This is a genomic window from Chitinophaga deserti (genome assembly GCF_003149455.1).
Lineage (GTDB): Bacteria > Bacteroidota > Bacteroidia > Chitinophagales > Chitinophagaceae > Chitinophaga > Chitinophaga deserti.
Window position 1 is genome coordinate 692,060 of the sequence record NZ_QFFK01000002.1, and the last position, 57,671, is coordinate 749,730.

The 57,671-nt window shown below is 49.8% G+C and carries 51 protein-coding genes and 1 riboswitch (2 of these 52 running past the window's edge); of the genes, 24 read left to right on the forward strand and 27 right to left on the reverse strand.

Annotated elements, in window-relative coordinates; translation table 11 throughout:
- The 10 genes from mscL to DEV76_RS06945 form a co-directional block, all read left to right on the forward strand.
- Positions 1 to 229: the 3' portion of a large-conductance mechanosensitive channel protein MscL gene (gene mscL / locus DEV76_RS06900; protein WP_109696449.1), read on the forward strand. Its footprint begins 146 nt before the window's first position; only the last 229 of its 375 coding nucleotides appear in the window; the start codon falls outside the window, past its left edge; its stop codon occupies positions 227 to 229.
- 79 nt (positions 230 to 308) lie between these two features.
- Positions 309 to 1,256: a DUF3078 domain-containing protein gene (locus tag DEV76_RS06905; protein ID WP_109696450.1), complete on the forward strand. Its 948-nt coding sequence runs from the start codon at positions 309 to 311 to the stop codon at positions 1,254 to 1,256.
- Positions 1,257 to 1,322: 66 nt separating this feature from the next.
- Positions 1,323 to 2,111: a segregation and condensation protein A gene (locus DEV76_RS06910; protein ID WP_109696452.1), complete on the forward strand. Its 789-nt coding sequence runs from the start codon at positions 1,323 to 1,325 to the stop codon at positions 2,109 to 2,111.
- A 5-nt stretch (positions 2,112 to 2,116) separates the two neighbouring features.
- Positions 2,117 to 3,019: a helix-turn-helix domain-containing protein gene (locus tag DEV76_RS06915; RefSeq protein ID WP_109696455.1), complete on the forward strand. Its 903-nt coding sequence runs from the start codon at positions 2,117 to 2,119 to the stop codon at positions 3,017 to 3,019.
- A gap of 135 nt (positions 3,020 to 3,154) precedes the next feature.
- Complete coding sequence (locus DEV76_RS06920; protein WP_109696457.1) at positions 3,155 to 4,033, forward strand: pirin family protein; 879 nt, start codon at positions 3,155 to 3,157, stop codon at positions 4,031 to 4,033.
- Between the two features lie 57 nt (positions 4,034 to 4,090).
- Positions 4,091 to 4,618, forward strand: coding sequence for a YceI family protein (locus DEV76_RS06925; RefSeq protein WP_109696459.1), 528 nt, complete (start codon positions 4,091 to 4,093; stop codon positions 4,616 to 4,618).
- A gap of 25 nt (positions 4,619 to 4,643) precedes the next feature.
- Positions 4,644 to 5,273: an NAD(P)H-dependent oxidoreductase gene (locus DEV76_RS06930; protein ID WP_109696461.1), complete on the forward strand. Its 630-nt coding sequence runs from the start codon at positions 4,644 to 4,646 to the stop codon at positions 5,271 to 5,273.
- A 117-nt stretch (positions 5,274 to 5,390) separates the two neighbouring features.
- Positions 5,391 to 5,801 carry an OsmC family protein gene (locus DEV76_RS06935; protein WP_109696463.1) on the forward strand — a complete coding sequence of 137 codons (411 nt, stop codon included), beginning with the start codon at positions 5,391 to 5,393 and terminating at the stop codon, positions 5,799 to 5,801.
- Positions 5,802 to 5,959: 158 nt separating this feature from the next.
- Positions 5,960 to 6,673 (forward strand): pirin family protein, encoded by a 714-nt coding sequence (locus DEV76_RS06940; protein WP_109696466.1) that lies wholly within the window; start codon positions 5,960 to 5,962, stop codon positions 6,671 to 6,673.
- 175 nt (positions 6,674 to 6,848) lie between these two features.
- The gene (locus tag DEV76_RS06945) at positions 6,849 to 7,226 is read left to right on the forward strand and encodes a hypothetical protein (RefSeq protein WP_109696468.1); all 378 of its coding nucleotides are present in this window, start codon (positions 6,849 to 6,851) and stop codon (positions 7,224 to 7,226) included.
- A gap of 12 nt (positions 7,227 to 7,238) precedes the next feature.
- On the opposite strand, the gene DEV76_RS06950 is transcribed toward DEV76_RS06945, so the two are convergent.
- From DEV76_RS06950 to dxs, 3 genes are read right to left on the reverse strand one after another with little or no spacing between them, the layout of a single operon-like run.
- Positions 7,239 to 8,786 carry a PAS domain-containing protein gene (locus tag DEV76_RS06950; RefSeq protein WP_109696470.1) on the reverse strand — a complete coding sequence of 516 codons (1,548 nt, stop codon included), beginning with the start codon at positions 8,784 to 8,786 and terminating at the stop codon, positions 7,239 to 7,241.
- 40 nt (positions 8,787 to 8,826) lie between these two features.
- Positions 8,827 to 9,882, reverse strand: a complete 1,056-nt coding sequence (locus DEV76_RS06955; RefSeq protein WP_109696472.1) for a ferredoxin--NADP reductase — start codon at positions 9,880 to 9,882, stop codon at positions 8,827 to 8,829.
- 58 nt (positions 9,883 to 9,940) lie between these two features.
- On the reverse strand, positions 9,941 to 11,869 hold the full coding sequence (gene dxs, locus DEV76_RS06960) for a 1-deoxy-D-xylulose-5-phosphate synthase (RefSeq protein ID WP_109696474.1): 1,929 nt from the start codon (positions 11,867 to 11,869) through the stop codon (positions 9,941 to 9,943).
- A 357-nt stretch (positions 11,870 to 12,226) separates the two neighbouring features.
- Here dxs and DEV76_RS06965 point away from each other — a divergent pair, with 357 nt between their 5' ends.
- On the forward strand, positions 12,227 to 13,261 hold the full coding sequence (locus DEV76_RS06965; RefSeq protein WP_109696476.1) for a sensor histidine kinase: 1,035 nt from the start codon (positions 12,227 to 12,229) through the stop codon (positions 13,259 to 13,261).
- A 23-nt stretch (positions 13,262 to 13,284) separates the two neighbouring features.
- The gene (locus DEV76_RS06970) at positions 13,285 to 14,013 is read left to right on the forward strand and encodes a LytR/AlgR family response regulator transcription factor (protein WP_109696478.1); all 729 of its coding nucleotides are present in this window, start codon (positions 13,285 to 13,287) and stop codon (positions 14,011 to 14,013) included.
- A 551-nt stretch (positions 14,014 to 14,564) separates the two neighbouring features.
- Here the strand turns inward: DEV76_RS06970 and DEV76_RS06975 are convergent.
- On the reverse strand, positions 14,565 to 15,326 hold the full coding sequence (locus tag DEV76_RS06975) for a geranylgeranylglyceryl/heptaprenylglyceryl phosphate synthase (protein ID WP_109696480.1): 762 nt from the start codon (positions 15,324 to 15,326) through the stop codon (positions 14,565 to 14,567).
- A gap of 270 nt (positions 15,327 to 15,596) precedes the next feature.
- Here DEV76_RS06975 and DEV76_RS06980 point away from each other — a divergent pair, with 270 nt between their 5' ends.
- The gene (locus DEV76_RS06980) at positions 15,597 to 18,926 is read left to right on the forward strand and encodes a vitamin B12-dependent ribonucleotide reductase (RefSeq protein ID WP_109696482.1); all 3,330 of its coding nucleotides are present in this window, start codon (positions 15,597 to 15,599) and stop codon (positions 18,924 to 18,926) included.
- A gap of 1,165 nt (positions 18,927 to 20,091) precedes the next feature.
- On the opposite strand, the gene DEV76_RS06990 is transcribed toward DEV76_RS06980, so the two are convergent.
- Positions 20,092 to 20,862, reverse strand: coding sequence for a Dph6-related ATP pyrophosphatase (locus DEV76_RS06990; RefSeq protein ID WP_109696486.1), 771 nt, complete (start codon positions 20,860 to 20,862; stop codon positions 20,092 to 20,094).
- A gap of 79 nt (positions 20,863 to 20,941) precedes the next feature.
- Between DEV76_RS06990 and DEV76_RS06995 the strand changes: the two genes are divergently transcribed.
- The 3 genes from DEV76_RS06995 (at position 20,942) to DEV76_RS07005 (ending at position 23,471) form a co-directional block, all read left to right on the forward strand.
- Positions 20,942 to 22,288 carry an alkaline phosphatase D family protein gene (locus DEV76_RS06995; protein WP_157962757.1) on the forward strand — a complete coding sequence of 449 codons (1,347 nt, stop codon included), beginning with the start codon at positions 20,942 to 20,944 and terminating at the stop codon, positions 22,286 to 22,288.
- Between the two features lie 167 nt (positions 22,289 to 22,455).
- Complete coding sequence (locus DEV76_RS07000; protein ID WP_109696490.1) at positions 22,456 to 22,953, forward strand: hypothetical protein; 498 nt, start codon at positions 22,456 to 22,458, stop codon at positions 22,951 to 22,953.
- Between the two features lie 17 nt (positions 22,954 to 22,970).
- Positions 22,971 to 23,471, forward strand: coding sequence for a YcxB family protein (locus DEV76_RS07005; RefSeq protein WP_109696493.1), 501 nt, complete (start codon positions 22,971 to 22,973; stop codon positions 23,469 to 23,471).
- On the opposite strand, the gene DEV76_RS07010 is transcribed toward DEV76_RS07005, so the two are convergent.
- The gene (locus tag DEV76_RS07010; protein WP_109696495.1) at positions 23,472 to 23,903 is read right to left on the reverse strand and encodes a GNAT family N-acetyltransferase; all 432 of its coding nucleotides are present in this window, start codon (positions 23,901 to 23,903) and stop codon (positions 23,472 to 23,474) included.
- A gap of 23 nt (positions 23,904 to 23,926) precedes the next feature.
- Positions 23,927 to 24,859: a ribose-phosphate diphosphokinase gene (gene prs, locus DEV76_RS07015; protein ID WP_109696497.1), complete on the reverse strand. Its 933-nt coding sequence runs from the start codon at positions 24,857 to 24,859 to the stop codon at positions 23,927 to 23,929.
- A gap of 105 nt (positions 24,860 to 24,964) precedes the next feature.
- On the opposite strand from prs, the gene DEV76_RS07020 reads away from it, so the two are divergent.
- Positions 24,965 to 25,717: a carboxypeptidase-like regulatory domain-containing protein gene (locus DEV76_RS07020; protein WP_109696499.1), complete on the forward strand. Its 753-nt coding sequence runs from the start codon at positions 24,965 to 24,967 to the stop codon at positions 25,715 to 25,717.
- 70 nt (positions 25,718 to 25,787) lie between these two features.
- Here DEV76_RS07020 and DEV76_RS07025 read toward each other — a convergent pair whose 3' ends face one another.
- From DEV76_RS07025 to DEV76_RS07035, 3 genes are read right to left on the reverse strand one after another with little or no spacing between them, the layout of a single operon-like run.
- The gene (locus DEV76_RS07025) at positions 25,788 to 27,113 is read right to left on the reverse strand and encodes a TolC family protein (protein ID WP_198651965.1); all 1,326 of its coding nucleotides are present in this window, start codon (positions 27,111 to 27,113) and stop codon (positions 25,788 to 25,790) included.
- 12 nt (positions 27,114 to 27,125) lie between these two features.
- Complete coding sequence (locus DEV76_RS07030; protein WP_109696503.1) at positions 27,126 to 30,257, reverse strand: efflux RND transporter permease subunit; 3,132 nt, start codon at positions 30,255 to 30,257, stop codon at positions 27,126 to 27,128.
- 48 nt (positions 30,258 to 30,305) lie between these two features.
- A complete protein-coding gene (locus DEV76_RS07035) occupies positions 30,306 to 31,382 on the reverse strand; it encodes an efflux RND transporter periplasmic adaptor subunit (RefSeq protein WP_109696506.1) in 1,077 nt (358 codons plus the stop codon).
- 575 nt (positions 31,383 to 31,957) lie between these two features.
- Between DEV76_RS07035 and DEV76_RS07040 the strand changes: the two genes are divergently transcribed.
- From DEV76_RS07040 to rnc, 3 genes are read left to right on the forward strand one after another with little or no spacing between them, the layout of a single operon-like run.
- Positions 31,958 to 32,194, forward strand: a complete 237-nt coding sequence (locus tag DEV76_RS07040) for an acyl carrier protein (protein ID WP_012788038.1) — start codon at positions 31,958 to 31,960, stop codon at positions 32,192 to 32,194.
- A 23-nt stretch (positions 32,195 to 32,217) separates the two neighbouring features.
- Complete coding sequence (gene fabF, locus DEV76_RS07045) at positions 32,218 to 33,471, forward strand: beta-ketoacyl-ACP synthase II (protein ID WP_109696508.1); 1,254 nt, start codon at positions 32,218 to 32,220, stop codon at positions 33,469 to 33,471.
- Positions 33,472 to 33,526: 55 nt separating this feature from the next.
- Positions 33,527 to 34,204, forward strand: coding sequence for a ribonuclease III (rnc, locus tag DEV76_RS07050; RefSeq protein WP_232826896.1), 678 nt, complete (start codon positions 33,527 to 33,529; stop codon positions 34,202 to 34,204).
- A gap of 13 nt (positions 34,205 to 34,217) precedes the next feature.
- Here the strand turns inward: rnc and DEV76_RS07055 are convergent, their stop codons facing one another.
- The 4 genes from DEV76_RS07055 to DEV76_RS07070 form a co-directional block, all read right to left on the reverse strand.
- Positions 34,218 to 34,820, reverse strand: a complete 603-nt coding sequence (locus tag DEV76_RS07055) for a GyrI-like domain-containing protein (RefSeq protein ID WP_109696510.1) — start codon at positions 34,818 to 34,820, stop codon at positions 34,218 to 34,220.
- Positions 34,821 to 34,866: 46 nt separating this feature from the next.
- Positions 34,867 to 35,823, reverse strand: a complete 957-nt coding sequence (locus DEV76_RS07060) for a helix-turn-helix transcriptional regulator (protein ID WP_109696512.1) — start codon at positions 35,821 to 35,823, stop codon at positions 34,867 to 34,869.
- Between the two features lie 278 nt (positions 35,824 to 36,101).
- The gene (cydB, locus tag DEV76_RS07065; protein ID WP_109696514.1) at positions 36,102 to 37,136 is read right to left on the reverse strand and encodes a cytochrome d ubiquinol oxidase subunit II; all 1,035 of its coding nucleotides are present in this window, start codon (positions 37,134 to 37,136) and stop codon (positions 36,102 to 36,104) included.
- A gap of 10 nt (positions 37,137 to 37,146) precedes the next feature.
- On the reverse strand, positions 37,147 to 38,541 hold the full coding sequence (locus DEV76_RS07070) for a cytochrome ubiquinol oxidase subunit I (protein WP_109696516.1): 1,395 nt from the start codon (positions 38,539 to 38,541) through the stop codon (positions 37,147 to 37,149).
- Positions 38,542 to 39,109: 568 nt separating this feature from the next.
- Here DEV76_RS07070 and DEV76_RS07075 point away from each other — a divergent pair.
- Positions 39,110 to 41,170 (forward strand): ATP-binding response regulator, encoded by a 2,061-nt coding sequence (locus DEV76_RS07075; RefSeq protein ID WP_109696518.1) that lies wholly within the window; start codon positions 39,110 to 39,112, stop codon positions 41,168 to 41,170.
- 13 nt (positions 41,171 to 41,183) lie between these two features.
- On the opposite strand, the gene DEV76_RS07080 is transcribed toward DEV76_RS07075, so the two are convergent.
- From DEV76_RS07080 to DEV76_RS07105, 5 genes are all read right to left on the reverse strand, one after another.
- Complete coding sequence (locus DEV76_RS07080; protein WP_109696520.1) at positions 41,184 to 41,933, reverse strand: SOS response-associated peptidase; 750 nt, start codon at positions 41,931 to 41,933, stop codon at positions 41,184 to 41,186.
- A gap of 4 nt (positions 41,934 to 41,937) precedes the next feature.
- Positions 41,938 to 42,423: a hypothetical protein gene (locus tag DEV76_RS07085; protein ID WP_109696522.1), complete on the reverse strand. Its 486-nt coding sequence runs from the start codon at positions 42,421 to 42,423 to the stop codon at positions 41,938 to 41,940.
- Entirely contained in the window at positions 42,423 to 43,685 is a 1,263-nt protein-coding gene (locus tag DEV76_RS07090; protein WP_109696524.1) for a Y-family DNA polymerase, read from the reverse strand. Before DEV76_RS07090 ends, DEV76_RS07085 begins: the two co-directional genes overlap by 1 nt.
- 43 nt (positions 43,686 to 43,728) lie before the next feature.
- Positions 43,729 to 43,947 (reverse strand): hypothetical protein, encoded by a 219-nt coding sequence (locus DEV76_RS07095; RefSeq protein ID WP_109696526.1) that lies wholly within the window; start codon positions 43,945 to 43,947, stop codon positions 43,729 to 43,731.
- Between the two features lie 212 nt (positions 43,948 to 44,159).
- Positions 44,160 to 44,522: a response regulator transcription factor gene (locus DEV76_RS07105; protein WP_109696530.1), complete on the reverse strand. Its 363-nt coding sequence runs from the start codon at positions 44,520 to 44,522 to the stop codon at positions 44,160 to 44,162.
- 302 nt (positions 44,523 to 44,824) lie between these two features.
- Positions 44,825 to 45,022: riboswitch (cobalamin riboswitch) on the forward strand.
- A gap of 149 nt (positions 45,023 to 45,171) precedes the next feature.
- Between DEV76_RS07105 and metE the strand changes: the two genes are divergently transcribed.
- Positions 45,172 to 47,472, forward strand: a complete 2,301-nt coding sequence (metE, locus tag DEV76_RS07110) for a 5-methyltetrahydropteroyltriglutamate--homocysteine S-methyltransferase (RefSeq protein ID WP_109696532.1) — start codon at positions 45,172 to 45,174, stop codon at positions 47,470 to 47,472.
- Between the two features lie 137 nt (positions 47,473 to 47,609).
- On the opposite strand, the gene DEV76_RS07115 is transcribed toward metE, so the two are convergent.
- The 4 genes from DEV76_RS07115 to DEV76_RS07130 all read right to left on the reverse strand — a co-directional run bounded on the left by DEV76_RS07115 (position 47,610) and on the right by DEV76_RS07130 (position 51,522).
- The gene (locus DEV76_RS07115) at positions 47,610 to 48,182 is read right to left on the reverse strand and encodes a cupin domain-containing protein (RefSeq protein ID WP_109696534.1); all 573 of its coding nucleotides are present in this window, start codon (positions 48,180 to 48,182) and stop codon (positions 47,610 to 47,612) included.
- Between the two features lie 99 nt (positions 48,183 to 48,281).
- Positions 48,282 to 48,989 carry an aquaporin Z gene (gene aqpZ / locus DEV76_RS07120; protein WP_109696536.1) on the reverse strand — a complete coding sequence of 236 codons (708 nt, stop codon included), beginning with the start codon at positions 48,987 to 48,989 and terminating at the stop codon, positions 48,282 to 48,284.
- Between the two features lie 66 nt (positions 48,990 to 49,055).
- Positions 49,056 to 49,712 carry a response regulator transcription factor gene (locus DEV76_RS07125; protein ID WP_198651967.1) on the reverse strand — a complete coding sequence of 219 codons (657 nt, stop codon included), beginning with the start codon at positions 49,710 to 49,712 and terminating at the stop codon, positions 49,056 to 49,058.
- Complete coding sequence (locus DEV76_RS07130; protein WP_109696540.1) at positions 49,699 to 51,522, reverse strand: sensor histidine kinase; 1,824 nt, start codon at positions 51,520 to 51,522, stop codon at positions 49,699 to 49,701. The genes DEV76_RS07125 and DEV76_RS07130 overlap by 14 nt, the downstream gene beginning before the upstream one ends.
- 432 nt (positions 51,523 to 51,954) lie before the next feature.
- Here DEV76_RS07130 and DEV76_RS07135 point away from each other — a divergent pair, with 432 nt between their 5' ends.
- Together DEV76_RS07135 and DEV76_RS07140 are read left to right on the forward strand one after the other, a co-directional pair.
- Positions 51,955 to 52,833, forward strand: a complete 879-nt coding sequence (locus DEV76_RS07135) for a glycosyltransferase family 61 protein (RefSeq protein WP_157962758.1) — start codon at positions 51,955 to 51,957, stop codon at positions 52,831 to 52,833.
- A 430-nt stretch (positions 52,834 to 53,263) separates the two neighbouring features.
- Positions 53,264 to 54,052 carry a glycosyltransferase family 61 protein gene (locus tag DEV76_RS07140; RefSeq protein WP_157962759.1) on the forward strand — a complete coding sequence of 263 codons (789 nt, stop codon included), beginning with the start codon at positions 53,264 to 53,266 and terminating at the stop codon, positions 54,050 to 54,052.
- A gap of 24 nt (positions 54,053 to 54,076) precedes the next feature.
- On the opposite strand, the gene DEV76_RS07145 is transcribed toward DEV76_RS07140, so the two are convergent.
- The 4 genes from DEV76_RS07145 to DEV76_RS07160 all read right to left on the reverse strand — a co-directional run.
- Entirely contained in the window at positions 54,077 to 54,970 is an 894-nt protein-coding gene (locus DEV76_RS07145; protein ID WP_109696546.1) for an AraC family transcriptional regulator, read from the reverse strand.
- A 102-nt stretch (positions 54,971 to 55,072) separates the two neighbouring features.
- Positions 55,073 to 56,317: an NAD(P)/FAD-dependent oxidoreductase gene (locus tag DEV76_RS07150; RefSeq protein WP_109696548.1), complete on the reverse strand. Its 1,245-nt coding sequence runs from the start codon at positions 56,315 to 56,317 to the stop codon at positions 55,073 to 55,075.
- 9 nt (positions 56,318 to 56,326) lie between these two features.
- Positions 56,327 to 57,331 (reverse strand): 4-hydroxyproline epimerase, encoded by a 1,005-nt coding sequence (locus DEV76_RS07155; RefSeq protein WP_109696550.1) that lies wholly within the window; start codon positions 57,329 to 57,331, stop codon positions 56,327 to 56,329.
- A protein-coding gene (locus DEV76_RS07160; protein WP_109696552.1) for an aldehyde dehydrogenase (NADP(+)) crosses the window boundary here: on the reverse strand, positions 57,328 to 57,671 show its final stretch. 1,237 nt of this gene lie beyond the right edge of the window; only the last 344 of its 1,581 coding nucleotides appear in the window; the start codon falls outside the window, past its right edge; the stop codon is at positions 57,328 to 57,330. The genes DEV76_RS07155 and DEV76_RS07160 overlap by 4 nt, the downstream gene beginning before the upstream one ends.

Below are 57,671 nucleotides of genomic sequence, written 5' to 3' on the forward strand. Positions count from 1 at the left end.
TGGCAAAGTAGATTTCAAAAGCCTCATGGCTAAAGTGGGAGATGCGGAAATTAAGTATGGATTGTTCATCCAGGCTACAGTAGAATTTATTATAGTCGCATTTGCCATTTTCCTCGTGGTTCGCACAATCAACCGATTCAAGAAAGAAGAACCAGCCCCTGCTGCACCTGCACTTACTACCTCGGAGCAACTCCTGGTGGAGATCCGCGACGAGCTCAAAAAACAATAACTTATCGATCTGATATGAACGGTTGGCCGGATTACTTCTGGTCAACCGTTTGCAATAATTGTATTCAACCGACTGTAACATGAAGCATCTTTCCTGTATCCTCCTCCTGGCGCTTTTTGCTTTTGCTGGCACAACCCGGGCGCAGGACCAAACATTTAAAAAACTGCGGGAAGAATCCGCGAAAGGGATCAAGAACACTGAAAAGGATACCACCGGCCGGCTCTGGCGTAAGGGGGGCTCTTTCGGAGTCAATTTCAATCAGGGATCACTCTCTAACTGGGCAGCCGGGGGCGATAAACTTTCGCTTTCCCTCCTTGGCACACTGAACGTATTTGCGAACTATAAGAAAGGCCGTCATTCCTGGGATAACAACCTCGATCTGGCTTATGGATATGTAAACACTACCAGCCTTGGCACCCGTAAAAGCGACGACCGTATCGACCTCACTTCAAAATATGGGTATGATATTGGCCGGAACTGGTACCTGAGTGGCCTTTTCAACCTCCGGACCCAGTTTACGGATGGTTATATTTACCCGACAGACTCTACCCGCGAATTCACTTCTACCTTCTTCGCACCGGCGTATATTGTTCTTTCCCCCGGTTTAGACTGGATGCCCAATAAGGAGTTTTCCTTATTTATGTCGCCTTTTACCGGCAGATGGATAGTAGTTCGCGATGAATACCTTTCCAGCAGAGGGGCTTATGGCGTTGATACAGGTAAACACGTAAAAAGCGAGTTTGGCGCCTACGTAACCGTTAACTGGAACAAGGAAATCGCCAAAAACATCACTTACAAGACCAAACTGGAGCTGTTTTCCAACTACAAGGAAAGGCCACAGAACATAGACATGTTCTGGACGAACATTATATCACTGAAAGTCAATAAGTTAATTAGCGCCAATATTTCGTGGGACATGATCTATGATGATGATGTGCGCGTATTCGAGAACAAGGAAACAGGCATTATGGGCCCACGGCTGCAGATTAAGCAGGTATTGGGCGTAGGGCTCACAGCCAAGTTCTGATCTCCCGGAATTTTGTTATTTTTGATAAACCTGTCGGCGCCTGCCGGCAGGTTTTATTGTTTTATTATGAGTGAACAGGACATTTACAAAATCAGTCTCCCGCAGTTCGAAGGCCCTTTCGATCTCCTGCTGTTCTTTATCGAGCGCGACGAGCTGGATATCTACAATATTCCCATCACTACCCTGACGAATGATTTTCTCCATTACATCCACCAGATGGAGCATCTCAATATCGAACTGGCCAGTGAGTTTATACTTTTCATTTCCACACTTATGCGCATCAAGGCTAAAATGCTTTTGCCGCGTAAGGAGCTGGATGAGGCTGGTAACGAGATCGATCCCCGTCAGGAGCTCGTGGATAAAATTCTGGAATACAAACGCTATAAAATAGCCGCCATAGAGATGGCTGAAATGGAAGCCGACAGAATGCTGGCCATGAAGCGGGGCAACATTCAGAAAGAGCTGGCTGAGATCGGGGAACTGACAAGTGAAGGCTCTGAAGTGCAGACGCTCACGCTCTTTAAGCTGACTAAAACCTTCGAGAAGGTTATGCAGCGCGTAAAAGAACGTTCCAATAAGCCACAGCACGTTGTGTACAAATATGATTACACGATGGAAGGCAGCCGCGAATATATGCTGGACCTTGCCCGTGCAGAAAAAACAATCGCTTTCGAAAAGATATTCGACCATTGTAAAGACCGCGTTCACGCCATCTTTCTGTTCCTTGGCATGCTGGAACTCGTGCAGGCCAAGTATCTCAGCATCATGGTAGGGGAAGGACGGAATAATTTTATCATTGACTTTGTGGATCCTGCCGACAGGCCCGAAGAAACAACGGTGGTTTTTGAAGACTAGTGAATATGGCAAGTAAGAAAGAACATATCGAAGTAGTGCCGCTGGCAGAATACGCACATGTGGCAGACGATGCCAATGAATTCAGCGTATCTACACTCTGCAGTTTGGGACCCGTGTTTTTCGAACACCAGGAAGCCCCTCACCGCCACGATTTCTATACCATATACTGGATCAAGAAAGGAGAACTTACCCATACCATTGATACCGTAACCCATGTGGTAAAACCGAACACCCTGTTCTTCCTCGCACCCGGACAGGTGCATCAGCTCAAATCTTCAGAGAAAATAGACGGTTATATGATCGCGTTCCATAATTGCATGATGTGCCCCGCAGGCTCGTCTGATATGGACCCGATCAAAAATGGCCTTTTCGTTAACGACGCATTCAGTTCCGTTATCCCTATCACCGATCCCGAAGTGGAAAGGGAAATAGACTGGATGGTGAACAGGATGATGGAAGAAGTAAATGCCCAGCGCCCCAACTACGCTTCCGCATTCCGTAACCTGCTGCAATATTTCCTTATCATTGCCAGCCGTCATGCGCCCAAGCCTGTCTCCCTTACGCCGGAATACCAGTCGAAGCATAACAGCGCCTTATTCATGACCTTTAAAGGCCTGATTGAGCAGCGGTATATGGAACTGAAGAATGTAAGCGACTATGCCGCACAGCTTCATATAAAACCCGTTTTGCTGAATGAAATCAGCAAACAGCTGTCGGGCATCACCGCCGGTGAGCATATCCGCAACCGCGTGATCCTGGAAGCACAACGCTACCTGTTTAATACCGACCTCACTGCAAAAGAGATCGCTTATAAGCTGGGTTTCGAAGATCCCCACTATTTCTCCCGCTTTTTCAAGAAATACACCAACCAAACTCCGTCAGAATTCAAGGAACTTGCAAAAGCATAGTTTTCCTGAACTAATCAGCTGAAATTCAGGAATATAGTTGCCGGTAGGAAAAAAGTACACCGATAACATCATTCTATCCATTTCGTATAGATGTTGTAACGCTTAATTTTGTGTTGTCTTTAAAAGGAGGCAAATATGACAACCACCACAAAGCAAGTAGCACACATTTACGAAGGCGCACAACCTCATATGGTAGGCGACGGATTCAGGGTTCAAAACCTGTTCCCCAACGGTAACCGTATGATTGGTAAGCAGTTGAGCCCGTTTTTCCTGTTGGATTATGCGGCCCCTCACTACTTCAGCCCTTCGGAAACACCCCGCGGAGTGGAAGAACACCCGCACAGGGGCTTCGAAACAGTCACGATCGCATATCAGGGTTCACTGGAGCACCGGGATTCCGGAGGTAACAGTGGTAAGATCGGCCCTGGCGATGTACAATGGATGACCGCCGGTTCAGGCCTGGTGCACGAAGAGAAGCACGCACATGATTTCACACTGAACGGAGGTACATTAGAAATGGCCCAGCTATGGGTAAACCTGCCTAAAGCGCATAAAATGGATGCGCCCCGTTACCAGGAAATCCTCAACACGAACATCCCGGTAATCGACCTTGGTAATGGCAGCTATGCCCGTATCATAGCCGGTGAATTCGATGGACAAAAAGGAGCGGCAAAAACTTTTACGCCTGTCAACTTGTTCGATATAAGGCTCACCGCCGGAACAGAAACTACCCTCCGCCTGCCAGATGGCTATAACACCGGAATCGTAGTACTGAAAGGAGAAATATCCATTAACGGTACGCATAATGCAAAAGGAGTAGAGATCGCAGTATTTGAACAGAAAGGAGAAGTGATCACGGTGAAAGCCACTACAGACGCAACTTTGCTGGTACTCAACGGAGAACCGATCCAGGAGTCCATCTTTGCTTACGGTCCGTTTGTGATGAACACCAAAGAAGAAATCATACAGGCTATAGACGATTATAATAACGGTAAAATGGGCCGGCTGAACTAACAACAACATCTGAACCTGAACATTATCATTCATAACAACACAAAAAAAATTAACACAATGGCAACCTGGAAAATTGACCCCGCGCACAGCGAAATCGAATTCAAAGTAAAACACCTCATGATCACCAATGTAACCGGGCACTTTGCTCAGTTCGATGCGACGGTGACGGCAGGTAAAGATGATTTCTCCGATGCAACCATCAGCTTCGATGCCGATGTAAACAGCATCAGCACCAAGAATGCACAGCGCGATGAGCACCTGAAAAGCCCCGACTTCTTCGATGCTCCCAACCATCCCAAACTGACTTTTACATCTACAGGAGTAGAAAAGAAAGATGCCGATACATTCGTACTGAAAGGCGACCTTACCATCCGTGGTGTTACCAAACCGGTGGCTTTGAATGTTGAATATTCCGGTGTTACGATTGACCCCTATGGCCAGACCAAAGCTGGTTTTGAGCTTACCGGGAAAATCAACCGGAAGGATTTTGGCCTGTCGTGGTCAGCCACTACAGAAGCCGGCGGCCTCGTGGTAAGTGATGAAGTACGTTTGATTGCAGCAGTGCAGATCATTAAACAGGCATAAACGAAAACATAAAAAAATACTGACAATGGATATTCTCGAGAAACTTAACTGGCGGTATGCCGTGAAGAAGTTTGATCCGGTGAAGAAATTGGAAGAAGCGCAGCTGTCAAGGGTACTGGAGGCTACCAGACTGTCAGCATCCAGCTATGGATTACAGCCTTATAAGATTATAGTGGTGAAAGATCCCGCAGTAAGGGAAGCGCTGAAGGCAGTATCCTGGAACCAGCCACAGATAACAGACGCCTCGCATCTTGTAGTCTTTGCACGGTACGACGAGCTGAACAATGAGCATGTGGAAAAATACATTGGCCGCATTGCGGGTACCCGTAATCTGGAAGCTAAGGACCTGGAAGGATTTGAAAATGTAATGAAGGGAACGGTGAATGGCCTCGATGAGAATGCCGCTGCTAACTGGACTTCCAAACAGGCCTACCTGGCCCTTGGAACCCTGCTTACAGCGAGTGCGGTGGATGGGATAGACGCCTGCCCCATGGAAGGATTCGATGCTGCTGCTTACGACAGGATTTTGGGACTGAAAGAAAAGAACCTGCGCACGGTAGTAGTAGCGGCGATTGGTTTCCGCGCAGCGGAAGACGGCATGCAGCATGCAAAGAAAGTGAGAAAACCCCTGGAAGATTTCGTGGAATTAGTGTGATAAACAGGTTGTCTGGGGTTTAAGGTAAACCGGGTGGAGCAATTCACCCGGTTTTTTTAATATGGATTCCTTAATTTTATTCTTCTATCGAAACATTTCACCCTAAATAGCTAATCAATGAAAAGATCCGCATCCGCCAACTGGCAAGGCACCGGTAAAGAAGGTAAAGGCACCGTGTCTTCCGACTCAGGCGTTCTGAAAGATACCCAGTATTCCTTCAGCAGCCGTTTCGAATCCGGCATCGGTACTAACCCGGAAGAGCTGATCGCTGCTGCACATGCAGGCTGCTTCACCATGAAGCTCAGCTTCGTAATCTCTGGTGCAGGCCTCACCCCTGGTAATATCGACACCAAGGCTACCGTAACTTTCGAGAACGGTGCCATCCCCGGCATCCACCTGGATGTTACAGCAAGCGTTCCCGGTCTGGACGCTGCGAAGTTTGCAGAAATGGCGGAAGATGCGAAAGCAAACTGCCCTATCTCCAAACTCCTCAACACGAACATTACGATGGACGCAAAGCTCGTTTAATCGTTTACGTTATTGACTTTACAAAGCCGGGCAATGGTTGCAGAAACCACGCCCGGCTTTCTTTTTATAAAAATTGTCCACCTTTTGCGCCATCGTGTCCATTGCCCGGCGATGTGTTTTTTCGGACTTTTGTATAAAGAAAAAAGGAGATCAATATTATGAAAACAACCATTCATCGTGCCGACAGCCGCGGCTTTGCTAATCATGGCTGGCTGCAGTCCAGCCACACTTTCAGCTTTGCCGGATACTACAATCCTGATCGCATTCACTTCGGTGCGCTCCGCGTACTGAACGATGATACGGTGAAGGGCGGCATGGGCTTTGGTGCGCATCCGCACGACAATATGGAGATTGTGAGCATTCCGCTGAGCGGCGCTTTAGAACACCGCGATACCACGGGCCGCCACAAAATCATTAACCAGAACGATGTGCAAATCATGAGTGCGGGATCCGGCATAGAACACTCAGAGTTCAACGCCAGTAAAACCGATCCGGTGAAATTCCTCCAGATCTGGCTCTTCCCGAAGAAGCGCGACATTGCACCCCGCTACGATCAGCAGACCTTTGAACCGGCAGACCGCCATAACAGGCTGCAAACCGTGGTAGCTCCGGAAGGAAGTAACGAAGGCCTCCCTATCAACCAGGACGCCTGGTTTTCGCTGGGGAACTTCGATAAAGGGCAATCCTTCAGCTACACACCTAAGAAAGCGGGCAATGGACTTTACCTCTTTGTGATCAGCGGAACCGTATCAGCAAGCGGAGAAAACCTCGGGCCGCGCGATGCAATAGCAGTTGAAGATTACAGCCAACTCGATGTTACAACATCCGAAGACGCAGCCCTGCTGCTGATGGACCTGCCCATGCTTGCATAGCTGATACCCACATAAAATACACTGCCCGGTGGAAAAAATCCACCGGGTTTTTCATGCCCCGCAACCAAAATCGTCGTAAATTAGAAGTGAAGATCACCCGTTGATTGGCATATTGAAACGAAAGCCTGGCCGAATGATGAACACGTCGTCATCCTGTCACTTTAATCAATATAACATGGAAGTACCAGCACAGTCCACCGACATCCAGGCACAGTTCTCCGCCTGGAAAGAAGAAGTAGATAATGTACGTTCCAGTTTACGTACCATGCGCGGAAAATTACAGGACATCGCCTCCTCACCGCAACCCAATTCTGAAAGATCCCTGGCGATAGAGCATTTTCAAAATCAGTTTATCCGGCAGCTGGAAGTAGCCGATGAAATGTACCACGACCTGAAGCAGTCTGCCAAGCATATGGGGCTCGGCAATCCGGCAATCATACATACAGACAGGCCTGTTGATGATTTAGGCAGCCTGCAGGACCGCATGCAAATTTTCCACAAACTTCATAATGAATTAGCCGGTGAATTTAACCGGTTTGAATCCTACGATTGAAACATCATCATATTACCGGTGATTCGTTTCATGTAGTTTATCCTGGATCTTATGCAGGGTAGCGTCCAGTTCTGTGCTGCATTCCCGCAGCATGGCCAGCAGCCTGTTGTTCAATACCGCATCGTTATTATCAAGGTCCAGCATGGCCATGATACCGAGGATAGAAGCCACCGGCTTTCGGATTTCATGGGAGTTGATCCGCGCAATCTCATGCAGCGTATCATTGTTTTCCTGTAATTGCCGTATAAAAGCAAGCCGCTCCGTAATATCCATCTGTATGCAGATATAATGCTGCAGCTGCCCGTTCGCATTGAGTACCGGGGTTATGTCTGATTTCACCCAGTAAGGTGTTCCGTTCTTTTTGTAATTCAGTATCTCTACATGGAATGCGGCTACCCGAGCCATCTTATTTTCTATTTCCAATACTGTTTCAGGATTAGTATCCGGCCCGCTGAGAATGTCTTTAACCCGCTTACCGGCAACATCTTCATGCGTATATCCGGTCATATTCCGGAAGCCCTCGTTCACCCAGCTGATCTGCCCGGCGGGGTTGAGGATGATTACACTGTTGATGGTGTAACTGGCTACGAGGCTTAGCATTTCTATTTCATGTTTCTGCCGTGTGCTTTCATCCACATCCTGGATAACGCCTACCATACGGATGGCCTGGCGCTGTTCATTGTAAATGATATATCCGCGGTCGTACACATATTTATAATGGCCGTCTGCACAGCGGAATCGGTAGGAAGCTTCCATCCTGTCTTTACAAAGCGTACAGGTGAATTCGAACAGCTGCATGATACGCGGCAGATCTTCCGGATGCACCCTTTCCTGCCACCATTCCAGGGTTTCCCCCACTTCACTGTCGCGGTACCCGAACAGGGAAACAGGGCCATGGTTCCGGGCTATGCGGTTTTGTTTGATATCGTAGTAGTATACGTAATCCGGCGTAATCTGCGCGAGCAGGTCGTATCGCGAACTGATATCTTTCGCTTCTATCATCTGCCGTACCTCTGCATCTATATCCAGTCCCATTACGATCCTGGCCTGTTTACCCCGGAAGAGGGTGGGGCGGGAGTGAAGCTCCACATAAAAGGTTTCTCCATTCTTACGGCGGTGCTGCCATATGCCGCGGTAGGCTGTGCTGAGGTCTGTACGCTTAACATCATCCATCATTTCGGGAATAGTACTGGGGTCGCGGATATCCAGCAGCGTCATCCGCCTGAATTCTTCCTGGCTGTAACCATACTTCTGCACAGCCGCTTCGTTCACGGCAAGGAAGCGGAGGCTTCCCCATTCATATACCCACATGGGCACAGGATGTTCGTTAAAGAACAGGCGGTAAGGCTCGTACATTTTCTCACCGGCGCGGAACACCCACTTCGCTGCGAGGAATACTATTATGCAGGAAAAGAGAAGGAAAGCGAAAAACAAAATGATGTCTGCATCGCTGCCCGGGAAGGAACCGGAAAGCAACGCACGGAGCGGCTTGTAAAGAATCCCCCAGAATATGCCTGCTGCCGCCAGGATGCCCGTAATTTTCAGGGCAGGTAAGCGCATCACATGAATTTAAGGGAAGTTAACCATTTTTGAGGGATTGTCACCACTCCAGCGTTACATCGCTGCTTTTGGCGTATCCGGTACAGGTAAGGATCATACCCTTGGAGAGCTCCTTCTCCGTAAGCACTTCGTTGACAGACATCCAGACGTTGCCCTTTGTACAGGTAGCAATGCAGGACCCGCATACACCCCCTTTACAACTGTAAGGAAGGGGAATATTTTGCCGGAGTGCAGCATGCAGGATGGTTTCATTACCGGGTACTTCCATGGTCTGGGAGTTGCCTTCATGCACGAGGTGTACCTGTTTTACGGAAGTATCGTCCGGTACGGAGATGCGTGCAATTTTAGCGTCGGTATTCACCACGAAGTTTTCTTTATGCAGCTGATCTTGCCGGAAGCCCATAAAGGTGAGGGTGAACTGGGCCATGCGCATGTATTCCACCGGGCCACAGATATAGAACAACGCCTCACTGCGGGGATGCCGCAGGTGTTTGGGCGTAATCATTTCCAGGATGATGTTATTCATGCGCCTGAAGCCGGGAGCCGCTTCGATAGGGTCGCTGAAAATCCACAACACGGTAAGCCTGTCGGGGAAGCTTTTTTCCAGATCGAGGATACGGTTGCGGAAGATGGCGCTTTCTTCATTACGGTTGCTGTAAATAAGCGTCACATGCGATGCTTTCTCTTCATACAGGGCTTGCTGCAGAATAGAGAACAGGGGCGTAATACCGCTGCCTGCACCCAGCAGCAGGATGTCGCGGGAGCTGGAAGGGGCACTGTCGAGTACAAAGCGGCCTGATGGCAGGAGAGAGGTGATAACGTCTCCCTCTTGCCAGTTACGGAGGATGTGGCGGGAAATGGCGCCGTTGGTCACCCGTTTTACGGTAACGGCCAGGTGGTCGTCTATCCCCGGTGTGGTACAAAGGGAGTAAGACCGGCGGTATTCGGTGCCGTGAAGGTCGATGAGGAAAGTGAGAAATTGCCCGGCGCGGTATTTCACGGGTTTACCATCCGCGCTTTCGAACCGGTAAGTATACGTGTCCGCAGTTTCGCGGATAATGTGTGTAATGCGTAATGATATGTAGAGGTCGCGCATGGTGTGCTATGCGGCCCCGGTGCCGGGAGGCTTTCCGGGGCGCCTTAAACGGCCTTTATCAGCTGGTTTGAACAGTTATTTTACTTTCGAGCATGGCACGTACGGCCGAAGCGATAGCAGGTGCATCGTATCCGCATTCACGGTGGAGCTCGGTGGGTTTGCCATGTTCCACAAGGCGGTCGGGGATACCGAGGCGTTTCACATCGGCCTTATACTCGTTATCTACCATGAACTCCAGTACCGCGCTTCCGAAGCCACCCTGCAGGGCGCCATCTTCCACAGTGATCACCCGGTCGAACCGCTGGAAGATCTCATGGAGCATTTCGGTATCCAGTGGTTTAACGAAACGCATATCGTAGTGAGCAGGCTGGAGGCCGTCGGTCATGAGCTCTTTCATGGCCTCGGTCACATAGTTACCGGGGTGGCCGAAGGAAAGGATGGCTACATCACGCCCGTCCTGTATTTTTCTGCCGGTGCCGATCTTAATGGGTGCGAAAGGCTTCCGCCAGTCGGGCATTACTCCTTCGCCACGCGGATAGCGGATAACGAAAGGATTCACGGTAGAAGGCAGCTGTGCGGTATACATCAGGTTGCGCAGCTCTTCCTCGTTCATGGGTGCACTTACGATCAGGTTCGGGATGCAACGCATATACGGGATGTCGTATGCTCCGTGATGGGTGTACCCGTCTTCTCCCACAAGACCTGCCCTGTCCAGACAAAACACTACGGGAAGATTCTGGATAGCCACATCGTGGATCACCTGGTCGTATGCCCGTTGCATGAAGGAGGAGTAGATGTTGCAGTATACTTTCATGCCCTGTGTGGCAAGACCGGCGGAGAGCGTAACAGCATGCTGCTCGCAGATGCCTACGTCAATGGCACGGGATGGCATTTTCTCCATCATCCATTTGAGGGAGGAGCCGGAAGGCATGGCAGGTGTGATACCCATAATGGTTTCGTTCTGCTCTGCCAGCTCTATGATGGTATGGCCGAATACGTCCTGATATTTGGGCGGCTGCGGCTTCTCGATAGCTTTCTTGAAGATCTCGCCGGTGATTTTATCGAACAGTCCGGGTGCATGCCATTTGGTCTGGTCGATTTCAGCGAGGGCATAACCTTTCCCTTTCACGGTGCGCACATGCAGCAGCTTGGGCCCGGGGATGTTGCGCAGGTCATGAAGGGTATCTACCAGTTTGGTGATGTTATGCCCGTCTATAGGTCCGAAATAACGGAGGTTAAGGCTTTCGAAGAGGTTACTGGATTTGGTAACCATGCCTTTGACGCTGGCTTCCAGTTTGGATGCCATGTCGCGGGTAAATTTCTTGCCGATGGGCAGCTTGCCCAGGAGGTTCCATACATCATCGCGGAGCTTGTTGTAGGTCTGGGAAGTGGTGATATCGGTCAGGTATTCTTTCAGTGCACCAACGTTAGGGTCGATGGACATGCAGTTGTCGTTCAGGATAACGAGCAGGTTGGCATTGGAAACGCCTGCGTGGTTGAGGGCTTCGAAGGCCATGCCTGCGGTCATGGCGCCATCGCCGATCACGGCAATATGCTGACGGTCGTGTTCGCCTTTATTGGCAGAAGCGATGGCCATACCAAGAGCGGCGCCGATGGAGGTGGAGGAGTGCCCTACGCCAAAGGTGTCGTATTCACTTTCCCCGCGGTTCGGGAACCCGGCGATGCCTTTGTATTTCCTGTTGGTATGGAAAACGCTTTTACGGCCGGTGAGGATCTTATGGCCATAGGCCTGATGGCCTACGTCCCATACCAGCTGGTCGTATGGAGTATTGTAAGCATAGTGCAGGGCAACGGTGAGTTCTACCACGCCAAGGCTGGCGCCGAAATGGCCGCCGTGTACACTCACGGTATCAATGATGAACTGGCGCAACTCATCGCACACCTGGTGCAGCTGCTCCTTGCTCAGTTTCCGCAGATCGGACGGGTATTCGATCTGACTTAATAATTGACCTGCCGTAATTTCCATATCACCTTTTGGGTTTAATGCCCAAAAATACAAGTTCTGCTGCATAATTTGGCCGCGGCCCCGGTTTTTTGATTGCTGAGCCTGAAGGGGTTATCGCATCAATAAGAGTGCAAGAGGTTGAAATTCAGAATTATATGTAAGAATTTGTCATGTTTCAGAAGGATTTCGGATTTACTGAATTCCGGGATATGCCGGCAATTCCGGTATTTTCAGGGGGGAGGAGATCAGCATTTCGGGCATAACCCCATTTAACCGCTAAAACCGCCATTGGTAATATTTGGGTTCGAATGCGCCGGGCAGCATGGTATTTTTGGAAGAAGCGGGTTTTTATCGGAGGACTTTGCTAACTTTTGCAGAATGTTTAAACGCTTGTCAAAATATTGGTGGTGCCAGTTACTCGGTTGGGGAGCGTGTGCCTTTCTGTACTTTTTCTACGCCATTTTCTTTACCAAGCTGGATTGGTGGATGTTGCCATACGTACTGGCCACTGCCGTGCTTGGGATACTTATTACACATGGTTTTCGCGCAGTTATCGTCAGATATAAATGGATCGAGAAGCCGTTTGAGAATGTAGCCATCTACTTCTTTTTCGGTATTGTGGTATGTGCTTCCATAGATTCGTTCATCCTTGCCAGTGTGTGGTGGGGGCTGAATGTGGGGCATCAGGACGGTGATTTCAACAGTAACTGGCTGCTTTCGTTTCTGCAGCAATCCATTTTTATTGCACTCTGGGCGGTGATATATTTCCTCTGGCATTATGTGGAAGAAAGCAGGAATTCGCAGCTGGGCCAGCTGAAGCTGGAGGCCACAGTAAGAACGCTGGAGCTGAAAACGATCAAGAGCCAGCTCAATCCACACTTCATTTTCAATGCTTTAAACAGTATCCGGGCGCTGGTGGATGAAAATCCGCGCCGTGCCCGTACCGCTATTACAGAGCTGAGTAATATCCTCCGGAACTCCATGCAGGCCGATAAGGCCGAAACCGTGAGCCTGGAAAACGAACTGAGTATCGTAAAAGATTATCTTGCATTGGAAAATATCCGGTTCGAAGAGCGGTTGAAGGTGCAATATGACATAGATCCTGAAACGCTTGAGCTTCCGGTGCCCCCGCTGATGTTGCAAACCCTCGTTGAAAATGCCATTAAACATGGTATTTCCCGCGAAATTCACGGCGGTCTCATCCTCATCGGATCCCATGTACACGACATGTATCACGAGATCTCCATCCGCAACACCGGGCAAATCGTCGAGAACCAGCATAACGGCGGAGGATTCGGCCTCGCATCTACCCGCCAGCGCCTGGGCATCCTCTTCGGTAAAAGAGCTTCATTCGACATCAGAAACATCGACCACGCAACGGTAGAAGCAAAAGTGCTGATGCCGCTATTATAAAATCGTCAACCAATTTTGACAGTATGAAAAAAGCTTTGATCATAGACGACGAAAGATTGGCCAGAAGTGAGCTGAAGAAACTCCTGGCCGACCACCCGGAGATCGTGGTGGTGGGAGAAGCGGTAAATGCGAAAGACGGGATGGAGAAAATCGAGTCGCTCCGGCCCGATCTGCTCTTTCTTGACATCCAGATGCCGGATAAGACCGGCTTTGATCTGCTGGCCGAACTGGAAAGAACACCGCAGGTGATCTTTACCACGGCTTACGACGAGTACGCCCTTAAAGCGTTCGAGTATAACGCGCTGGATTACCTCCTCAAGCCCATAGAGCCGAAACGGCTGGCAGATGCCATCCAGAAGCTCCATCAGGCCGATGAGAAAGAACGGATTGCCGCAGCTACCGGTATCCGTAATATACTCGGTGAAAATGACCAGGTGTTTGTGAAAGACGGCGACCGCTGCTGGTTCGTAAAACTACAGGAGATACGCCTTTTCGAAAGCGTGGGTAACTATGCACGTGTATATTTCGAAACAAATAAGCCACTGATTCTCAAATCTTTAAATGCGCTGGAAGAACGGCTTGACGAGCGCGTATTTTTCCGGGCAAACCGCAAGCATATCGTGAACCTGAGAATGATTGAGCGGATAGACACCTATTTCAATGGCGGCCTTCTGCTGGAAATGCGCGGTGGTGAGAAGATAGAAGTAAGCCGCAGGCAGGCGGTGAAATTCAAGGAAATGATGAGCCTCTAAGGCAGGCAGATAATACTGCAACTATATATAAGGGCTGCAGGAAGAACAGAATTTCTTCCTGCAGCCCTTTACTATTTTAAACCTTTGGGAACCGGCTCCGTCTAATTAACTGACAATTGGACGGAGTATTTAAAAGTTAGGGCTGCCCTGGAGAAGGCAGCCCGCTTTTACTTAAATTATGCTTATGAAAAAAGGCCTTACGGCCGTAAAAACCATAGTTATACGAATACCATACCCCAACCGGGACAGATTACTTTACGTACTGAATAAATTCTCTGGATATGCTAGTGCAGGTTCACTAAAAACAAGAGGATGAAAAGTAGATGGCCTACCTGGTGCACTCAATTGTAGCGCACACTTACTCACGTCAACAAGCTCCTCGTATTCTCAGGGCCGTAGAATTCTATAAAATAATTGGTCGGTTGGTTTCGGGGTGCAAGATATTAAACCCTCCGCAAGTTTTCATACAAATCTTGCGGGGATCAATAAAAAATCTGATAGAGGGATAAGTTTAACCTGCTGGAATGTAACTTCAGGTAAGTGGGATGAGGTTAACGGGAAGCGTTCACAGGTGCGCTGTGTACTGCAGCAGCGATTTCCCGGATCAGGGAAGCATCTTTTTCAATGGCATTACCAACAACAATAATGTCGGCACCTGCTTTACAATTCAGATAAGCTTTTTCGGGAGTGCGGATACCACCGCCAACAATTACCGGTACTTCTACCTGGCTGGATACGCGCTGGATCATGCTTTCGGTGATAGGCTTACGGGCACCGCTGCCGGCATCCATGTAAATCACTTTCATGCCCAGCATATCGCCCGCCATGGCAGTACACATTGCGATATCATCCTTATCTGCAGGGATAGGGGTGGCATTGCTGATGTAAGATACCGTAGTGGGAGCGCCTCCGTCTATTACCATGTATCCGGTAGAAATCACTTCCAGCCCGCTCTTTTTAACCGCCGCGGCAGATACCACGTGCTGGCCAATGAGCAGTTCCGGATTGCGGCCCGAGATCATGGAAAGATATAGCAAGGCATCCGCGTAGCGTGATACCTGAGACGGGCTTCCGGGAAACAGAATCACCGGAATGCTGCAGCTCGCCTTGATCTGCTGAACCACATCGTCCAGATGATCAGTAATAACCAAACTGCCGCCGAGGAAGATGTAATCTACCTTTGCTTCCGTGCATTTGCCCGCCAGGTCTGCGATCCCCTCAGGCGTAACCTTGTCCGGATCTATCAGAACTGCGAATGATTTTGTACCCTTTGCTTTTCTCTCGATAAAGGAATTGTATATTTTTCTGTACATTAATAATGCATATTCCGGTTGTCGCAAATGTATACAATTTTTCGTAATAAGGACAGCGTGAAATAAATATGCATGGTATTGATTTTGCAATTGATTCCCCTAAGAATCAGGCAAAATACCAGCCCCCATACGGCCGTTTTTGTTAATGCAGGCTTTTCCACAAACTGTGCAAAACAAAACTCGTTTGTGACCCCTTTTGAAGGTAATTTAGTAATCCCACTCAGAGTCGAAAAACCAGTTTTGTTAAATCCTGCTAAAATTTTCTAGGGCATGAAAAATCAAGTAAAGAAGAACGGCGGTCTGGCGTTTTCCCGGCATTTTACCCGTGAAGGCGTAAGTCCTTTCGATCAGTTCGAGTTTGACCTGCGTACCTCCGTAATCCGGAACCCGGGCGGAGATGTAGTTTTTGAAATGAATAATGTGGAAGTTCCGAAGGGCTGGTCGCAGATCGCTACCGACATTCTGGCCCAGAAATACTTCCGGAAAGCCGGTGTCCCCCAGCCGGATGGTTCCTCCGGAAGGGAAACGTCCGTCCGCCAGGTAGTACACCGTATGGCGAATTGCTGGCGTGCCTGGGGCGAACGCTACGATTACTTCGCCAGCACAACCGATGCGCAGGTATTTTACGAAGAACTGGTGTATTGCATGCTTAACCAGGGCTGTGTGCCCAATTCCCCCCAATGGTTTAATACCGGCCTCCATGAAAGCTACGGCATCAAAGGAAAGCCGCAGGGCCACTACTTCGTGGATCCCAAAACCGAAAAACTACAGAAATCCACCTCAGCATATGAACGCCCTCAGCCTCATGCCTGCTTTATCCTCAGTGTGGACGACGATCTGGTGAACGATGGTGGTATTATGGACCTCTGGGTTCGGGAAGCCCGCATATTCAAATACGGCTCGGGCGTAGGTACCAACTTCTCCCGCGTTCGGGGCGAAAACGAAAAGCTTGGCGGCGGGGGCAGCTCCTCAGGCCTCATGAGCTTCCTTAAAATAGGAGACCGCGCTGCCGGTGCCATCAAATCAGGCGGTACCACCCGCAGGGCTGCTAAAATGGTGTGCCTCGACCTCGACCACCCCGAAATCCTCCAGTTCATCAACTGGAAAGTGGAAGAAGAGAAAAAAGTAGGCGCCCTCATCAGCGCAGGCTATGCCTCCGATTATGAAGGCGAAGCCTACAAAACCGTTTCCGGCCAGAATTCCAATAACTCCGTCCGCATCCCCAACACCTTCTTCCGCGCCCTGGCGGCAGATGGCGACTGGGAACTGACGGCCCGTACTACCGGGAAAGTCATGAAAACAGTGAAGGCCAGCGATTTATGGAATCAGATCGCCTATGCAGCCTGGCGTTGCGCCGACCCCGGCACCCAATACGATACCACAATCAACGAATGGCATACCTGCCCCCAGGGCGGCCGGATCAACGCATCCAACCCCTGCTCGGAATACATGTTCCTCGACAATACCGCCTGTAACCTCGCTTCCGTTAACCTGCGCCGCTTCTTTGATGAAGACAGCAGCCAGTTCGATGTAAAAGGGTTTGAATACACCGTAAGGCTGTGGACCGTTGTACTGGAAGTTTCCGTACTGATGGCGCAGTTCCCTTCCCGCGAAGTGGCAGAGCTGAGCTACCAGTACCGCACGCTGGGGCTGGGATACGCTAACCTCGGCAGTATGCTCATGGTAAGCGGTATTCCCTACGACAGTGAAGAAGCACGCGGCATTGCCGGCGCTATTACGGCGATTATGACCGGTGTTTCCTATAAAACCTCTGCGGAAATGGCCGGCCACCTCGGCGCTTTCCCTAAATACGCCGAAAATAAGGAAGACATGCTCCGCGTGATGCGCAATCACCGCGCTGCGGCGTATGATGCCCAGGAGGCTTACGAAGGAATTGAAATTCGTCCGCAGGGTATTAACGCCCGCTACTGCCCGGATTACCTGCTGAAGGCAGCTACAAAGGCCTGGGATGATGCAGTGCAGCTGGGCGAGCAGTATGGTTACCGCAATGCGCAGGCAACGGTGATCGCTCCTACAGGTACCATCGGTCTCGTAATGGATTGCGATACTACCGGCGTGGAACCCGATTTTGCACTGGTGAAATTTAAAAAGCTCTCCGGTGGCGGTTACTTTAAAATCATCAACCAATCCATCCCCACTGCGCTGAAACACCTTGGTTATAAAGACAATGAGGTGAAAGCCATCGTGGATTACGCAAAAGGTTCAGGCAGCTTTAATGGTGCGCCTTATATCAATGCGCAGTCGCTCAGCGAAAAAGGATTTATCGCAGACGAACTGAAGAAACTCGATACCGCGGTGGTTTCCTCTTTCGATATCGCCTTCGTTTTCAATGTATATACACTCGGGGAAGAATGTCTGCAAAGACTGGGCTTCAAGCCGGAGCAGTACTTCAATATGGAGTTCAGCCTGCTGCATGAGCTGGGCTTTACCGATGAGCAGATCGAAGCTGCCAACGATTTCGTGTGCGGAACCATGACGGTGGAAGGTGCACCTTATTTAAAGGACGCGCATCTCCCCGTATTCGATTGTGCAAATAAATGCGGTAAGAAAGGTGAGCGCTACATCCATCCTCACGGGCATATCCGGATGATGGCGGCTGCACAGCCTTTCATTTCCGGCGCTATTTCCAAAACCATCAACCTGCCCAATGAGGCTGTGGTGGATGAAATTGCGGATTCATATAAACTGAGCTGGGAACTGGGGCTTAAAGCCTGTGCGTTGTACAGAGATGGTTCCAAGCTGAGCCAGCCGCTGAGCAATAAGAGCGATAAAAAGAAGAAAACTGCAGAAGCAGAAGCACCGGCAGAAAACAGTGCGCAGATCATTGATATGAACCAGCTTACGATCGATGAGCTGCTGGAAGAGCTGAACAAGCGGATGACTGCCAGTACCGATACTTCCCTGAAGCGCGCTCTTAGCCGCATCGTGGAACGTAAAACACTGCCAGCCAAGCGCCGCGGGTTTACACAGAAGGCGAAAGTGGGAGGACAGCCCATCTTCGTACGCACAGGAGAATACAATGATGGTACGCTTGGCGAGATCTTTATTGACCTGGCGAAGGAAGGTTCCACTTTGCGCAGCCTCATGAACTGTTTCGCGATAGCAGTGAGTGTGGGCCTGCAGTATGGTGTGCCGCTGGAAGAGTTTGTTGACAAGTTCGTATTTACAAGATTCGAACCTGCGGGCATGGTGGACCATCCTAATATCAGATCCGCTACTTCGCTGATCGATTATATTTTCCGTGTATTGGGATATGAATATCTCGGCCGTACAGATCTGGTGCACATCCTGGAAGCGCCCGGCAATACCGGGGAAGATGAGTGGGATGAAACGCCTGCGCCTGCGGTAAAGCCAGCTTTATCCAACGTTAGGATTGTAGGCGGTAAAGCAGAAGTACCCGGTCAGAAAGCTGTAAAACCGCAATCAGTGAATGCTGCAGGAGGGGAAAGCGGCACGCAGGAATACATGCGTACCATGCAGAGTGATGCGCCTGCGTGCAACACCTGCGGGCATATAACTGTTCGCTCCGGCACATGCTACAAATGCCTGAATTGCGGAAATAGCATGGGTTGTAGCTGATTTATTTATGATCATTTAACAAGTATGCGATGTTCAGAGAAATGGAGATGATTGACGAAAACAGCCATGGTGCAGTGTTTGAGAAGTAAAAAGAATGTGGATGCTTTGTTAATTATTTGTTATTCACCTCTTAAAATTTCAAATAAAGTTAACATCGATATACCTTTGTATACAAATAGGGTTTTCATAGGATAGTAACAAATTGAGGGCGCTTTTCTAAGTGCCCTTTTTCTTTTCAAACCCTTGAAGGCGGCGGTTTTCAAAACTGCCTGATATTTCTCTCTTCTTTCCGTTTTTTCATACTTTTTTACTGCGTTCATTGCATTTTTTGTGATAGAAAATGCGCGCACCTATATTTTATCCGTTCAGTTTACATTCAACTTCCCATCATATCGTTTCGGTTGAAACTTTGCTGCACTATTGCAGCAGTCATATGAAACTACTAACCGGTTTAATCCCTTTAACATCAAAAAAATAAAGTCCGTCTCTGGGAATGAGATGGTTGCGCTTGATAATTTGAAGCGTTTGCAGATTACCCCGTAAATACTACTCCCTCACTTTACATATGTAAGTTTTTACCTGATGAACTGAATACAGGGATTTTAGCGGGAAGCATACCCGCTCATTAACAATTGCGGAACGGCAGCAAAACCGTTTTTGTCCAGCCGTTGAAAATTTCTTGAATTTTCTTTAAAAAACGGGGTCTCAATTTCAAATTATTCATTTTTTAGCCGCTTTATTGCTCAAATCGAATATTAAAAAGAAACCGATTGTAGTTATTTAATTTATTTTATATTTGTTAAAGTATTAATTTTTTATATGGTTACTGTCCTATGAAAAACCAAATATTCCTACACCGCGAGAATCTTCTTGCACAGTAAATGACTCTCGAAAGCAATGGATTTTTCCATTGCTTTTGTTTTTTTAGCCGGTTGAGAACCGGTAAGTAATCAGAAAACAGGGGAAATTAGCCGGATAAAGAAGGCTTAAAGCAGGTTTAAAGAAGGGTTAAAGTATACTTAATGTATATAAACAGGGCCCAAACCCAATACTGTAAAGGATAAGTAGCCAAATATGTACTATATAGTACCATTACAGCACTGTTACAGTATGTATTCCTTAAGTTTTCAGTTAATAAGCGTGAAGCGGGGATTACCCCCGGTCATTAATTGCAGGGATGCAGCTCCCGGAAGTGAAAACGGGTATCCCAGGTTTGGGTATCGTCCTTAAAGCAGTCCTTTTTAAAGCAATCATCTCCTTCCTCCTCATCCTTATAGCAATTTGTTCCCTGGTTACCGGCAGGCGTATAGGTGCGCGTTGTTACTTCCCCGGGCGTGAATCTTACAGGAGAACTGAATATGGGGCCATCGTATACGAAACTGTGGAACTCCCCGTTTTCGCCGCAGGGGTCTACCCCGGCGGGGAGATCAGCCAGGAAGGAAGCATCCAGCTCCCGGCCGGCAAATGACGCGGGTAAGTAGCGGTCGTTCACACAAACGATTATAGCCTTAAAGCCTGCAGCAATAAAATCCCTCACCAGTTCGGCACTATCCCGCTTCCAGAGCGGGAAAATGCCTTCCATCCCCACTTTGGCCAGCTGGGTTTCCCGGTAAGCCCGCAGATCTTCAAGGAAAATATCCCCGAAAACGGCCTTGTCGATCCCATCGGCCCTGTAAGCTTCCAGGGCTTCGGTCATAATGCGGTTATAATCTTCCATGGAAGCGTTCTCCGGAAGGTATGCCTTTCGCAAAGGGAGGCCCGTGAGGCGCGCCTGCTCGTCCAGCAGTACTTCCTGCACACCGTGCATTGAAACCCGGCGAAAGGCCTCACTAAGGGTCGTAAAAAGCCCGCGTACATTTACGCCGCCCTGCTGTTGCAATTGCCAGAGGGCAAAAGATGCGTCTTTCCCCCCGCTCCAGTTGAGATATGCTTCCATGTTAACGTAAAATTATTCATTTTCCGGCGCATATGCTGGTTGCAGCCGTTATATTTGAATGCCTAAACCAGGATATCCCATGCGTACCATCCCCTGTATTATCCTCGCTATCCTTCTTTCCTTTTCCGCTGCCACCGCCCAAAAGAATGAACTTGTATCCGGCCCCATGACCGGTGCAGTTGAATTGCGCGATGCCATCATCTGGGCAGCAGTATCCCCGTCCGTGAAGCAGGCTGCCATACGCTACTGGCCGGAGGGGAAACCCGGCAATGCTAAAATGGTGGTATATACCGGTAAGCTGGGTGAATTATACAATCCGCTGAAAATCAATCTTGTCAATCTCGATCCGGGTACAGTGTATAACTATGAGGTACTGCTCAATAAGGTTTCCGTAAAGAAATCTGCTTTCAAAACGAAAACCCTCTGGCAATACCGCATGCCCGCTCCGGATTTTACTTTCCTCACCGGATCCTGTGCATATTTCAATGAAGAAGGGTTCGACCGGCCGGGTAAACCCTATGGGAAGGATTCTTCCATCTTCCTCACCATGGCGGAAGAAAAGGCGGATTTTATGCTTTGGCTGGGCGATAACTGGTACACCCGGGAAGTGGATTACAGTTCTGCCTCCGGACTGTTATATCGCGCCCATCGCGACCGCTCGTTGCCCGTATTGCAACCCTTACTGTCTGCCATGCCGCATTACGCCATCTGGGACGATCACGATTTTGGACCCAACGATGCCAGCAAGGCCTACATTTTCAGGGAAGAAAGCCGCGAGGTATTCCGGAATTTCTGGCCCAATCCCACCTTCGGGCAGGAAGGCAAAGGCATTTATACCCAGTTCAGCTTCAGCGATGTAGACTTCTTTTTGCTCGATGGCCGCTATTTTTCCAGCGGCTCGAGGATGCCGGATAGTATTGGGGGGAAGCCCAATGCAGAAAAGAAGATGTATGGCGATGCACAAATGGAATGGCTCCGCAACGCACTGTTGCAAAGCAATGCCCGCTTTAAAGTGATTGCCACTGGCAGCCAGGCGCTGAATACCTACTCCCGTTGGGATAGTTTTCATCACTTCCCGGTTGAATATCATTCATTTATGGATTGGCTCAATGAGGTAAACATCCCCGGCATCGTGTTCCTGACCGGAGACAGGCATCATTCTGAAGTGATCCGGCTGAACCGGAAAGACAATTACCCCCTGTATGACATTACCAATTCACCGCTATCCTCGGGTGAGGCGGCTCCCTCGGGAGCGGAAGTAAACAGTACGATCCGGGTACCGGGAACGCTGGTGGTAACGCAGAACTATAGCAGAATCAGGGTGTTAGGTCCGCAGAACGACAGGAAGATGCAGGTGGAGTTTGTGGACAGGGGCGGGCAGGTGCTGGGTAAATTCGAGGTTTCGGCAAAAGATCTTAAAAAATAATATGCAAAGGCTGCAACTTTTCCAGTGGCGGGTCGTCTTTTTGATACAGGCCCCGGGTCGTTGATGGCACCACAAGTGCTGTTGGTACCTTAAAAGTACGGTTTCGTCAAAAGGGGTTTTATTATAAGAGTTATTTTGTATTTTTAGGTCATTAAACTATTACCCTTATGAAAAAGCTGTTGTTTTTGTTGGCATTGGTAACGGCTGCTTCCACTGCAGCGTCTGCCCACAACGGCGATAAGACTACGAATAACGGCGACAAGACCGATAAAGGGGACAAGGGAACTACCACCGTCACCAAAGCCAGGGCTACTAACCGGCTCGAGGAAATTCTGTGGACGGTACCGCAATCCAAAGTGGAAAAAGTGGATGAAGCGGATATGCAGAAAGCCATGGTAGATCTTTACAAATGGTATTTACAGAACGAAACCCGCATACAAAACGATCCTTCCATGAAGCTGGAAGCAAAGGATCAGATTGTGGCACCTTTTAAGGTTGACCCGAAAGTTTTGCAACAATACATGCAATTCATCAAGAAAAACTTCCCCGGTCTTAATGAAGACGACCTGAGCGACAAGCGCACGGCATCCAAAACCCGCAAAACCGCGCCTGTATCCACTTGCGACGATCTCGACGCACCAATGCCATTGACAGCTTCGAAATAATTTCGTAAGTTCGTTTAATGCATTTGCTCCAGTTTACGTACAAAAAGGAAGAAGTCATTAATGCATTACGGTTCCATTTCCTGCGCAGGGGCGAAATCAGGGTTTTTCGCAATACCCTGATCATTTTGCTATTGGCCACCGTGATTGGCTACGTATTCCGTGTGGTGAATTTTAATGCCATGCTGGGCATTGTAGTGATGATGGTTATCCTGGGCTGGGCCTTCTGGTACCTGCTGCCCGTTTCCACTTACAACAAAGCCGCCACTTTCCGGGACAGTATCCGTTTGCGTTATAACGACGAAGGCATGGCTATTTATACCGGCCAGGGCGAACGCAGTATGTCGTGGCGCAACTTCAGCCAGATCGTGGAAACACAGTCTTTCTTCTTTCTCTACCGCGATAAACGCACTTTCTTTCTCATCCCTACCAGTGCATTCGAAAACGACGAAGCCCGTTCCCAATTCAGCGAGCTCATGCAGCGTACGTTTTCTGACTACAGGCGTAAGTTAAACCGCTGATCATAGTTTTACGAACATCTCTACATGATCGATTCCCACTTCGGTGAACATTTCCCCTCGTACGGAATAGCCGTTTTTTTCATAGAACGGCCGTGCTGCTTCCCGGGCATGCATCATTAATTCGGAAAATCCCTCCTTCCGCGCCTGCTCTTCCGCAAAGCGCAGCACTTTACTGCCGGTGCCTTTCCCCTGCTGATCATCATCCACGGCCATCTGCCGCAGTTGTACCGTAGTATCGCTTACCGGGGTGAGGATGCAACAGCCTGTTATGCGGTTGTTGTCGAAACAGCCAATGAGTATATCGTTGACCTCCTGCTGCAGGTACGCTGCTGAGAACGTGAGCCCCAGCGGGCGGCGGAGCATCTTATCGCGCAGGGCTACCATATCGTGATAGTCGCAGCTGCCATATTCTATGAGGCGGATGTCGGGCATGCAATAAAGGTTAGTGGTTTGGATTAAACAGGCAAACTGTCGAAATAATCGAAAATCACCGGCGCTATGGATCTTACTTCCAGTAACGGATCGTTGATTTCCAGTGCATTGGGGTGCGTATCTGTACAAATGAGCTTTTCTACCAAACCACAGTCGCGGATACGGCCGAAGCCATTACCGGCGAAAATACCGTGGGTAGTAATAACCCCGATAGCGGAGGCACCGGCCTGTTTATACGCCTCGGCGGCATTGATGAGCGAGCCGCCGGTACGGATCATATCGTCGTATATAATCACCAGCGTGTCCTGCACATTGGCGCTGATGGCGGTAACATGTGTTTCTTCGCCCGACAGTCTTTTCTTGAAAACAAAGGCTGCCTGCACGTTTAAGTCATTTGCCAGTGATTCTACCCATTTGGCCCGGCCGGAGTCTGTGCTGGCCAGTACAAACGGCCTGCCTGCGGCTATATCCAGCGCTGCCTGCTGCACGATGGCTTTGCCATACAGGTGTACGGGGCGCACATTGTTCTCAAAATAATAGGAAATACCATCTACATGCAGGTCTATCAGGATAACCCGGATGCCCATGGATGTGGCGGGTAGTGCGGAAAGCAAAGTGGCCCGGGTTTTGGCTTTCACTATTTCCCCGTACTGCACGGCTCTTTCTATGGTGGAATAGCCATAGTAGGGAATAACGAGGTTCACACACAGGGCGCCGTACTGGATGCAGCCGTTGGCGATATCGAACAGCTCGAGGGTTTCCTTATCATCGATAGTGCCCCCGATGAGCACTACCTCTTTCCCGGTAACGGTAGAGGTTATACGATGGTAGTGCTCTCCGTCAGGGAAATCGCGGATGGAAAGGAGCCCCGGCTCCCAGGTATCCGGTGCTATGGCAAGGAGGCGCTCCTTCAGATATTGGTACCTTTGTGTGGAAAAGATGATTTTACGGGCCATGGCTTGAATTTCAGGAGTTTCCCGAAATTATGCCAAAAGCGTCAGGCTTATCAATTATTTTTAACGTTTCATTTGGCCCCGGAACGTTAAATTTGAGAGCATAGTATGAAGCAATTTCTGTTAAGATACGCTGTGGCGGCAGGTGTATTGTGCCTGGTAGGACTGCAGGACGCAACGGCTCAGGCGGTTCGGCTCATGGGTATGATTACCGATGCGGATACGCGTACAGGCCTCCCGGCAGTGAGCGTCTGGAACAAACGCAACGGTATGGGCACTGTTTCCAACGAATCAGGCCGGTATTATATTGAAGCCCTCCCGGGCGATACCATTGAGTTTTCCAGCCTCAGCTACGTACGCACCGCTTACGTGGCTCCCGGTATTTCCGCCACCCGCAATGTGGAAATGAAACGCCACATCATGGGCCTGCAGGGTATCAGTATCCGCGGGCGCATCTATAAGCAGGATTCGCTTTCTATCCGGGAAGAATATGAGAAGTATTTCGGCTATAAACGGCCCGGCGCCATGGATGTGCTGAAAACACTACCGTCGAACCCCATTACCGCACTCACTTATCTTGTTCCCAGCCGTGCCCGCAAGCGCAAGGAGAAATTCGGTGAACAGCTGAAATACTGGGAAGAAGAAAAGCATATCGATTACCGTTACAATCCCGACCTGGTAGCCAAAGTAACCAAACTGGAAAGCCCTGAGCTGGACTCATTCATGCTGGCATACCGGCCGCCTTACAACTTCCTCCTCAACGCTACCGAATACGATCTGCTGCTGTTCATCAAGCAGTCGTTCGAAAGGTACCAGAGGCAGAAAGGCGTACTTCGAAGAGATACATCGGAACAGCAATAACATATTACCTTCATAAAAGAAGCCCGTCCTGGTTTTACCGGAACGGGCTTTTTCTTTATCCGAAAGGATATTATTTCAGGAGAGCACCTTTCAGGCGCATCAGTTCTGTTTCTGCTACTTTGGTATTATAGCGTGCCTGTATAAGGCGGTAAGCGGCCAGTTCAAGGCTTTGCTGTGCTTCTTTTACTTCCAGCGTAGTAGAAACTCCCTGCCGGAAGCGCTCCAGCGCCACCATGGTATTTTCACGGGCGAGGTCTACACTTTCCTGCTCCAGTTCCAGCGACATCTTATAATATTCATAATCCCTGAAAGCATTGCGGAGCTGCAGGTTTACGAGCGATGCCTGATTGTCGAGCGCCAGTTGCTGGTATTCAATATCGAGCTTCGCGGCTTTCACCTGGCGGTGTACGTTAAGGCCGTTGAAGATGGGCACCGTGGCAGAGAATCCGTAGTTAAGGCCCCGGTTCTGGTTGAAGATGGGGCTAAACTGGTTGATGGCGGCGCTCGCGCGTGACTGGCTGAAATTATATGCGGAGTTGAAAGCAATCACCGGGTAAAAATCACCTTTTCTTTCCTTTAGCGTTATGCGGGAAATCTCCAGGTTCTGACGGGAGATCTGCATCAGCGGATTGGTTTGCTGGATGTTTTCGAGGATCTGTCCGTAAGAGAGCTGCGTATTCAGCGGGATGGAGTCGAGCACATCGTAGTTTACGTTTTCGTCTGCAATGGCCAGCAGCTGGTTGAGTGATGCTTTGCTTTGCTCAATCACGGTTTGCTGCCGGAGCCAGTTGGCACGCTGGGCGTTGTAGTCCACTTTTGCCTGCAGCCAGTCGGTTTTAGGTGCAAGCCCTGTCTGGAACTTAGCGTCGGAGAGCTTTACCCGCTCGTCGGAAATAGACATCTGTTCGGCGAGGGCACGCAGTTGTTGCTTTTGCTGGGAGATGTTGTAATAGCTGTTGATAATATTAGCTACTGTATTTTCCACCTGGTTACGCACGTTCATTTCACCGAGGATCTCGATGGCCTGTACACGCTGGCGGGTGGCAAACATTTTAAGACCGTCGAACAGCGTCCAGTTAAGATTCACGGCAGCCTGCATCTGGCGGTTCTTAATGCCGGAAGTATCCCGCTTGGAGCCGTTGCCGAATTCCTGTTTGGTAGCGGTATTGGTCCAGGTTTTTGAGGCCGTTCCATTGATGCGTGGCGCAAAGGCGAAATTGGCGTAGGCATTATCGTTGGCAGCCACATCCGCATCGTTGCGTGCCATGCGGATGTCGTAGTTGTTTTTCAGCCCCAGGTCTATTGCCTGTTCCAGCGTAAGCACCTGCTGTGCGCGGGCGCCGGTAGTTAAGGCAAGGATCCAGGAGGCGGAGCATAATATCAGTTTCAGTTTCATTGTTAGCATGTTTTAGGCGTGCGCGGCGGAAGCAGCTTCTTCTGGCACTTTCGATTCGGTTACCGCGTCTTCAAATTCCGTGTTCTTCTTCCTGCGGCTCAGGTAAGTGTACACAGCGGGGATCACGTACAGCGTGAGTACAAGGGAGAACATAATACCTCCCACGATCACGATACCAAGCGGTATACGGCTGGTAGATGCCGCACCAAGGCTCATTGCAATAGGTAATGCACCCAGGGCCATGGCCAGTGATGTCATGAGGATCGGGCGGAGGCGCATCACGGCACCTTCAATAGCCGCTTCTGCTTTCTCCTTGCCTGCATCGCGCATGTGGTTGGCAAACTCCACAATAAGGATACCGTTTTTCGTCACAAGCCCTATCAGCATAATTACCCCGATCTGGGAGAAGATGTTCCATGTCTGATCGAACAGCTTCAGCGACAGGAATGCACCTGCAAACGCCATGGGTACTGTGAGCATGATAATCAACGGGTCTACCCAGCTTTCGAACTGCGCCGCGAGTACGAGGTAAATGAGTATCAGGGCCAGTAACAGTGCGAACATGGTGTTGGAGCCGGATTCCGCATAGTCGCGCGAGGAACCGCTCAGTGCAGTATCGAACGAATTATCGATCACTCCTTCTTTTTCCAGCCTGGTATATATCTCACCCATGGCGTCGATACCGTCACCAATAGTTTTACCCGGGGCAAGCCCTGCGGATATGGTGGCCGATTTCATACGGTTATAGTGGTAGATAACGGGCGGACTGGTTTCTTCCTGGATGGTCACCAGGTTGTCGAGCTGAATGGCTTCGCCACGGGAGTTGCGGACGTAGATGCTCTGCAGGTCTACAGGGTCGTCGCGGTCTTCCCGGAACACCTGCCCCATTACCTGGTATTGTTTACCGTTGCGGATGAAATATCCGAAGCGGCGGTTGGAAAGCGCCAGTTGCAGCGTGGAGGAAATATCTTCCACGGAAACGCCCAGTTCGCTTGCTTTCGCGCGATTGATATGGATACGCAGCTCCGGCTTGTTGAATTTAAGATCAATATCCACCCCCTGGAAAACGGGGTGTGCGCTGGCTTCTTCCACGAAGCGCGGCACAACGGCGGAGAGCTTTTCGAAGTTTACGTTCTGTAATACGAATGCTACGGGTAAACCACCGCGGCGGCCTACCTGAATAGTTTGCTGCTCGATGGCGAACACCTTGCCCTGGGGGAACCGGTACATGTTACGGTTCACCATGTTCACGATATCTTTCTGTGAGCGGAGGCGCTCATTGGGTTCGGGAAGCGTTACGAATGAGAAGGCAGTGTTTACTGAACCCGCCCCGGAGAAGCCGGGGGCTGTCACGGAAAGGATCACTTTCTTTTCCGGGATGGAATCTTTCATAAAATCTACCAGGTCTGTCACGTATTTATCCATCGCATCATAAGCGGTACCTTCCGGTGTGTTGATGGAAAGGCGGAAAGTGCTGCGGTCTTCCACCGGTGCCAGCTCAGACTGGATGTTGGTGAACAGTACGTAAATCATACCGATACATGCGGCAATGATTACCCACGCAAACCAGCGTACCTGCACAAATGATGCGAGTGTGTTCTTGTAGCTCCTTTCCATCCACTGGAAGAAAGGCTCTGTTTTTTCGTAGAACCAGGAATGCTTATGTGTTTTGCGGGCGAGTTTCACGTTGAGCACCGGGGTGAGGGTGAGCGAAACGAATGCGGAAATAAGTACCGCACCTGCCACTACGATCCCGAATTCCCGGAACAGGCTTCCTACGAAGCCCTGCAGGAAGATGATGGGAAGGAATACGAATGCGAGCGTTACCGATGTGGCGATTACCGCAAAGAAGATCTCTTCCGATCCTTCCTTGGCGGCACGCATACGCGGCAGCCCTGCTTCTATCTTTTTATAAATGTTTTCCGTTACCACGATACCATCGTCCACCACAAGCCCCGTAGCCAGTACGATAGCCAGCAGCGTAAGGATGTTGATGGTGAAGCCGCAGATATACATGATGAAGAATGCACCGATGAGCGACACCGGGATGTCCACGATGGGGCGGAGGGCCATGAGCCAGTCGCGGAAGAAGAGGTAAACGATGAGGATTACCAGTACCAGTGCGATGATGAGTGTTTCCTGAACTTCGTGGATACTCTTCTTGATGAACGCGGTATTGTCCATCGCGATGTTGAGCGTATAGTCATCCGGAACTTCTTCCTTCAGCTGTTCGTATCTTTTATAAAACTCTTCTGAGATAGCTACGTAGTTGGAGCCGGGTTGCGGGATGAGGGCGAGGGCTATCTGCGGGATGCCCGTTTCTTTCAGCTGTGTTTCTTCGTTCTCCGGCCCGAGTACTGCCTGCCCTACGTCGCGAAGCCTGATTTCCGCACCATTTACGTTTTTGATGATCAGTTCATTGAATTCATCTTCCGTATCGAGCCTGCCGAAGGTACGCACGGTGAGTTCCGTAGCGTTACCGGCAATCTTCCCGGAAGGCAGCTCAACGTTCTCGCGCTGGAGGGCCAGCTGTACGTCGCCGGGGGTGAGGGAGTATGCGGAAAGGCGGGCAGGGTCCATCCAGATACGCATGGCGTATTTCTTTTCACCCCATACCTGAATGGCAGAAACACCGGGTATGGTTTGCAGCCGTTCGAGCAGTACGTTGTTGGCGTACTCGGTAATTTCGAGCTGGTTGCGGGTGTTGGACTGCACGGTCATGGAAATGATAGCGTCCGAGTTGGCATCTGCTTTAGATACAACGGGCGGTGCTTCGAGGTCGTTTGGCAGGTTGCGCTGTGCCTGAGACACTTTGTCGCGCACATCATTTGCCGCAGCTTCGAGGTCTTCACTCAGTTCAAACTCCACGGTGATGTTACTGGAGCCCTGAGAGCTGAGAGAGGAAATATTTTTGATACCGGCCACGCCATTGATGGCTTTTTCGAGGGGCTCGGTGATCTGTGTTTCGATGATATCGGAGTTGGCGCCGGGGTACGACGTACGGACGTTTACAACCGGAGGGTCGATGGCGGGGAAGTCGCGCACCCCGAGGAAGGTGAACCCTACTACGCCGAAGATCACGATGATGATGTTCATCACGATGGCGAGTACGGGCCTTTTAAGTGATATGGAGGGTAAGCTCATGAGTTTCTTTGTTAAGTTCTGGGAACCGCTGTTATGATGGGCAGCGCACTATTGCACCTTATTATATTTAAAGGGCATTCCGGGTTTGAGCTGGAGGATGCCGGTGGTAATAACGGTGTCGCCGATCTCTAAGCCACTGGTAATCTGCACATTGCTTTCATTCCTGATGCCTGTTTCCACGATCACGAATTTGGCTTTCCCGCTGTCTGCCACGATCACCTGCTTAAAGCGGGTACCGGGGATTACTGCCTGGGAGGGTATCATGATGGCGTTCGGATTATCCTTCAGCTGAATGGAGGTGCGGGCGAAAGAGCCGGGGAACAGGGTGCCGGAGGGGTTGGGCACTACGGCACGGATCTTTACACTGCGGGTGGCCAGATCGATTTTAGGATCGATGGCGTAGATGGAACCGCGGTAGCGGGTGGTATCGCCGGTTACAGAAAAGTAAACAGGCTCACCCTTGCGGATGGCATTGCGGTATTTTTCCGGAGCGGCAAAATCGATCTTGAGGGGATCGAGCTGCTGCAGGGTGGTCATAATAGTGGTGGGGCCCACAATAGCACCTTCGGATACGTTGCGGAGACCGATGGTTCCGCTGAAGGGGGCACGGATCTCCGTTTTCTGGAGCTGGGCACGGTTATATTCAATGTCGGCGCCATAGGCAGCCACCTGGTTGGTGGTAACATCCACATCCTGCCGGCTGATACCGTTGATTTTAAGGAGAGACTCCTGGCGGGCGAGGGTGGTACGGGCAAGTTCGCGCTGAAGCTCCAGTTTGCGGAGGGTAGCGAGGATGTCGCCATCATAAATCTTAATAAGGAGGGTGCCTTTGGCAACTTTGGCGCCTTCTTTAAAATGTATCTGTGTGATTCTGCCGGTGATCTCAGGTTTGAGTTCCACTTCTTCATTGCTCTGGAGTGTTCCGGAAGCTTCGATGATTTCGTCGAGTTTAACAGGTTTAACGACATAGGCATCTGCCTGAATGGGACGTGCTGCTGGTCTTGCCCCGCCAGCGGCAGGGCCTCCGGCTTTAGGTTCGGATTTGGCGGTCAGCTTATAAATAAAGAAGCCGGCTACAGCCAGTACGAGGAACAGGATAACGATTCGTAAGGTCTTATTTCGCATGTTTCAGTCTATATAAAGTTTATTTGCCGCTGATCGGGTCCAGGGTTTGCAACGTGGGCTCTACCCCGCAAGATAATGGATTTAGGAGCCGGACAAATGTAATAATTGGACGTCAAGCCGTTCCTGTTCCGGTTTTAAATATGGTTAAGTGGCAGAAACTGCGGTTGAATGGTCAACTTGTATGTCGTAACAGCTAAAATTGTTGCGGCTGTTAACCGGGAGGGCGGGTGATGGAGGGGGCGGGGTAGATGGAGACGGGATATAAAAAAATGTATATACCAGTAGTTGCATAAGTGGAGAGAAGGGAGTGTAAGAGAGGGGTTGCGGGATGGTGAAAGTGGGGTAGTGAGGGGGTATAAAACGGGATAAAAAGGGGGTTGGAAGGATGAAGATGCAGTGTAATATGTTTGCAGGCGTGTATGCGGTGCAAGCGGGAAGCCGCTACTGCAGGGCGTTTGAGAAGGTAGTGTTGTTAAGGCTTTGGAAAATCTGGGTTAAAATTCCCCTGAATCCTTGGCAATTGAATAAAAATTATATTTTTGCAGTCAAGTTTTAAACCAAAAACACTTAAAATTATGTCAGACATTGCATCAAGAGTTAAAAAGATCATTATTGACAAATTAGGCGTTGACGAAGCCGAGGTAACTCCTGAAGCCTCCTTTACCAACGACCTGGGCGCTGACTCTTTGGATACGGTAGAACTGATCATGGAATTCGAAAAAGAATTCAACATCTCCATTCCTGACGAACAAGCAGAAACAATCACCACTGTTGGCCAGGCAGTAGCTTACCTGGAAGAACACGTTAAATAATCCAACAAATCAGAACTGTTTTAATGCAACCAAGACGAGTAGTCGTTACAGGTTTAGGCGCGCTGACACCGCTCGGCAATTCCGTAGATGCTTTCTGGCAGGGATTGGCGACCGGTGTATCGGGCGCTGATTATATCAAGCAGTTTGATGCTTCCAAATTCAAGACCCGTTTTGCCTGTGAGCTGAAGAACTTCGATCCCGTGGATTTCATGGATAAGAAGGATGCACGCAAAATGGACCCGTTCACGCAAACCGCAGTCATAGCAGCCGATCAGGCAGTGGCGGACGCGAAAATCGACCGCAACTCCGTGGATGTTGACAGGGTTGGCGTGATCTGGGGTACGGGCGTTGGCGGGATGATCAATTTCACGAACGAATTAAAGGAATTCCATTCCGGGGACGGAACACCACGTTTCAGCCCTTTCCTGATCACCCGTTTGATTCTTGATATTGCCGCAGGGCATATATCTATGCGTCATGGTTTCAGAGGCCCTAACTTTTCGGTGGTATCTGCATGTGCATCTGCCACCAATGCGCTGATAGAAGCCATGTACACCATCCGCTACGGAAAGGCGGACGTAATCATTTCCGGTGGGTCGGAGAACATCATCAATGAGCCCTGTGTTGGCGGATTTAACGCCATGAAGGCGCTCAGTGAGCGGAACGACGATCCAAAAACGGCCTCCAGGCCATTTGACCTGGACCGCGATGGTTTTGTAATGGGCGAAGGCGCCGGCGCTTTGGTGCTGGAAAGCTACGAACATGCCATGGCCCGCGGTGCAAAAATCTATGTTGAGCTCGCCGGCGGCGGTGCCTCTGCAGATGCCCATCACATCACCGCTCCCCACCCCGAAGGGCTCGGAGCCACCAATGTGATGAACCAGGCTCTTAAAGACGCTAACCTCCTGCCTGAAGACATCGATTACATCAATGTTCACGGAACCTCTACTCCGCTGGGCGACATTGCGGAAGTAAAGGCCATTCAGCAGGTATTTGGAGAAGCTGCTTACAAACTCAATATCAGCTCCACCAAATCCATGACCGGGCACCTCCTTGGAGCAGCCGGAGCCGTGGAATCCATCACTATCATCAAGAGTATTCTTGAAGGGCTCGTACCTCCCACGATCAACCATTTCACTGACGACCCCCAGCTGGATGCCAATCTGAATTTCACTTTTAACGTTGCACAAAAAAGAGAAGTGAGAGCTGCCCTTAGCAATACCTTCGGGTTTGGCGGGCATAACGCCTCCGTTATTTTCAAAAAATTTGTTCCTTGATTGTGTGAAACTAATTCCAGGATTCCTATATAAACTTTTATACGGGAAAAAGCGATTGTACAAAGACCTCTACAACCTGCTCGGGTTTCACCCGGGCAACCTGGCACTGTATGAAGTCGCTTTGAGCCACCGTTCCAGCAAGGAGAAATTCCTTGAGAGCAATGAGCGCCTGGAATACCTCGGCGATGCCATCCTCGGTGCCATCATCGGAGACTACCTCTTTAAAAAATACCCCTACAAAACAGAAGGTTACCTTACCGAAATGAGGTCCAAAATCGTTAACCGCCAACAGCTCAACGATATCGCCATCAAAATGGGCCTCCGCAAACTAACCATCTACGACAAATACAACTCCTTCCTCAAAATCTCCCAGATATTCGGCAATACCCTCGAAGCTCTTGTAGGAGCAGTTTACCTCGACCGCGGCTATAATCAAACCAAACAGTTCGTTCACAAACGCATCCTCGTTCCTTACATCGATCTCGAAGCACTCGAAATCGTAGAAATGAACCACAAGAACAAACTGTACGGATGGGCCAATAAAAACGGTAAATCCCTCGAGTTTGAGCTTATTGAAGAACAGATGGATAACGGCCGCCGCATCTTTACCGTAGGTGCCATGCTCGACGGAGAACTCATCTGCACCGGTAAAGCTTTCAATAAAAAAGATGCCAGCCAGATCGCAGCTTCTCAGGCCATCGAACTGCTGGGCATCGGGGGCGACGAAAAATAACCTCCCTGCTTTCTCACCCCGCCTTTACATTCAGACGAAGGATCGTTTTCAACTTATCTACCGGAGTTTTCCCGGGATCATTCAGATAAATTTCATGATGTACACCATTCACCTCCAGGTGATGCTGCCGTATATACTGGTGTAACCGGCTTACCGATGCCTCCTCTTCGTAATAAGAACCTGTATGCAGGATCTGAACGGCCAATGCCGGCGGGATGGCTTCAAATCTCAGGGCATCGAGGTAAGGGAGGCGCTTATTACCAGCCAGAGCTGCCGCCTGCCGGCAATCCCCCCGGGAAACGAAAGCAGGCATCTGAAGCGCCAGCTTCCAGTTCCACTCGGCCGTGGCTACACAGGGCAAAGGATCGCCACTGTTGGCCCACCAATAGCCTTCCAGAGCAGGCATACGGAAATCGTTACCCTGCAGCTTGCAGATCTTACGGATGTTAAATGCAGTAGCCCATAAAGCCTTGATCTTGGCGCGGAACTCCCCGGCATACGGATCACCGGTACCTTCCACCGTTAAAAATTGTCCGGGGGCAATGGTCACCAGCTCTGGTGCTGGCCGTGCCCGGTAATATTGCTTCTGTATTTTGGCTAAATCAGTTTTCTGCATAACGAAGGTTTATGCAAAGGAAACCGGTGGGTATGACAACCTTATGTCAGGAGTAATGACCATCCAATTCAGAAATCTGCTGTTTGATGATAATCTTTAGATCTTCGGGTGCCACTATAGATGCATGTTTCCCCAGCATGAGCAGCCAGCGGGCAAAGTAATGCAGGCTGTGGTAAAGGAAATCCATCTCCACATATTCTGTTTCCGTTCTCTCCTGTACAAATCCATAATGATATTTCTGTTGCCCCAGCCAGCGTGCCACATCGTGGGAGATGCGTACCTGAATCAGGCTGGGCTGGTCCGGATCGGCCTCAAATTCTTTAGTGATGTATTCCTGTAAAGAGATCCGTTTGGATTTGTCGAACACCTGGCTGGTAAGTTGGAGGCTTTTGATACGGTCAGCACGAAAGTCGCGGTAATCGTTGCGGAGGCGGCACCAGCCAATGAGGTGCCAGCTGCTGTTCATATGAAAGATGCCGATGGGTTCAATTTCCCGGCGCGAAGTACTGTCGTTATAAAAAGAATAGTATTCCACAGAAAGTACTTTCTGGTTGGCCAGCCCTTCCTGTATATCGCTGAGGAAGCGGTTGGGGAACTGTTGATCATTAGCGCGGTTATCGCGTAATACAGCAATATTATCGTCCAGCGATTCCAGGAAATCCTTATCGCTGCCCCGCAATACAGCCCTGATTTTTTGCATGGCATTGCTGAATTGCTGGTGGTTAGACTGGTCGCTGTGTTTTTCCATGAGCTTTTCCCCGGTGAGGAGGGCAGCCGCTTCATTACGGTTGAACATAACGGGGGGCAGATGATACCCGTCCACGATATAGTACCCCGTACCCGCTTCGGCGCCAATTGGCACCCCGGCTTCCATAAGGGCTTTTACATCGCGGTAAACAGTACGCAGGCTAATTTCAAACCTGTCTGCGATTTCCTGTGCCTTCACGATCTTCTTCCCCTGCAGTTGTATAAGTATAGCGGTTAAACGGTCGATACGGTTCATGACTCAAAAATAATGACTATTTATCCGTGGTTAAACTTTTCCTTCTTTTAACAGTCTTTGGTTAGATGTTAATGCCCATTTCCTTTACCGGAAAATATTTTCAAAAAACATGTTTCAACACGCAAGTTTTTTCTTCGTTCAACGTCTAACTATTAAACAGGCTACATAACATATTCAACATATTAAAGATACTAGTTGCTGTTACAGCATATAGTTAGGTTAAATGGTAAAGCCCTGGCAATTCCTTGCCGGGGCTTCTTTATACATGGAAATCCCGTTTAGTAGCTCATTTCATTGAGTTTTACCTTACCCCGGAAAGTCCAGAACACAAAAATTGTATAGGAAATAACGAGCGGGGTACCTATCGCTGCAATCAATAACATGATTCTCAAAGATTTAGGGGAAGAGGCGGCTTCGTAAATACTGATGCTGAATGCAGGATCGGTAGTACTGATGACAATGTTGGGGTACAGTCCGATAGCAAATAAAATCAGCAGTATGGCGGTAATACAGCTGGAAAAGACGAATGCCGTGAAATACTTCCTCGCATCAATGTTCCGCTTAATATTGAGCACGGTAAGCACTGCCAGCATGGGCAGCACAAACAACCATGGATGCTCTTTAAACTCCTCCGTCATATGCGGGATATAGATGAGCGTAACCATAGACGACAGGATGAAGCAGAGGATAAAGAATTTGCTGCAGTTGTTTACCAGCACCGTTAGCTTGGCGTACAGCCGGTTTTCCGTTTTCATGACAAGATAAATTGCACCATGGAGCATGAACAACGATAAGGTGGTGATGGCGATCAGGAGTGCATAGGGATGAAAGAAGGTGAGCAGCCCGCCGGTGAATTCGTGCTTTTCGTTCATCGGCAGTCCATGGATGAGGTTGCCAAGGATAAGCCCCAGCAACAGGGTGATACCTGTGCTTGAAACCATGTACGCCACATCCCACATTTTACGCCACCATGCCATGGGTTCCTTGCCCCGGAATTCTATGGATATACCCCGGAAGATCAGCGCCACAAGGAATAGCATAAAGGGGACGTAGAATATGGAAAGGATCGTTCCATACACCAGCGGAAACCCTGCAAACAGTGCGCCTCCCGCTATTACCAGCCATACTTCATTACCGTCCCATACCGGGCCGATGGCATTCAGCGCTATACGGCGGCTTTCTTCTTTGTTAAAGAACAAATGTAATGCCCCTGCTCCAAGATCAAACCCGTCGAGCACACCATAACCAGTTATAAGTCCACCGATCACCAGGAACCACAGGGTGGGTAAGTCCAGACCAAAAATCGTTTCCATAGTAAGCTTTTTAGTGTTCAGGGTTTTGCAGTTGTTTGATATTCCGTTTGGAAAACTCATCGCTTTCTTCTTCCTCATTATGCGTCATTGCCGGCCCGTGCTGAATTTTCTTATTGAGCAGATAGATGAATAGTACGAACAGTAAAGCATAAACGAGGGTAAAGAGTATGAGGCTGAACATTACCTGGTTGGCCTTCACATCTTTACTGAGCGCATCAGAAGTGCGTAGCAGGCCGTACACTACCCAGGGCTGGCGGCCCACCTCAGCGGCATACCACCCGGCCTGATTGGCTACCTGTGGCAGCAGCACAGCCCAAACGAAGAGTGTCATAAGCCATTTCTTATTGAACAGCTGTTTCCGCCACAGGAAATACAATGCCGCCAGCGTAAGGGCGATCAGCATCATGCCAATAGCCACCATAATGTGATAAGTCTGAAACACGAAGTTCACGGCTGTAGGCCTTTCGGTGACCGGGAAGGCATTAAGCCCTGTTACCGGTGCCTGGAAAGACCCATGGGTAAGAAAGGATAACCCGCCCGGTACTGCCAGTCCTGTAGTTTTACCGGTTTTATTATCAACCCATCCGAAGAGGTACATGGGCGCCACGGCAGAACTGTCCCAATGCCCTTCCATGGCTGCAAGCTTGGCGGGTTGATAGTGACTGACATATTCTGCGGAGCGGTGCCCGGTAAACAGCTGTGCAAGCGCGGCAACGGCGGCAACAGAAAGACCTACTTTGAACATGGCTTTGGCAGGTTCAACAAAGCGGTTGCGGACGATGTACCAGGCGCCTACACTCATCACCAGGAACGAACCTGCAAGGAAGGAGCCGAGAATGACATGAGAAAAGCGGTCAACGGATGATGGATTAAATACCATTTCCCAGAAATCGGTGATAACAGCGCGGGCCTGCATTCCTTCCCCTTCAATCACATACCCGGTGGGTGTTTGTTGCCAGGAGTTGGCGATCACTATCCAGAGGGCGGAAAAGATGGAGCCAAGTGCTACCATGATGGTAGAAAAGAAGTGGACGCCTTTGCTGACACGGTTCCAGCCAAAGAGGAGGATACCCAGGAAGCCGGATTCCAGTGCGAAGGCGAAGATACCTTCTGCCGCCAGCGCGCTGCCGAATATATCTCCCACGTACCGGGAATAGGTAGCCCAGTTGGTACCAAACTCGAATTCCATGACGATGCCTGTGGCTACCCCGATGCCGAAGATGAGTGCGAAAATTTTAATCCAGAAGCGGGTGATGTCTTCATACATTTTAATCCCCGTCCGGAGGTACATGCCTTCCATGATAACGAGGCATACGCCCAGTCCGATGCTTAACGGGGGGTATATATAATGGAAGGCAATGGTGAAAGCGAATTGAATGCGGCTGAGTATTTCGACTGATGGCATGCCAAGGGTTTTATTTGTACAAAAGTAGGAGTACGGATCGTCCGGGAGTCTGACAATGGTCAGGCGGTGTTCCTGATATTCATCAAGTTAGTAAAGTAGTGTCAAATGCAAACACATACGTGTTTTCGACACTATCAATAACAACCATTTAACACGAGTAGGGAGTTAAGGCATCTAATTTTGAGAAACCATGGTAGGGGTTAGGTTTAAACTGAACACCTCCATGTAGTTAAATTGGAGCGTATTTAGCAGGTCTGGGGATCTCCCCGGACTTGTTATTTTACATTTGATTGTTAACAACCATTTAACAAATCTTACCGGCGTGTCTTGGTAATTTTCGTCAGCATCAAAGATCGTAGATACCAGTAAGTTCAAATATAAATTTTGGAGAGTTATCACCTCTGGCCCGATGTTTATCGGGCTAATTTTTTGCAGCAGCCGTATTTGTTAAAGGCTTGTTGCTGTTTTGAGGGGTAAGAATAATCTCCATGCGCCCATTTTGCACCGGGAAGATTTGTTCCGGGCCTTTTGGGGAAAATTCCGTAAATTATAGAAGAGAGTTTTTTGAATGTTAACGGGATGGTTCAATATCATTAAACGTATAGGGCTTCAGCCAGACCGCAAGGGAGGCGACGTAAAGCGTTTGATGGTGGTAAATTCCTTCAGTTTTATCACCGCAATCCTTTGCGCCTTCTGTGGTGTTACCCTTGCGTGGATTTCAGGGGACTGGTCCATTCTCTACACCGCCCTCGGTTTCGTATGCGGTTTCCTTTCCATTCTTGCCTTCAACCGGATTGGCTGGTATGGTACCGCCAAGTTCTCGCTGATGTTCGTATTCTGCATGGTAATGCTGTATTACGGCGCTACTTTCGGCGAAAGCACACAGGTACATTTTCTCGGCCTTTTCCTCATCGGCGTTCCCCTCCTAATCTGCACACCAGACGAACAGGAACTGCGCTTCATGTGCCTGCTCATGATCCTCGTGTGCCTGGCCTTACTTGAAACCAATTACTATTACCAGCTGATCAGCCCGATGGAAATGTCGCGGCAGGAATTATTCTTTTTCAGATGGCTCATCATGTCAGTTGTACTGACCCTCAATTTCATGGTCATCAGATTCTATCAGCTCAATATCACCGGCCTCCTGAAGCGGTTGCAAAAAAAGAACGAATCGCTTAACCGTAAGAACGACCTGGTACTGCGTAAAGAAGCAGAACTGAAACAGATCAATGCCAAATTATCTGCCTATAACGAACATCTCGCGCAGGAAGTGGAAGCCCGTACCTCGGCACTTACGCAGGGCAACATGATTATGGAAGAGATGATCAGCAATCTCAAAAACAGCAACCGCCAGCTGCGCGAACAGGATAATCTGCTGACCGCACAATTGAAAGAATTGGAAGAAGCCCGGGAAGCACTTGTGCAGGCACGGGATACTGCTGAGAAAGCAAATCTGGCCAAGTCGGCCTACCTCAGAGAGATCAGTCATGAAATCCGCAATCCACTCAACGCTGTGATCGGGATGACCTACCTGCTGCTGAATGAGATCGACAACCGTAACCGCATTCCTCAGAATGCACTCGCTTATATCGAAAGCATCAGTACCAGCGGCCATACCCTGCTGGAGATCGTCAACAACGTACTGGAACTGGCGCGTATTGAAGCAGGTAAAATAGACCAGGTGCAACCGGAACCTTTTAACCTGCGCGATTGGCTCCGCGGTGTTTCGGCCATCTATCAGAATGCCGCCCAGGTAAAGGATGTAGCCATCCAACTGCAGATCGATAACCGCCTGCCTTCCATCATTTACGGCGATCGTGTTCATCTCACCCAGATCGTCAATAACCTGCTGGGCAACGCTATCAAATTTTCACCTGAAAAGAAGAAAGTGACGCTTCACTGTTTCCGTAAAGAATCCATGCAATGGTGCATTCGCGTGTCAGACGAAGGCATTGGTATTCCTGAAGATAAACAGCGTGTTATTTTCCAGCCTTTTGAACAGGCCGATGCATCCATACAGGAGAACTATGGAGGTACAGGTCTGGGCCTTACCATTACCCGGCGCATCGCGGAAATGATGGGCGGCAGCATTACAGTATGGAGCCACCCCGGCGCAGGCACCGCTTTCACCGTAACGCTTCCTCTCAATGCAGAATCTGTTACAGGAGGACTGCAGCCGCTTGAAAATACTACCGCCGCACAGCATGAGTATGCTGCTTTTCCTGATGAAACGCGTGTATTGCTGATGGAAGACAGTGAGATTAACCAGCTCATCATGCAGCGGTTTTTCTCTAACGTAGGGGTTACCCTGCATGTGGCCAACAATGGGGAAGATGGGCTTGCGCTTGCCCGTAAAGTGCATCCCGATATCATTATCATGGACATGCATATGCCTCGCATGACAGGCCTTGAAGTAATTGTACAACTGCGTAAAGATCCTGTACTCGCTCATATCCCTGTTATCGCTATTTCTGCAGATGCATTTCACGAACAGCAGGATGAAGCCAAGAATGCCGGCGTAAATGAATATCTCATCAAGCCCATCGAATTCGACCGGCTTTACAATGTAATCAGCCAGTACCTGCGCAAGCAATCCCAATTCAGGATGCGCGTCATCAAGGCAAGTTAGTTCCCATTCAATTTTACAATGCCGGTAAGTCGGCCCAGGCCGTTTCTTCGATTACACTTTCGTCGTCGGGTTTGGCTTTCCGTACGGAATTAACCGTCCAGTAAGCCAGCTCGTCAGAAGGAATACTGTAGGAGAGGATGGACCTGATGCCTTCGTCAGAAAGGTCGGGGCGCAGCCATTCTTTTTCCAGTTCACGGGGGAGGATGAGGGGCATCCGTCCGGCGTTATCTCCTCCGTTATGAATGCGGCTCATGATGTCGTTAGCGTCGCGGGTAATAAGTGTGAAAGTACCGGGTATCTCTCCGGTCTCGGGATTAGGGATGTGAGACCAGGCGTAAAGCCCTGCAATAAAGAATATCTCACGGTCTTTGACGTGTATGTAATAAGGTACTTTGTTTTTCCATCCCGGTATTTCGCGATGTTCGAAGAAGCCGGTAGCAGGCACGAGGCACCTGTTTTTACGGATGCGGTTCCAGTAAGCTTTTGGATCCAGCACTTTTTCTGCCCGTGCATTCACCATCCATTTCCTGCCTTTCTTTACTTCTTCAGGCGTTTTCATATAATTCGGAATAACGCCCCATTCAAATTTCTGCAGCTTGTATGTGTTGTTATCGCGCAGTACCACCGGCCATTTGGGGTATCCCTGTGCCACTTTGTGAAAAGTAGGTTCGAAGTGAAGGTCCAGCTGGCCCATGTCTTTCAGTTCGGGCAGATAGTCGAACACGGATGCAATGCTGGCGGAAAATGAAAGGTCGTAACACATGGGATCAGGTTTTTTCGATGTCGGAGAAGGGTATTTTGATTTCTTCCTGTTTCGTTTTCAAATTAAGGAAAAGTTCGCCAAACTGGATAAAGAGCGTAACGGCGAGATCTTCTTTCCGGTCGGCCTTCCAGTTGGTATGTCCCCGGATGTATTGTTTGATGGCTGCCCCGGTAGCGGGGTCCGGGCTCCATTTCTTTTTGGCAAGGAGGGCAATGTATACATGATAACCTTCCGGCTGGCCGGCTGCAATAAAGAGGCGCTCCCGGTCTGCCAGAGCTTCGGCGTCGTAGAGGTGCCGGTGCGGATCTGCTACGATAGCTTCCATATGGGCGCGTGCTTCTGTGAGGGAGCGGTGGGGCGAGAGCAGGAGGGATGCTTTCAGCGAAGGATGCATCCCCCGCGGATAATCCTGCCGTACAAACCACCGGTGCCCCGCATCGAGGAGCCCTTGCAGAACAGCCGGGCGCAATATGGCGAGCGGGTTATGCATTATTCCGGTTTGGCTTTAATGATTTCATGGAGGCGGGTGGTGTAGCAGGGGGAAAGGCGCTCCTGCCGCAGTGTCCATTTCTTATCGCCGCCCTGCACCGCAAACCGCAGCACGGGCTTCCCTGCAAAATGTTTTGTGATACCGTCGAGCGCCTGCATGAGCTTGCGCTCTTTATCGTGATTGGTGGTTTCGAAAAGGTTTTCCTGTACCTCCGTATCCGGAACAAGATCCATGGCGGTAATGCCCGTTTTCTTGTAATTATATCCCGGTTTAAAGATATGGTCCAGCGCGAGGAGGGCATGGCGGATGAGCTCGCGGGTGGAATTGGCGGGTACCGGAAGGCGCACGTTCACGGAGCGGTGATACTGCGCATCCTGGCCACGGAAGTTGTTGGTTTGTACAAACACCTGTATTACGGTAGCGCGGGAGTTTTGACTCCGCAGCTTTTGTGCTGCTACCGCGGCGTAGTTGGCGAGCGCTTCCTGGATATCTGATTTTTCAGTGAGCAGCTGTCCGAAGGAGCGGGCAACACACACTGCTTTTTTAGGTGGTGCTGCTTCTTCCAGTGCTATACTGGGGATGCCGCGAAGCTCCCGTACCAGGCGGAGGCCCGTTACCGTGAGTTCCCGCCGGGCAAAGTCGTCTGGTACAAGAGAGAGGTCGAATGCGGTGTGGAAGCCTTTCTGATGGAGCATGGCGGCATACTGGGGCCCGATGCCCCAGATGTCTTCCACTTGCGTGGCGGCTAATACTGCCCGTGTTTTCTCAGGGGAATCCAGTACGAGAAAGCCTTCCGGCAGTTTATTCTTTTTGACAGCACGGTTAGCCATCTTGGCGAGGGTTTTGGTAGGGGCCACGCCTACTGATACAGGCAGGCCCACATCGTGGAGTACGCCGGCGCGGATGGCTGCAGCAAGGGCGCCGGGGGCAGTATGCCCTGTGAGGTCGAGAAAGGCTTCATCTATACTATACACTTCCATTTCAGGCGCATAGGAAGAGAGTACCTGCATGACGCGTTGGGAAAGACTGCCATAGAGGGTGTAGTTGGAGGAGAAGACTGCTACCTGGTGGCGCTGCAGGAGCTCTTCCATGAAAAATGCCGGTGCGCCCATCCGTATGCCGAGGGTTTTGGCTTCTTCGGAACGGGATATTACGCATCCGTCGTTGTTGCTGAGTACCACCACCGGAAGGTGAAGTACGCCGGGGTGGAAGAGCCTTTCGCAGCTTACGTAAAAATTATTGCAGTCGACCAGAGCAATCATTTGGCTAATTATATTAGCAAATATAGCTAAATATATTGGCAAATCAGGCAAAGCGCGCTACGATCGCATCGGCGATACGGTCCACCAGTGCTGCATCCGGAGGTACATCGCCCTGGGAAAGTGCCCGCAGCTGATCTTCTTCGTCCAGCTCAAAAACCACCAGCCCGTCGCCCGTATCTACATGAAAAGCCATGCCATAACCTTTCACGAAAGGCTTTACTTCAAACTGGCGGTCGTCTACCTTAATGGTAAAATTGTCCATGCGGCAAATATCGCTATTCCGGGTTTATATACCCTATGGTGGTAATAAAGGAAACACGAAAAGGCCGGACAAAGCCGGCCGCAAACGCGTTCACAGAAATAATAGTGACGAAAGGGGGAATCCTTTACCGGCGCCGGTCACCTGCCAGGAAGAAGCTGTGACCGGAAAGCCGGGTGTAGGAATAGCAGGCCGAAAGCCGGAAAGGGCTTCCGTTAAATGAGTGCCTGGATTTTTGCGGTTAACTCGTGTGGACTGAAAGGCCTTATGATGATTTCTTCTGCTTCCATACCGAACCAGGAAGAAATACTTTCCATGACGAAATAGGCAGGCAGCATGAGAATTATCGGCAGCAGCTTTTGCTGGCGCTGTATGCGCAACTGCTCCGACAGCTCGTTCAGATAAGGGAAAGGCAATTTAAGGTCGGCGATTACCAGGTCGTAATCATATGTTCCTAATAGCATGGCCGCTTCTTTTCCGTTATAGGCGAGGTCTGCATGATGTCCTTCTTTTTTAATGATCAACTCTACTACATGAATCATTAATAAATCATCTTCAATTACCAATATCCTTTTCATATACAAGTCGCTGTTACCCACAATAGCATAGGCGCACGAAGCTCCAGGCGCGGATGCGCAGATATTTTAATCTATGGTGCTAAAGTGGTAGTTCAATAATATGGAGGCGAGTATACAGGTATACGTCTGATCTTCTATATGGCTATCCGTTAATATCTAATCTGGTAGGTATAAGCCGTTATGCCCCAGTATTTGCATATACTGTGCCAAAATATTTATTAGTTAATGCCCGTTAACAAAGGAGTTGGTAATAGGTTTTGATGAATGACATTCCTATCTTTGACCCCGAGTTCTTTACCCGATTCATTCTTTCCATAGTGCGGTAGACGGCGGAAGCCGTCTTTAAAAAGGAACCGTGTGCAAATCACGGGCTGTCGCGCAACTGTAAGTAACTGCTAATAGTTACCGCCCCCTCAAGTTCATTGTCCTGATCTGAACAGGATGAGAAGAACGGCGGTAATGTTACAAGCCAGGATACTTGCCCGCTATGCAAGATCATGCTTTCGCGATTTGAAGCAATGGTCAGGAACCATAATGGGCAAGCTATGCCCCGTTATGCCGTTCTGTGCCTTCTCCCATCTCCTGAAAGCGTACGAAAACCGTAAGGAGCATTAAGTCACTTAATGTTTCACCAAAAAGTTTTTTGCGTATGCTTAAACACACCCTCGGCTACCCGCGCATGGGAGCCCGCCGCCAGCTTAAAAAAGCTTGCGAAGATTACTGGCAGGGCCGTATCGGCCGCCAGGAACTATTTGTTACCGCACAACGCCTGCAGGAAGAACAATGGCGCCTGCAGGAAGCCTCCGGGATGGATCTCATCCCCTGCAACGATTTCAGTTTCTACGATCATGTGCTCGACATGTCGCTCCTCATGGGTGCCATCCCCGACCGTTACGCACCCGTAGTTACCGACATCCCGCAGAACACCGAAGCCGATCTGGCCTTTGCCATGGCACGCGGCTATCAGCAACATGGTCTCGATCTCACCGCCATGGAAATGACCAAGTGGTTCGACACCAATTACCACTACATCGTGCCCGAGTTCAGGAAAAACCAATCGTTCCGCCTGTTCTCCAACAAAGTCTTTAATGCCTTCGACGCTGCGAAGCATCTCCTCAAAGCCACTCCCAAGCCCGTTCTGACAGGCCCCGTATCATTCCTGCTGCTCGGTAAGGAAAAAGAACCGGGCTTCCACCGTCTGGAACTGTTGCCCAAACTGCTGCCCGTTTACATAGAGGTGCTGCAGCGCCTGCGCGATAACGGTGCTGCATGGGTACAGCTGGATGAACCTTTTCTGGGTACAGACCTCCCCGCCGGTGCGGCGGAAGCTTACAGCTATGCCTATGCCGAGATCGCGAAACATTGCAAAGGGCTCCGCACAATGGTTGCCACTTACTTCGAAGGCCTGCGTGATAATGCAGAGCTGGCAGCGTCTCTGCCGGTTTGCTGCCTGCATATCGACCTGGTACGTGCCCCGGAACAGCTGAGCAGTTTATTACCATTGCTTCCCCCGAAAATGTCGCTTTCACTCGGTGTGATAGACGGGCGGAATATCTGGAAGAATAATTACAGCCGCTCACTGGAATTCATTCGTGAAGCGGTGAACGTACTCGGGGAAAACAGGGTGATGATCGCACCTTCATGCTCCCTGCTGCACACACCCGCCGACCTCGACCTCGAAACCGATATGGATGAAGAGCTCCGGTCCTGGATGGCCTTTGCTAAACAGAAGCTTATCGAAACGGATGAGCTGAACAGGATCTTCCAGGGCGATGATTCTCTACTGCATGCAAACACAGCTGCCATCGCAGCCCGTGCAGCTTCTTCCCGCATCCATAAGCCGGCTGTGAAAGCAAGGGTAGCCAGTATTACGGAAGCTGATGCACAACGGGCATCTGCCTTCCTGCAACGGCAGGTGCTTCAGCAGCAGCGTTTTCGTTTGCCGCTTTACCCCACCACTACCATCGGTTCATTTCCGCAGACTGCAGACATCCGCTCATTACGTGCTTCATATAAGAAAGGGGATATCCTGGCCGCACAATACGATCAGGCACTGGAAGCCGCTACGCGTGATACCATCCGCCTGCAGGAAAGCATCGGGCTCGATGTACTGGTACATGGTGAGTTCGAAAGGAACGACATGGTGGAGTATTTCGGGGAAAAGCTGGAAGGCTTCGCTTTCACACAACACGGATGGGTGCAGAGTTATGGCAGCCGCTGTGTTAAGCCGCCGGTGATTTATGGTGATGTGAGCCGCGAAGAGGATATGACCGTCCGCTGGTCGGTGTTCGCGCAATCGTGCACCAGTCTGCCTATGAAGGGGATGCTTACCGGGCCGGTAACAATCCTGCAATGGTCTTTCGTCCGCGACGATCAGCCCCGTGCTGAAACTACCGCTCAGATTGCTTTAGCGATCCGTGATGAAGTGGTGGCACTGGAAAAAGCAGGCATCGGTATTATTCAGATCGATGAGCCAGCTATCCGGGAAGGGTTGCCTATCCGGCAGGCAGACCGGGAACAGTACCTGTCCTGGGCTGTGAAGGCTTTCCGTGTATCCGCATCAGGTGTGCAGGATGCCACGCAGATTCATACGCATATGTGCTATAGTGATTTCAATGATATCATCCGGCATATTGCTGACATGGATGCTGATGTGATTACGATAGAAACATCACGTTCACAGATGGAGTTGCTGGAAGCATTTGCGGATTTCCGGTATCCGAATGAGATAGGGCCGGGCGTGTATGATATTCACTCACCGCGGGTGCCCACAGCCGCAGAGATGGAGTCATTGCTGCACAAAGCTGCGGAGTATATACCGGCACGCAACATCTGGGTTAATCCCGATTGCGGGCTGAAAACACGGAAGTGGCCTGAAACGGAGGCTGCTCTCCGGAACATGGTTAGCGCAGCCCGTGCGGTGCGTGCTGCCGTGAAGGAAACAGTATAATTAAAATAGCCGCGCTGGAAACAGCGCGGCCTTTTTTTCAGCTTCATTGATAAGACCGGATTGCTCCAGCCATACCATCTCTTCATTAGAAGCATCTTTCATAACTTATCCGTGTATATGAATAACCTGCGATGGTTTTATATTCCTCCTACTCCCCGGTATTTATGAAAGGGCCGGTACCCCATCCATTTGGCAGCTACAGCCACCATTTTAAACACCCATTTCTGCAACACCACCGGAATGCCTGCCATATAACAATGGTCAGGGTAGTGATGTAGCGTAGTGGCGAGTTGCAGGAAGCATGCGCTCCCTTTACGGTTGAGTGCTCCTTTTTGAGAAAGCGACCACAGTGTTTCCAGTATGCGCTCCCATTGCATAGCCGGAGCGATCTCATAGGTGAAATGCAGGACTTCCGACTTACTGGCATTGCGCCAGGCATGAGGTGTTCCCGCAGGTACCACAACCTGTTCTCCTGCATGGTAAAGCCGGGATTTACGGCCAATTTCCATCCACAGGCTGCCGGAGTGTACAATAAACCTTTCTTCCTGAACCGGATGCTGATGGCGGAGTGCTCCGCAGGCAGTTTCCCCTCCGGGCCCTACTACAGCTGCGATCTGCACGAGAGCACCATCGGTACTCGCATGTGTTTGTAGGAAAGTAAACTGCTCCTGGTTAATAGGATTATAGATTACGGAACCCTGCCGGATCATGATCGCTGCTGTTTTGAGGTCTGTTGTATGGCAGCAAAAATAAGTGCGGCAAATAATTTGCCGCACGGTAGTAGTACTTAATTATATAGGTAATGATGCTTACGATTTATCCATCACCCGCCATACAATAGCGGCAGCGATGCCTCCCACGATAGGGGCTACAATAAACAGCCAGAGTTGTTGTAATGCATTGCCTCCTGCAAAAAGTGCGGGTCCGAGGCTGCGGGCAGGGTTCACGGAAGTGCCGGTGATGGGGATACAGAAGAGGTGGATGCAGGTAAGTGTAAGACCGATGGCCACACCGGCCGTGGTACCATTGCCCCATTTGCCAGTGGCTCCGAAAATAACGAACAGGAAAAGGAATGTGAGTACGGCTTCTGCTACAAATGCGGATGCGGTGTTATATCCGGCACCGTAGCCTTCGCCCCAGCCATTGGAGCCAAGTGCCCATTCTCCCGCCTGCCAGCCGGGCAGGCCTTTCTGAATGCACCAAAGCACCCATGCGGCAATCACTGCGCCGATACATTGTGCAATGATGTAACCGAGTGCATCGGCTGCCTTGATCTTACCGGCGGTTAGCATGGCGATGGTAATGGCCGGATTTATATGACATCCGGAGATGCCTCCGATAGCATAGCACATCACCAGCACTGCAAGCCCGAAAGCGAAGGCGATCCCCAGCAGGCCGATGCCCGCAGGACCGGAGGCACTAACCCCCGATACCACGGCTGCGCCGCACCCAAAAAATACCAGGGCAAATGTGCCTATCATTTCGGCAAAGTACTTGGTGGAAGATTTAATTTCCATGTGGGTTTGTTTTAGTTACCTAATAATACAAACCAACCCCAACGATTGTTTGCCGCCGGCCTGCCTTCAGAACCCCGGCTTACTGCCTCCCGTGGCTTCAATGGCAAAGCGGAGCAGACTGTTTTTACCCGAAAGGGATAGTTTCCGGGTGATGTTCATCCTGTGATTGCTGACGGTTTTTTCGCTGATGCCCAGCTCATCGGCGATTTCCTTACTGGTCTTGTACCCGGCCACAAGGTGTATGATACGGTGCTCGGAAGGGGTAAGGAGGGAGATGAGGTCGCTGGCCCCGGTGGGTGCTTTATGCTTCTGCCGTAGCAGGAAAGTAGACATTTCGGGGCTGATATATGCATTGCCGGCCGTAACGGAATGAATGGCATGGATGATATCCACCACTGCGTTTTCCTTCAGTACATACCCCATGATCCCGATCTCGAGGGCTTTCATAAATGCATCTTTCACCTTATGCATCGTTAACAGGATAATGGGGAGTTCCGGCTTGATCAGCAATGCTTCTTCAGCAGCCTGCAATCCGTTCAGCTCCGGCATATCAATATCCAGGATGATGACATCGGGGTTTTTAGTACGTACGCCTTCTACCGCCTCACGGCCATTAACCGCCTGGTAGATGACACGGAAGTTACCGGCCGACTCAATTACTTCCCGCAAGCCTTTCAGGAATATCGGATGATCGTCGGCAATAAGGATATCAAATGATTTCATGGTACGAAATGGGTATGTTGACGGAGAGCGCTGCGCCATCGCCCGCGTCTGGATGAATAATAAACTGGCCTCCCATGATCTGTACGCGCTCACGGATGCTCAGCAGCCCGAATCCGAATTCATTTTTATTTCCCAATCCCACCCCGTCGTCGGTCACCACAATACGGATGAGCCATACTGCACGGTGGATGCGGATGGTGCAGCGTGTGGCACCGGAATGCTTCACCATATTGTTAAGCAGTTCCTGCACGATGCGGTAGATATTCATTTCATTTTCCCGGGAAAACAGATTGTCGATATTGTCAATCCCTGCATCCATCACTATGTTGGCGCCATCACCGGTTTCTTCCGCCAGGCTCTGGATACTCTGTGTAAGCCCCATCATATCCATCTGGTAGGGGCGTAGTGAGTAGGAAATATTCCTGATTTCCTGAATTGTTTCTGACACGTTGCCGGCTACATCTGTAGCCAGGTTTTTAATATCCGGATCGCTGGTTTTGTTACCGAGGATGAGGAGCCGGTTTTTGATAAGTATCAGTTGCTGCCCCACGCTGTCGTGCAGCTCGGAGGCGGTGCGCTTACGCTCATGCTCCTGCATACGGATCATTTCTTTGGAGAATGCACTGCTTTGTTCGATCGCCTGAACCTGAAGGGCCTCTTTCGCCCGTTTGTAGAAATTCAATTTACTGGTAAGCGCCCACGACAGGATGATGGCTTCCAGCGCGGTACCCAGTTGGGCGGAATGCCGGGTAAATGTATTGTCCGGCAGCAGCCCGTTATCCCGGAGATTATACACTATGCCCAGAACAATCAGTAATCCAAACCCCGTAAGGAAGTACACAGCCGGACGAAATCCTCTCATATACACCGAAATACCCGCCGCCAGCCAATATGCGAACGTGATATAAATGGCAGCTTCCAGTACAATGTACATCACAGGCCAGCTCACAAATACTGCCGCTACCGGAATGGCGATGAGGAATATTATTAGCGGGATACGGATGCTAAACAGGATTGGTGCATGTTCTTTTACCCGGAGAAAGGTATTTGTGAACAGGATACCGAAAAGCATTCCGCCCGGCAGTACGGTGGTCATTTCGTTGAGCCAGCCTGCACTGGGGAAAAAGACGGCGATATAGTTGTTCAGTATGAGGGTAGACAGGCCGGAGAATAAGATATACAGAACATACAGCAGATAGGAAATATCGCGGAGGGTGATAAATGCAAAAAGATTATAGATCATTAATGCCACGAGTATACCATAGAAAATGCCATGGATGAAATCATCTTCATGCTGTGTTTCGAGATGGTATTCTATTGCCGCTGCTTCCATGCGTAAACGCATCAATGCGTTACTGGTTACCCGCAGGTAATAGGTGGTGCGTACTGCGGGAGGAGCATACAGCGGCAGCAGCGGAATGTTGGACTGTATGATCTTACCGTCACCTGCGGAGCCGGAGCGGTAGCTTACTTTACTGAATTGTCCCGGAATGGATTCATGATAAAGATCTATCTCCTGCAACCCGGGCGAAGCAATGGAGAGATAAAGTGTTTCGTCTACAGGGTTTTCTACATCGAATTTCACCCACCATGCTGAGGATGTTGCACCAGGAACTGCAACAGCATCTTTTGAGCGTTTAAAATCATTACTGCGTTGCACTACTTCATTGATCGTTAATTCCTTTCCCGGATCTTCCAGCAGCAAAGGATACGCAATCTTTTGCGGAGGGATTCCCGGACGGGAAACAGCCGGGAAAACGGACTGGGTGATTAGTAATATCGACAGAATGATAAATATGCTACGCAACATGTTGAGGCAAAATTACGATTGGTGTATATCTGGGGTATAGGTACTGTTACCCAGCAAATGCAAAGGTAAGCAGGCGGGAATTGAAAAGAAAGAACGGTAATATTCTGATAATCAATAGTTATTATCCTGCCGGGACTGCTTTCGGGGTTTTATTCCCTATGTCTGAATACGAGGCAGCCGGCAACTGCCATTCATATTGGCCTATCCGAATGTTATTTCATGCAGAAATATGTGCATACCGAAGTGCAACATTTTAGCAGTGAAATCCTGCGGTTCATTTTTGTGGAAAAATAGTCTGTGTCAGAAACAGTAGTCAACACATTCGGAAACCAGCAGGCTGGAAGCAGGTATCCCCGCAATAACTTAACGAAGGATCACCACTTGTTATCCAGTCCGTCCGGTAATAATACCCGGGTGGGCAAAATGTTGCATTTGAAGAATGCTGCCATAGTGAAAAACTCGATCTTCAATCCGGCACGTTTTCGGTTCGAAAACAGCTATGCACACATATTATCTATCAGCGCATTTGCACAATTCAGGAAACTGTATTTGTATTTACTTCCCGGCAAGCGTATAGACCGGGCCATATGGATTTCAGACGAATGGAGTGCAGAGTATTATCATTGGCTCTCTGATGCTTTGCCCAGACTGATTGCTGTAGAAAACCTGCGTCATTCGCATGTGGTGTTGTTGCCGGAAAGGTACCGGGAAAAGCCTTACGTGGAACAATCATTACAGCTGCTTGGCTTCCGCTGGGAGTATTATAACATAACCCGGATTGTGCGTGTTCGCGAGCTGGTGTCATCAGCCCATACAGCTCCAACGGGCTTATTCCATAAGCCGGCTATTCTGGCATTGCGTAACCGCATGCGTTTGCCTGCGCTCATAGCAAACCGGAAGATTTACATCAGCCGCAAAAAAGCTGTACGCCGTCATATTTTGAATGAAGAGTCTGTAATGAACCTGGTTATATCAATGGGTTATGAAGTGCATTTCTTCGAAGATTACGATTTGGTAACCCAGATAAAGCTAATGTCGGAAACGCGGTTTCTGATTGGCCTGCATGGCGCGGGCCTCACTAATATGCTGTTTATGCCGGAAGCGGGCAGTGTCCTGGAGTTAAGACGGGAGAACGAAACACATTTTAACTGTTTTTATCATCAGGCAATTGCGCTACATCACCATTATTACAATCTGCAGTGTCATACTAATACTGATGATACACATATTGCTGATTTTACTGTTAACGGGGATGCGCTGAAAAAGGCAATTATACAAATGGAAGCTGATATTGCTAAGTTCATTCTATGATAATTATCATGTGGAATGCATCTCCAACACTATGGATTGCGCAACTAGATAGGTTAGTTTCCGGCAGCAATATTATATTTTTTATTTCAAACCCGGGCTGATGCCGGATGTATCGCTGCTGTGCAACTTCGGAGCCAATTTATTTTGTTTGTTGATAGCATTTAATTGTATGCTTGTTGTTGTATTTCAATAAGTTATTATAATGCCGATGAGAAAGCAGCAGGCGGAGAAAAGACTTCTCCGCGTGTATTTTAGAAGAGAACAGCAATTGTGTGCGTCTGGTAATAATTTCCCAACCGGCCCAAAGTTGAAATTAAAGTATGCAGCAATACTGAAGGCCTCGATCTTCAATCCAGCACGTTTCAGGTTCGAAAACAGCTATGCACATATACTCCCAATCACTGCATTTGCCCAATTCAAAAAACTGTATTTGTATTTGCTCCCCGGCAAACGTATAGATCGTGCCATATGGATTACAGACGAATGGAGCGCGGAATATTACCATTGGCTGTCTGACGCATTGCCCAGACTGATTGCAATGGAAAACATGAAGGCTTCGCATGTTGTGTTGTTACCGAAAAGGTACAGGGAGAAAAGTTACGTGGAGCAATCGTTACGGATGCTGGGTTTCCGATGGAAGTACTACAACATTTCCCGGATCGTACGTGTACGTGATCTGGTATCGCCCGCGCATACTGCACCTACTGGTTCATTCCATGAACCGGCTATAATGAGATTGCGTAACAGGATGAGTTTGCCCGGTATCGATGCTGGCCGGAAGATTTATATCAGCCGGAAGAAAGCTTCCCGCCGTCATATACTGAACGAAGAAGCGGTGGTGAAAATCGTTAAATCATGTGGTTATGAATTGCATTACTTCGAAGAGTATGACCTGGCTACCCAAATCAGGCTGATGTCGGAAACGCGGTTTCTGATTGGCCTGCATGGCGCGGGGCTCACTAATATGCTGTTTATGCCCGAAGGTAGCAGGGTGCTGGAGTTAAGGCCTGAGAACGCAACTGATCTTAACTGTTTTTGTCATCAGGCTTCAGCACTTAAACACCATTACTACTATCTACAGTGCGAAGCCAATACAGATGTTATGCAGGATACTGATAATACTGTAAATGTGGGTGCACTGAAACAGGTAATTGCACAGATGGAAGTTGATGAGGGATGTGCACAGCCACACACTCTTCATATTGCACAACTCCAATAATTTGGATTCAGTAGAGATGTTACACTACATCCCCTGAAAAGAATTAACCGCATTAAATTCTGCAAGGTAAGCCCTGGGCGATAGTCCCTTCACGCTTTTGAATACCCTGTTGAAATTGGTAAGACTATTGAAGCCCGCTTTGTAAGCCGCGCCGGAAATACCTTCCGGGTGCTCCGAATGGGTAAGACTTTTACACGCTTCATTAATTCTTACCTCATTCAAAAAGGTGACGAAGCTACGGCCGGTATGTTTCTTAAAATACCGGCAGAAGGCATGCGGCGTCATGAATGCCACTGCGGCTGCTTCATCTAGGGTAACCTGTGTATGATAGCGCTGCATGATAAATCCGAGGATTTTACTCAGGCGTATACCTTCACTTTCGGAAAGGTCTGCCGAATAATCTGCAGGACAGAGCGGTGTGGTTTCTTTTATATCGGGGAGGATGGTGAGCGCTTCAAGGAAGCATTGCAGTGCGCTCAGTCCGGAGGAGTTATGTACTGCATGTATGCGCGATGCCAATAACGGGCTGTGGGCTGTATTGGTTTTAAACCCATGTTTAACGGCCAGGAGGAAGTGCTGGAGCATCTTCATTTCCGGGAGGTTAAACAGTCCTCCCATAGAGCCTTTTACGTTGAAGTAAAGGGAACAGGCTTTGATGGACTTCGTACTCCCTGCTTCAAAATACTCCGGGTTGCTTTTAAACAGATGCGGGAGGTTGCTGCCGATGAGAAAAACATCACCGGCTTTAAAGGAGTGCATGTTATTACCAGCCAGCAACATGCCTTCCCCACGCTCTACCAGCGTAAGCTGGTATTCTTCATGGCGGTGCAGGAACTGGTAGAAGTGCGGCTGTTCGATTTGCTCGGCAATTACACTCTTATTGTCAGGGTACAATATGGTAAACGGTAATACTTTCATAACCTAAGCGCTTCCTTCAATTTACCGTTTTTACCCCAACTTTTAATGTAAATGCCCCTTTCGGTTAAAATCCGGCTGATACTGGTCAAGATCCGGCATTTCTTAAAACCGTTCCGGGGAGAAAGGGGAGAGGTTGATATCAGGCTTTTGCCCGGTAAGTAATTGAGATACAAGCAATCCGGTAGCCGGGCCCAGACTGAGCCCCATCATCCCATGCCCGGTGGCTACTATCAGGTTCTTCAGTTTGTTACTAAAGCCAATCATGGGCAGGCCGTCGGGCGAGGAAGGCCTGTATCCATGCCATACCTCACTGGCGGCGGGCATCTGTACTTCCAGGTTGGGGAAATATTCCGGTATGGCTGATACGATGCCTTCTACCCGGTTCATGTTTACTTTTTCATTCATCCGCCCCAGTTCCATGGTGCCGCCATACCGGATCCGGTCCTGCATGGGGGTGATGGCTACCCTTGCTTCGCAAAGGAGTGCCGGGATCTGAACGATACCGCCGGTATTGGGCCTCATGAAGGAATATCCCTTTCCGGGTAATAGCGGCACTTTAATGCCCATTTTACGCGCTACTCCGGGCGACCAGGAGCCTGTTGCAAGCACAAACTGATCGGCCCGGAATATCTGGCCATTGGCTTCAACGGCCTGGAGTGTACCATTGCCTGTCACCATCCGGACTGCTTCATGATTGGGGAGTATGGTCACCCCTTTTTGCCGGAGGTAAGCCTGCAAGGCATCCATCAGCGCCATGGGGGAGAGGTGGGCGTCGCAGCGGTAATGAACGGCTCCCAATACATTCAGTTCCAGCCCGGGCTGCAGGGCTTTGCATTCAGCAGCGTTCAGTACTGCCATATCCAGCCCGAGGGCAGCGGCATCTTTTACAAGGTGTGCCTCTTCTTCTGCAGCCTTTTCGGTTTTGTAAAAGGCGAGGATGCCCCGGTGCTGCAGCCCAAAGTTAAACCCGGGTTTTTCTGCCATTGAGGTATAGAGCTGATGGCTCAGCAGGGAAAGATCGCGCAGGGGAATGGCAGCTTCCTTTACGTGCCTGGCGTTTGCATGTTTGATAAATTGTAACCCCCAGCCAATAAGTTCGCGGCTGAATGATGGCCTTACATAAAAAGGACTTTTACTGTTAAACATCCACCGAATGCCCTTGCTGATCATTCCGGGCGAAGCAAGCGGCACAAAATGACTTGGTACGATCATGCCCGCATTGCCATAGGAGCAATTGCCGGAAATCTCTCCTTTGTCGAGCACGGTAACCCGGTGACCTTCATTGCTGAGGTAATATGCCGTACTGAGGCCTACAATCCCTCCTCCGATGATAACGATATCTGACATGTAGCTGTGTTAAATAACCTGAAACCCGAAAGCATAAGGGTCGTCGCCCTCATCGATCTTAATGGTATTATATCCGTACACCCTCGCCCAGCCTTCGATGCTGGGAATGATGGCGGGCTTGCCGCCCAGTTCGGTCACCGATTCCACTCTGCCTGTAAACTTGCTGCCGATGAAGCTTTCATGCACAAATGCCTCACCTTCCCGGAGCTTCCCTTTGGCAAACCATTGCGCCATGCGGGCAGAGGTACCTGTGCCACAGGGTGAACGGTCAATGGCTTTATCGCCATAGAATACGGCATTACGGCCGGTGGAAGATGGGTCGATGGGCGTGCCGGTCCATTGGACATGACTGCATCCATTAATGGTTGCATCCAGCGGATGAACAAAGGTGTGGGAGGCATTGATCCGTTTCCTGATCTCCTGGCTCCAGGATATCAGCTGTGCGGCGGTATGATGTTCCAGCCCGCGGAAGTTTTCCTGCGGGTCAATAATGGCGTAGAAGTTTCCGCCATAAGCTACGTCGAAGGTAAGTACGCCGAGGTCAGGGCATTCCACCTGCAGATTTTCGGCGGCAAGGTACGATGGTACGTTCCTGAGTTTTACGGATTTTACTTTACGCCCTTCCTGCACATAATCGATAAGGATGAGCCCGGCGGGCGCTTCCATACGAACTATGCCCGGTGTGCGGGGTGTAAGCAAGCCTTCTTCTATAGCGATGGTGATGGTACCGATAGTTCCATGGCCGCACATGGGGAGGCAGCCGCTGGTTTCTATAAACAATACGGCCACATCATTTGCGGGATCATGAGGAGGGTAGAGGATGCTGCCCGACATCATGTCGTGCCCCCTTGGCTCAAACATTAAACCGGTCCTGATCCAGTCATATTCCTTCAGGAAGTGCTGGCGTTTTTCGCTCATGGTATTGCCTTGCAGCAATGGCCCCCCGCCGGCAACGAGCCTCACAGGGTTGCCACAGGTATGCGCGTCTACACAGAAGAATGTTTTTGATATCATAGCCTTGCAGTGGTTAGATCGGTGGTGCGTAATATGTTCAGTGGGTTGCCAGCCTTCAGCTCGCCGGGCAGCCATTCGTCTGCACAGTTCTGCCAGGCCATAGGCCGCGCGAAGCGGTAAATAGCTGCAGTGCCTACTGACGTGAAGCGGCTGTCTGTACTTGCCGGGAAAGGGCCTCCGTGCTGCATGGCGGCACATACCTCCACCCCGGTTGGCACTCCGTTAAATACGATCCTGCCTGCGAGTTGCGATATTTGGCGGATGAGTGTGGTATGCAGGGAATGCTCTTCTTTTTCAGCCATTATGGTAACGGTGAGTTGCCCGGGCAATGCAGCAGCCA

Bases quoted from the DNA above. Each gene is read 5' to 3' on its own strand.
- DEV76_RS06975 (WP_109696480.1), bottom strand. From the start codon at position 15,326: ATGTACAGAAAAATATACAATTCCTTTATCGAGAGAAAAGCAAAGGGT.
- DEV76_RS07155 (WP_109696550.1), bottom strand. From the start codon at position 57,331: ATGATATCAAAAACATTCTTCTGTGTAGACGCGCATACCTGTGGCAAC.
- DEV76_RS06920 (WP_109696457.1), top strand. From the start codon at position 3,155: ATGACAACCACCACAAAGCAAGTAGCACACATTTACGAAGGCGCACAA.
- DEV76_RS07030 (WP_109696503.1), bottom strand. From the start codon at position 30,257: ATGAGCTTACCCTCCATATCACTTAAAAGGCCCGTACTCGCCATCGTG.
- DEV76_RS07020 (WP_109696499.1), top strand. From the start codon at position 24,965: ATGAAGCAATTTCTGTTAAGATACGCTGTGGCGGCAGGTGTATTGTGC.
- DEV76_RS07035 (WP_109696506.1), bottom strand. From the start codon at position 31,382: ATGCGAAATAAGACCTTACGAATCGTTATCCTGTTCCTCGTACTGGCT.
- DEV76_RS06905 (WP_109696450.1), top strand. From the start codon at position 309: ATGAAGCATCTTTCCTGTATCCTCCTCCTGGCGCTTTTTGCTTTTGCT.
- dxs (WP_109696474.1), bottom strand. From the start codon at position 11,869: ATGGAAATTACGGCAGGTCAATTATTAAGTCAGATCGAATACCCGTCC.
- aqpZ (WP_109696536.1), bottom strand. From the start codon at position 48,989: ATGGAAATTAAATCTTCCACCAAGTACTTTGCCGAAATGATAGGCACA.
- DEV76_RS07125 (WP_198651967.1), bottom strand. From the start codon at position 49,712: ATGAAATCATTTGATATCCTTATTGCCGACGATCATCCGATATTCCTG.
- DEV76_RS06925 (WP_109696459.1), top strand. From the start codon at position 4,091: ATGGCAACCTGGAAAATTGACCCCGCGCACAGCGAAATCGAATTCAAA.
- DEV76_RS07000 (WP_109696490.1), top strand. From the start codon at position 22,456: ATGAAAAAGCTGTTGTTTTTGTTGGCATTGGTAACGGCTGCTTCCACT.
- metE (WP_109696532.1), top strand. From the start codon at position 45,172: ATGCTTAAACACACCCTCGGCTACCCGCGCATGGGAGCCCGCCGCCAG.
- DEV76_RS06945 (WP_109696468.1), top strand. From the start codon at position 6,849: ATGGAAGTACCAGCACAGTCCACCGACATCCAGGCACAGTTCTCCGCC.
- DEV76_RS07150 (WP_109696548.1), bottom strand. From the start codon at position 56,317: ATGTCAGATATCGTTATCATCGGAGGAGGGATTGTAGGCCTCAGTACG.
- DEV76_RS06970 (WP_109696478.1), top strand. From the start codon at position 13,285: ATGAAAAAAGCTTTGATCATAGACGACGAAAGATTGGCCAGAAGTGAG.
- DEV76_RS07095 (WP_109696526.1), bottom strand. From the start codon at position 43,947: ATGGACAATTTTACCATTAAGGTAGACGACCGCCAGTTTGAAGTAAAG.
- DEV76_RS07105 (WP_109696530.1), bottom strand. From the start codon at position 44,522: ATGAAAAGGATATTGGTAATTGAAGATGATTTATTAATGATTCATGTA.
- DEV76_RS06940 (WP_109696466.1), top strand. From the start codon at position 5,960: ATGAAAACAACCATTCATCGTGCCGACAGCCGCGGCTTTGCTAATCAT.
- DEV76_RS07005 (WP_109696493.1), top strand. From the start codon at position 22,971: ATGCATTTGCTCCAGTTTACGTACAAAAAGGAAGAAGTCATTAATGCA.
- cydB (WP_109696514.1), bottom strand. From the start codon at position 37,136: ATGGAAACGATTTTTGGTCTGGACTTACCCACCCTGTGGTTCCTGGTG.
- DEV76_RS07060 (WP_109696512.1), bottom strand. From the start codon at position 35,823: ATGAACCGTATCGACCGTTTAACCGCTATACTTATACAACTGCAGGGG.
- DEV76_RS06955 (WP_109696472.1), bottom strand. From the start codon at position 9,882: ATGCGCGACCTCTACATATCATTACGCATTACACACATTATCCGCGAA.
- DEV76_RS07040 (WP_012788038.1), top strand. From the start codon at position 31,958: ATGTCAGACATTGCATCAAGAGTTAAAAAGATCATTATTGACAAATTA.
- DEV76_RS06990 (WP_109696486.1), bottom strand. From the start codon at position 20,862: ATGGAAGCATATCTCAACTGGAGCGGGGGGAAAGACGCATCTTTTGCC.
- DEV76_RS06965 (WP_109696476.1), top strand. From the start codon at position 12,227: ATGTTTAAACGCTTGTCAAAATATTGGTGGTGCCAGTTACTCGGTTGG.
- DEV76_RS07010 (WP_109696495.1), bottom strand. From the start codon at position 23,903: ATGCCCGACATCCGCCTCATAGAATATGGCAGCTGCGACTATCACGAT.
- DEV76_RS07145 (WP_109696546.1), bottom strand. From the start codon at position 54,970: ATGAAAGTATTACCGTTTACCATATTGTACCCTGACAATAAGAGTGTA.
- DEV76_RS06910 (WP_109696452.1), top strand. From the start codon at position 1,323: ATGAGTGAACAGGACATTTACAAAATCAGTCTCCCGCAGTTCGAAGGC.
- fabF (WP_109696508.1), top strand. From the start codon at position 32,218: ATGCAACCAAGACGAGTAGTCGTTACAGGTTTAGGCGCGCTGACACCG.
- DEV76_RS06935 (WP_109696463.1), top strand. From the start codon at position 5,391: ATGAAAAGATCCGCATCCGCCAACTGGCAAGGCACCGGTAAAGAAGGT.
- prs (WP_109696497.1), bottom strand. From the start codon at position 24,859: ATGGCCCGTAAAATCATCTTTTCCACACAAAGGTACCAATATCTGAAG.
- DEV76_RS07115 (WP_109696534.1), bottom strand. From the start codon at position 48,182: ATGATCCGGCAGGGTTCCGTAATCTATAATCCTATTAACCAGGAGCAG.
- DEV76_RS06930 (WP_109696461.1), top strand. From the start codon at position 4,644: ATGGATATTCTCGAGAAACTTAACTGGCGGTATGCCGTGAAGAAGTTT.
- DEV76_RS07025 (WP_198651965.1), bottom strand. From the start codon at position 27,113: ATGAAACTGAAACTGATATTATGCTCCGCCTCCTGGATCCTTGCCTTA.
- DEV76_RS07070 (WP_109696516.1), bottom strand. From the start codon at position 38,541: ATGCCATCAGTCGAAATACTCAGCCGCATTCAATTCGCTTTCACCATT.
- DEV76_RS07090 (WP_109696524.1), bottom strand. From the start codon at position 43,685: ATGATTGCTCTGGTCGACTGCAATAATTTTTACGTAAGCTGCGAAAGG.
- DEV76_RS07055 (WP_109696510.1), bottom strand. From the start codon at position 34,820: ATGCAGAAAACTGATTTAGCCAAAATACAGAAGCAATATTACCGGGCA.
- DEV76_RS06980 (WP_109696482.1), top strand. From the start codon at position 15,597: ATGAAAAATCAAGTAAAGAAGAACGGCGGTCTGGCGTTTTCCCGGCAT.
- DEV76_RS06995 (WP_157962757.1), top strand. From the start codon at position 20,942: ATGCGTACCATCCCCTGTATTATCCTCGCTATCCTTCTTTCCTTTTCC.
- DEV76_RS07080 (WP_109696520.1), bottom strand. From the start codon at position 41,933: ATGTGTTACGACCTTTCATTTTCCGCCAGCATTGCATCCGTGTTCGAC.
- DEV76_RS07085 (WP_109696522.1), bottom strand. From the start codon at position 42,423: ATGCATAACCCGCTCGCCATATTGCGCCCGGCTGTTCTGCAAGGGCTC.
- DEV76_RS06950 (WP_109696470.1), bottom strand. From the start codon at position 8,786: ATGCGCTTACCTGCCCTGAAAATTACGGGCATCCTGGCGGCAGCAGGC.
- DEV76_RS07130 (WP_109696540.1), bottom strand. From the start codon at position 51,522: ATGTTGCGTAGCATATTTATCATTCTGTCGATATTACTAATCACCCAG.
- DEV76_RS06915 (WP_109696455.1), top strand. From the start codon at position 2,117: ATGGCAAGTAAGAAAGAACATATCGAAGTAGTGCCGCTGGCAGAATAC.
- DEV76_RS07075 (WP_109696518.1), top strand. From the start codon at position 39,110: ATGTTAACGGGATGGTTCAATATCATTAAACGTATAGGGCTTCAGCCA.